Origin of the sequence: Chryseobacterium lathyri (assembly GCF_003290185.1) — a bacterium.
Lineage (GTDB): Bacteria > Bacteroidota > Bacteroidia > Flavobacteriales > Weeksellaceae > Chryseobacterium > Chryseobacterium lathyri.
The window spans coordinates 1-50,883 of record NZ_QNFY01000021.1 but is presented as its reverse complement, the minus strand read 5'-3'; the positions used below and the strand labels follow the sequence as shown (position 1 = coordinate 50,883).

Annotated in this window: 36 protein-coding genes; 10 read left to right on the top strand and 26 right to left on the bottom strand. The window is 33.6% G+C overall.

All coding sequences use genetic code 11. The features are described from left to right. Window positions 1-179 precede the first annotated feature (179 nt). A complete protein-coding gene (locus tag DRF61_RS21230) occupies window positions 180-1,565 on the bottom strand; it encodes a RagB/SusD family nutrient uptake outer membrane protein (RefSeq protein ID WP_238601929.1) in 1,386 nt (461 codons plus the stop codon). 81 nt (window positions 1,566-1,646) lie between these two features. Next, on the bottom strand, window positions 1,647-4,514 hold the full coding sequence (locus tag DRF61_RS21225) for a SusC/RagA family TonB-linked outer membrane protein (protein WP_111960856.1): 2,868 nt from the start codon (window positions 4,512-4,514) through the stop codon (window positions 1,647-1,649). Between the two features lie 625 nt (window positions 4,515-5,139). On the opposite strand from DRF61_RS21225, the gene DRF61_RS21220 reads away from it, so the two are divergent. Further along, the gene (locus tag DRF61_RS21220) at window positions 5,140-5,361 is read left to right on the top strand and encodes a hypothetical protein (protein WP_111960854.1); all 222 of its coding nucleotides are present in this window, start codon (window positions 5,140-5,142) and stop codon (window positions 5,359-5,361) included. Between the two features lie 171 nt (window positions 5,362-5,532). Further along, the gene (locus tag DRF61_RS21215; protein ID WP_111960852.1) at window positions 5,533-5,898 is read left to right on the top strand and encodes a helix-turn-helix transcriptional regulator; all 366 of its coding nucleotides are present in this window, start codon (window positions 5,533-5,535) and stop codon (window positions 5,896-5,898) included. Between the two features lie 384 nt (window positions 5,899-6,282). On the opposite strand, the gene DRF61_RS21210 is transcribed toward DRF61_RS21215, so the two are convergent. The 13 genes from DRF61_RS21210 to DRF61_RS21150 form a co-directional block, all read right to left on the bottom strand. After that, window positions 6,283-8,037, bottom strand: a complete 1,755-nt coding sequence (locus DRF61_RS21210; RefSeq protein ID WP_111960850.1) for a hypothetical protein — start codon at window positions 8,035-8,037, stop codon at window positions 6,283-6,285. Window positions 8,038-8,039: 2 nt separating this feature from the next. After that, the gene (locus DRF61_RS21205) at window positions 8,040-9,398 is read right to left on the bottom strand and encodes a PKD domain-containing protein (RefSeq protein WP_111960848.1); all 1,359 of its coding nucleotides are present in this window, start codon (window positions 9,396-9,398) and stop codon (window positions 8,040-8,042) included. A gap of 27 nt (window positions 9,399-9,425) precedes the next feature. Continuing rightward, window positions 9,426-12,644, bottom strand: a complete 3,219-nt coding sequence (locus tag DRF61_RS21200; protein ID WP_111960846.1) for a SprB repeat-containing protein — start codon at window positions 12,642-12,644, stop codon at window positions 9,426-9,428. Window positions 12,645-12,667: 23 nt separating this feature from the next. Beyond that, window positions 12,668-14,761 carry a fibronectin type III domain-containing protein gene (locus DRF61_RS21195; RefSeq protein WP_146897073.1) on the bottom strand — a complete coding sequence of 698 codons (2,094 nt, stop codon included), beginning with the start codon at window positions 14,759-14,761 and terminating at the stop codon, window positions 12,668-12,670. A gap of 40 nt (window positions 14,762-14,801) precedes the next feature. Further along, the gene (locus DRF61_RS21190) at window positions 14,802-15,509 is read right to left on the bottom strand and encodes a hypothetical protein (protein WP_111960842.1); all 708 of its coding nucleotides are present in this window, start codon (window positions 15,507-15,509) and stop codon (window positions 14,802-14,804) included. Window positions 15,510-15,514: 5 nt separating this feature from the next. Then, window positions 15,515-16,234 carry a hypothetical protein gene (locus tag DRF61_RS21185; protein WP_111960840.1) on the bottom strand — a complete coding sequence of 240 codons (720 nt, stop codon included), beginning with the start codon at window positions 16,232-16,234 and terminating at the stop codon, window positions 15,515-15,517. Between the two features lies 1 nt (window position 16,235). After that, the gene (locus DRF61_RS21180; protein WP_146897076.1) at window positions 16,236-16,973 is read right to left on the bottom strand and encodes a DNA/RNA non-specific endonuclease; all 738 of its coding nucleotides are present in this window, start codon (window positions 16,971-16,973) and stop codon (window positions 16,236-16,238) included. A 412-nt stretch (window positions 16,974-17,385) separates the two neighbouring features. Continuing rightward, window positions 17,386-17,700: a hypothetical protein gene (locus DRF61_RS21175; RefSeq protein ID WP_111960836.1), complete on the bottom strand. Its 315-nt coding sequence runs from the start codon at window positions 17,698-17,700 to the stop codon at window positions 17,386-17,388. A gap of 41 nt (window positions 17,701-17,741) precedes the next feature. Continuing rightward, window positions 17,742-18,068 (bottom strand): hypothetical protein, encoded by a 327-nt coding sequence (locus DRF61_RS21170; protein WP_111960834.1) that lies wholly within the window; start codon window positions 18,066-18,068, stop codon window positions 17,742-17,744. Between the two features lie 16 nt (window positions 18,069-18,084). Continuing rightward, a complete protein-coding gene (locus DRF61_RS21165; RefSeq protein WP_111960832.1) occupies window positions 18,085-18,420 on the bottom strand; it encodes a hypothetical protein in 336 nt (111 codons plus the stop codon). Window positions 18,421-18,528: 108 nt separating this feature from the next. Next, a complete protein-coding gene (locus DRF61_RS21160) occupies window positions 18,529-18,855 on the bottom strand; it encodes a hypothetical protein (protein WP_111960830.1) in 327 nt (108 codons plus the stop codon). Continuing rightward, the gene (locus tag DRF61_RS21155; RefSeq protein WP_167409455.1) at window positions 18,855-23,918 is read right to left on the bottom strand and encodes a fibronectin type III domain-containing protein; all 5,064 of its coding nucleotides are present in this window, start codon (window positions 23,916-23,918) and stop codon (window positions 18,855-18,857) included. Before DRF61_RS21155 ends, DRF61_RS21160 begins: the two co-directional genes overlap by 1 nt. A gap of 111 nt (window positions 23,919-24,029) precedes the next feature. Beyond that, window positions 24,030-28,709, bottom strand: a complete 4,680-nt coding sequence (locus tag DRF61_RS21150) for a hypothetical protein (RefSeq protein WP_111960826.1) — start codon at window positions 28,707-28,709, stop codon at window positions 24,030-24,032. 645 nt (window positions 28,710-29,354) lie between these two features. Between DRF61_RS21150 and DRF61_RS21145 the strand changes: the two genes are divergently transcribed. Then, window positions 29,355-29,789 (top strand): hypothetical protein, encoded by a 435-nt coding sequence (locus tag DRF61_RS21145; protein WP_111960824.1) that lies wholly within the window; start codon window positions 29,355-29,357, stop codon window positions 29,787-29,789. Between the two features lie 382 nt (window positions 29,790-30,171). Continuing rightward, window positions 30,172-31,380 carry a tyrosine-type recombinase/integrase gene (locus DRF61_RS21140; RefSeq protein WP_111960822.1) on the top strand — a complete coding sequence of 403 codons (1,209 nt, stop codon included), beginning with the start codon at window positions 30,172-30,174 and terminating at the stop codon, window positions 31,378-31,380. A 440-nt stretch (window positions 31,381-31,820) separates the two neighbouring features. Here the strand turns inward: DRF61_RS21140 and DRF61_RS21135 are convergent, their stop codons facing one another. Then, the gene (locus tag DRF61_RS21135) at window positions 31,821-32,261 is read right to left on the bottom strand and encodes a recombinase family protein (RefSeq protein ID WP_238601928.1); all 441 of its coding nucleotides are present in this window, start codon (window positions 32,259-32,261) and stop codon (window positions 31,821-31,823) included. 80 nt (window positions 32,262-32,341) lie between these two features. After that, entirely contained in the window at window positions 32,342-32,884 is a 543-nt protein-coding gene (locus tag DRF61_RS21130) for an antirestriction protein ArdA (RefSeq protein WP_111960820.1), read from the bottom strand. A 507-nt stretch (window positions 32,885-33,391) separates the two neighbouring features. Between DRF61_RS21130 and DRF61_RS21125 the strand changes: the two genes are divergently transcribed. The 6 genes from DRF61_RS21125 to DRF61_RS21100 all read left to right on the top strand — a co-directional run bounded on the left by DRF61_RS21125 (window position 33,392) and on the right by DRF61_RS21100 (window position 38,061). After that, window positions 33,392-34,603 (top strand): DUF4297 family anti-phage-associated protein, encoded by a 1,212-nt coding sequence (locus tag DRF61_RS21125; RefSeq protein ID WP_111960818.1) that lies wholly within the window; start codon window positions 33,392-33,394, stop codon window positions 34,601-34,603. A 1-nt stretch (window position 34,604) separates the two neighbouring features. Next, a complete protein-coding gene (locus DRF61_RS21120) occupies window positions 34,605-36,278 on the top strand; it encodes an ATP-binding protein (protein WP_111960816.1) in 1,674 nt (557 codons plus the stop codon). 346 nt (window positions 36,279-36,624) lie between these two features. Then, complete coding sequence (locus DRF61_RS21115; protein ID WP_111960814.1) at window positions 36,625-36,834, top strand: hypothetical protein; 210 nt, start codon at window positions 36,625-36,627, stop codon at window positions 36,832-36,834. A 6-nt stretch (window positions 36,835-36,840) separates the two neighbouring features. After that, window positions 36,841-37,299 (top strand): hypothetical protein, encoded by a 459-nt coding sequence (locus tag DRF61_RS21110; protein ID WP_111960812.1) that lies wholly within the window; start codon window positions 36,841-36,843, stop codon window positions 37,297-37,299. 11 nt (window positions 37,300-37,310) lie between these two features. Beyond that, window positions 37,311-37,709, top strand: coding sequence for a hypothetical protein (locus DRF61_RS21105; RefSeq protein ID WP_111960810.1), 399 nt, complete (start codon window positions 37,311-37,313; stop codon window positions 37,707-37,709). 4 nt (window positions 37,710-37,713) lie between these two features. Continuing rightward, window positions 37,714-38,061: a hypothetical protein gene (locus tag DRF61_RS21100; RefSeq protein WP_111960808.1), complete on the top strand. Its 348-nt coding sequence runs from the start codon at window positions 37,714-37,716 to the stop codon at window positions 38,059-38,061. 700 nt (window positions 38,062-38,761) lie between these two features. On the opposite strand, the gene DRF61_RS21090 is transcribed toward DRF61_RS21100, so the two are convergent. The 9 genes from DRF61_RS21090 to DRF61_RS21050 form a co-directional block, all read right to left on the bottom strand. Continuing rightward, window positions 38,762-40,876 (bottom strand): ATP-binding protein, encoded by a 2,115-nt coding sequence (locus DRF61_RS21090; protein WP_111960804.1) that lies wholly within the window; start codon window positions 40,874-40,876, stop codon window positions 38,762-38,764. Then, window positions 40,873-42,024, bottom strand: coding sequence for a hypothetical protein (locus tag DRF61_RS21085; RefSeq protein WP_228452628.1), 1,152 nt, complete (start codon window positions 42,022-42,024; stop codon window positions 40,873-40,875). Before DRF61_RS21085 ends, DRF61_RS21090 begins: the two co-directional genes overlap by 4 nt. Before the next feature lie 61 nt (window positions 42,025-42,085). Further along, window positions 42,086-42,838 carry a hypothetical protein gene (locus tag DRF61_RS21080; protein ID WP_111960800.1) on the bottom strand — a complete coding sequence of 251 codons (753 nt, stop codon included), beginning with the start codon at window positions 42,836-42,838 and terminating at the stop codon, window positions 42,086-42,088. Continuing rightward, window positions 42,825-44,576, bottom strand: coding sequence for a hypothetical protein (locus tag DRF61_RS21075; protein ID WP_111960798.1), 1,752 nt, complete (start codon window positions 44,574-44,576; stop codon window positions 42,825-42,827). Before DRF61_RS21075 ends, DRF61_RS21080 begins: the two co-directional genes overlap by 14 nt. Beyond that, window positions 44,573-46,450, bottom strand: coding sequence for a hypothetical protein (locus DRF61_RS21070; RefSeq protein WP_111960796.1), 1,878 nt, complete (start codon window positions 46,448-46,450; stop codon window positions 44,573-44,575). Before DRF61_RS21070 ends, DRF61_RS21075 begins: the two co-directional genes overlap by 4 nt. A gap of 424 nt (window positions 46,451-46,874) precedes the next feature. Continuing rightward, window positions 46,875-48,101, bottom strand: a complete 1,227-nt coding sequence (locus DRF61_RS21065) for a hypothetical protein (protein ID WP_111960794.1) — start codon at window positions 48,099-48,101, stop codon at window positions 46,875-46,877. Between the two features lie 158 nt (window positions 48,102-48,259). Continuing rightward, a complete protein-coding gene (locus tag DRF61_RS21060; protein ID WP_111960792.1) occupies window positions 48,260-48,577 on the bottom strand; it encodes a helix-turn-helix transcriptional regulator in 318 nt (105 codons plus the stop codon). A gap of 96 nt (window positions 48,578-48,673) precedes the next feature. Further along, on the bottom strand, window positions 48,674-49,726 hold the full coding sequence (locus DRF61_RS21055; RefSeq protein WP_146897083.1) for a hypothetical protein: 1,053 nt from the start codon (window positions 49,724-49,726) through the stop codon (window positions 48,674-48,676). Window positions 49,727-50,176: 450 nt separating this feature from the next. Further along, window positions 50,177-50,782, bottom strand: coding sequence for a hypothetical protein (locus tag DRF61_RS21050; protein WP_111960788.1), 606 nt, complete (start codon window positions 50,780-50,782; stop codon window positions 50,177-50,179). Window positions 50,783-50,883 lie beyond the last annotated feature (101 nt).

The window sequence follows — 50,883 nt, the reverse complement described above, 5'->3', positions numbered from 1 at the left end:
CTTCAGGAAACTGCATTTCTTCAGTGGCATTCACAAGCTTCTCGAGATGTTCATACTTTTGTGCAAACAGATTTTCCGTGCACAACAGTACCAGCAGCATCATAAAAGCTAAGACTCCCCATTTCATTTGAAATATTTTTTTCATATTTGTCGTCGTTTTCAACTCCATAACCGTACAATTAATACCCATCATTCTGCGGTGTGAGGTTACTGTTCAACAGCATTTCCTTCTGTGGAAGAGGAAGAAATTGATTCGTAGTTTTCCAGTTCGGCTTTACTGCCTGTAATTGATCCAATTCACCCCATCTTTTAAGATCCATAAAACGGGTTCCATGTTCAGCAAAAAACTCCTTCCTTCTTTCTGCTTTCAATTCCAAAAACGCCTGAGCCTGTGAAATAGAACTGTTCAGAGCAGAAAGACCGGCTCTCTGTCTTGTAAAATTGATGAAAGGAACTGCCAGAGATGTTTTATTCTGTCTTAATAAAGATTCTGCAAGCATCAGATAAACATCTTCCAACCTGTAGATGATAGGATACTCTGTTGTATTAGTGGCAATAGTTATCTTGTATTTAGTTTGTTTATAGTTCGTCTGGGAACCAAACACCACAGCGGTAAAATAATTCTGCCTGCGCAAATCATCAGCAGCAAAAGAACTGATCAAATCAGGGTTAAGAACAAAAGAAGTCGGAGCTCCTGTGAAATTATACATAACCGCTTCCAGAGTGGCATCAGTATTATTTTTAGGTTTTAGCTGCCAGATAATATGCTTTCCTGACTTTTGAAAAATTTTGGTGATGTCATTCTGAAAAACAAAATCTGAACTTTGAATAATCGCCTGGCTAATCACTTCCGCTTCCTGCCATTTTCCGAGCATCATTTTCATCCTGGCAAGCAGGACATAGCCCACCGCCTTATTGACATAGATTCGTTCTGCATGTCTGTAGGATGACGGCAGAAGATTAACGGCTTCCGACATATGGGTTTCCAACCGGACCAGGAACTGATCTTTTGGCATTCTCTTCAACGTACTGTTGTACAAATAATCTGTAGTATCCGTGTAGGGAATTTCCCCAAACATCTGATACAGATAATAGTAAATCAATGAGCGGATAGATATAGCCTCACCTCTTATCCGTGCTTTTGAAGACGGAGAAAGGCTTTTGGATTTTTCTACGCCACTGATAATACTGTTGGCCATGTAGATCTGCTGATAAGCATTGGTCCAAACCAGGCTGATAGTAGCATTCGTGGGCAGAGGATTATTATTATAAATATCAAGAACAGAATTTCCGGCAGAGGTGAACACACACGTAATATCATCGGTATAGGTTCCCAGTAAAGCTCCGGAACCATCGGAAGTACCACTGACTACCGAGCTTGTCCATAGAGCGGAATACAGACCTGCCAGGGCAGCATCCGCTGTTTTTTCATCTTCAAAAACCATTTCTGTTGCCAGCTGGTTATTCGGAAAATCAGTTTCTACAAATTTTTCACATGATATTGTACTTAAAGCCGTCAGCAGCATCAGTAGAAAGCATATGATATGGTTGAGTATATTTTTCATTACAATAATTATTAAGATTGATATAGTGGTTGAATTATAAGTAGGTGGACCTAAAAACTCCCTGATTCCAGACCACGAATGTTAAAACGTGACCTGAAACCCAAGAGAGTAAGTTTTTAACGGCGGAAGGAATCCAACAAGGTAGAACTCAGGATCCATACCGAAGTATTTCGTAATGGTCAACAGGTTCTGCCCCTGAAAATAGACCATTGCTTCCTTAATCCCCATTTCTTTCACAGGAATCTTATAGCTGATCTGGACATTCTTCAGCCTGATAAAAGAAGCATCACTTACTGCTGCTGTCGAGTTCTGAAAGAACCCGTGCAGAGAGAGTTTCTGCGAATTATATCCTGCTGAGTATGGCATATACTGTCCATCAGGATTTGAAGCAGACCATACATTCAGTGCTTCTACAGGCTGGTTATTAAGAATTCCCGGCATCGGCATCGAACGGTTGTAGTTCCAGTTTCTCTGCTTAACAAACTGCCACAGGAAAGAAGCAGACCAATTCCCGAACCTCAGGTTATTCGACCATCCCCCAAAGAACCGTACTCCTAATTTTTCAACCGCTTTATTATCATCAGGGGAATTAATCTTCCCGTCACCATTAAAATCCTTAAACCTGAATAATCCGGTTACGGGATCAATCCCTTCATACTGATACACCCGGGCAATCGTCACAGGATAGCCGACTACATACTGATTGGAATAGGTAGAGCCTTCAAGGTTAGGAAACTCCACCAATGTATTTTTAGGAATACTCAGGTTAACTGAAGTATCGTATCTGAACGTTCCTTTTTTAAACACCTGCAGAGAAGCATCAAATTCCCACCCCGTATTCCTGATTTTAGCCGGAAGGTTGGATTGAATGGATGAAAACCCGGTGGTAGCAGGAAGCGGTATACCGACCAGCTGATTCGATGAAGTATTCTCATAATACGCACCTGAGAAATTAAACCGCCCGTTCCAGAGTCCTAATTCCAATGCCAATTCCTTTTTCAACGTCTTTTCCCAGCTAAAATTAGGGTTATACAGGCGTGCCGGGTTTAAAACGGTCTGACCGTTGTAAATACCCGATGATATGATATAAGTATTCAGGTACTGATAGTCTCCTATCTTGTCATTACCTGTGGTTCCGATGCTTCCCCGCAGCTTACCCATACTCAGCCATTTTAATTCTGACAGAAAACCTTCTTCTGAAAACAGCCACGCTCCCCCTATCGCTCCAAAGTTTCCAAAACGGTTACTCGGACCAAAACGGCTGGAACCGTCCCTCCTGCCCGTAAGATTCAGGATGTACCTTTTCTTAAGCTGATAATTGAACCTTGCAAACACCGCAGTATAATTATATTCACTGCGTACCTGATCCGATATAGTCTTCACATTGGAAGCTCCAATATTATCAATCAGTGCATTGCTTTCAAATCCCCTGCCTGAAATCGCCCCCTGATCAGCCTGCGTTTTCTGAAGTGTTGTTCCCACCAACGCTTCAAACCGGTGATTCCCTATTATATAACTGCCGACAATCTGCGGTTCCAGAATATAAGAGAAATTCACCTGATTATTCTTCGATGAGGTCGAGTTCAAACTCGTCTGTCCGAAAGATGGATTATTAATAGTATGAGGTTTTAACGAACGCTCTTCAAAATTCTGATAGCTGATCCCCGCATTCATCTTTACCGAAAGAAATGGAAACAGTTTATAAGACACATTGAGTCCGTTATTAAAAAAAGCAGTCTTATTCCGATACTCGCTCAAAAGCGATGCTATAGGATTGGTAAAAGTTCCGTTTTCCCAATTGATCCCTCTTTCAGAGGTATACAATGCTGGAGCATTGGGGCTCAGCCCAATAGCCTTAGAAGTCATATCATCATTCTGAACGTTATTGTTCTGAAAAGAGAAGGTATTCACAAAATTAAATTCCAACCTGCGGTTAGGCGTAAAATAGCTGAAATTCGCATTAATGGTATTGGTCTTGTACCTGAAATCCGTAGGTAAAACAGTACCCTGCTCATTATGGCCATAGCTGATCTGATACGACATATTCTCAGAACCACCACTCATCGAAAGCTGTACCGCATAGGATTCAGCCGTACCCCCAATCAACTCCTTCTGCCAGTCCGTATAGCGGGACTGATCCCATGTTCCGTTGATATCATACATTGTTGCAGGATAAGGCACATTATCATTCTGAAATGCCTGACGGCGCATACTGATGTACTGCTCAGTATTCATCATTTCCATAGGTCGTATAATCCTGCTTAAGGAATATGAAGTGTTAAGTTTGAGTTCCGATCTACCTTTCTTCCCTCTTTTTGTCGTTACAATAATTACTCCGTTCGCTCCTCTTGATCCGTAAATGGCTGTTGCATCCGCATCTTTTAAAATCTCAAAGCTCTCAATATCATTTGGGCTGATGGCATTCAGAGGATTAATAGAGGACCACGGAAGGATTTTATTGGAATACAGCGAAGGAGTCTCAGAAGCCTGGGGAACTCCGTCTATAATGTATAGGGGCTCATTTCCTTCACGGCGGATGCTATTCTTTCCCCTGATCTGGATATCAAACCCGCCTCCGGGTGTTCCGGTATTCTGGGTAATGCTTACCCCTGACATTCTTCCCTGAATTGTAGAAAGTACATTGGCTACAGGCTGGTTCTCGAGGTCTTTCGCAGAAACTTTGGCAATGCTTCCGGTACGTTCTTTGTCTTTTACCTTATAGTACCCTGCATTAAGTACCACTTCTTCAATACTGCTTACTTTTTCTGAAGGAGGCTTATTTGAAGGGGATAAGGTATCAGTCTTTTTCCTGAGTACGGAAGCTCCAGGGGTATTCTTTCGGGAAATAGTATCAGAATTGCTCTGTACCTGTGCATGAAAAGAGACGCCTGCTACCGTCAGCATAAGGACACATGAAACGTGCCCTATGCTGGTATAGGATTTTTTCATAAATTTGTTGGGTTTAATAAACTTATTATAACTAACTGCTCTTTCCTGCCAGCGTCAACTTTGCGGAAAGGGCTTTTTTATTGGTCTTTGTGGTTGTTAATTTTTACTGTCTGTTTCGTGCTGTACTATGGTTTTAAAGACCGTACGGAGGAAGCTTTACCAGTGCAGAAAACTCCCTGCCCATACAGGTCACAATTTAATATGAATGAAAATTTACCTCTGGTGTGAACTGTAAAGCTCCAATGGATGCGCTGCCATTGTATCGTGTCTAATTTATACTTAATAGTAAAAGCGGCTTAGAGAAATGTAGAGATAGCGGGGACAGCATTGGAAATAAAAACGGCGTGGAACTCTACTTACTTTACTGTATCAGGGGTACTGGTATACCTTGCTCACAGATAAGAGAGCCCACGCCGCGCGGTCGTGAGCCTTCAACTTATCCTCTCGTGAGCATTAAATTACCAGTTTTCTGATACGAGATTCTAAGCGAAAAGCTTCTAATATTTTTTCGAAGTATCGCAAAATTACATCATTGGATGCAATGTCTTTACAAATATAATAAAATATTTAAATATTCGGATTTCAGTCCGAATTATTTTTCTTTTTAAAGCCTTATTTTGTTAGTATGATAAAGGCAAACCGAAAAATAGTTGAATACATAAGGGATAAATGGGTTATTCCTTTGGACAACAACAGCAAGTTTGCAACTGAACACAATCTGGACGAAAAAACTGTCCGTCGTATTCGTGAAGACCATACTTATCAAATCAGCCTAATAACTATTCAAAAAATTTGCGAAGCTAAAGAATTGAAACTTCACGAATTCTTCAAAATGGTTGATGTTTAACTCCTCAATGCTTCTACGCTAAAATTTTGATCTTTTGTATAAAACCAAGATAGCTTTTGCCATATAGCAATTGTAAATCTATCCGTACATTTATTTTACAAATATATAAAAATAATTATTCGATACAAATTTGTATCGAATAATTATTGAAAATATTCGAATTTTTACTAGATGCAAGAATATAGTAACGAGCAACTTGATGCTTTAGCTTTACAGATTGGTTGTATGCTGAGAGTAGAAAGGTTAAGAAAAAAAATTTCTCAGGAAGATTTGGGTTTATTAATAGGTTCAAATAAAACTACTATTGGCAGACTAGAAAGATATGAGAGTTCTACAACTTGGAGAATTTTATTCAAAGTTTGTCAATCATTAAAAATTGATTTTAAGTCTCTATTTGTATTGAAACCTTTGGACTTTATTTTATCAATAATCAAAGAAGCTTACTGTCTGGAAGAAAAACTAACTGCTGAAAAAGAACAATATTATGTAAATTTAGAAATTGAAGCAAAGGAAAGATTTAAAAGAATTAAACAGTAAAATAGACTTATAAAAAAAATTATTATCTTTCTTTCCTCCCAAGCGGTCAACTTTTACAGGAAAGGACTTTTTTTTATTTCTTACTGTACAAAATATACACCCTTATGTATCATTGTAATAAAGGCCATTTCAGAGGTTATTAAAGACCTTTATAAGATTAAGGGCAAAGACGCTATTAGAGGAAAATAATGAATATTACATATAATGGGGGCACATTCGTAAAATATCTCACAAATTATTTTACGAATGTGCCTTTGAAAATTAACAGCTTTCTTTACGAAATTCTAACCGGATAGCTTCACGAGCATTACATATCCTGAGTGCTATGTTTTTGATTTTAAATCCTTTATTATAATACTGAATGTTATCGAATCATTTATTTTTTTAAAAACTATAATTATATCCCACCGTATAGGTCATTTCATTTAGATTAGGGTTTTCAACCGCTTGGTCTGTATTTCTGAACATCTGAATAAAAGCAAGATCAAAGCTATGTTTCTTCCACGGCATATAATTACCCCCCAATCTGAAATTCATGACATTGATATTTGCCGTTGAACTTCCTGAATGGTTATAAGAAGCTCCAATACTTGTCTTTAGCTTGTCTTCTTTAAGGAAAGACTTAGTAACAGTAACCGCAGGTCCCCAAATACTTGATACTTGAGATGCTGCATACATATGGGTGTAATTAACCGATGTAGCAATATTCATTTTCTTTTCCGGGAATCCGAGAGTGTAGTTGACATTCGCATTATGAAATCTGGATAAGCCGCCTTTTCTTACTATACCGTTTTCCCTGTTGACCATCTCGTTTAGGGAATAGTTGATATTGATATTCTGTACTTTTTCCTTACTGCTGGAAATGATATAATTAACATTAATGTTTGTATTCTGCGAAATCTGCTTATAATCTATCGAATCCTTTGGTTGCTGAATAAGCAGGGGATTATTATTAATGTTATTAAACTGGTTAAGCTGCTTGTTGGTGAACATGGTAAAGTTAGAGTAGCTTGCCGTAACCATCAATTTATCTGATGCTTTAAAATTGGCATTGACAGCCCCAACCCAGCGGCTCGTCTGCTTAAATTTCTGATTATCCAGATTATCTCGTTGTCTTCCTATATTGGCAGAAAGAGCTAATCTATCCTTCAATAAAGTGAAAGATGAGTTCAATGTAATATTTTCAAGGTCATTATTGAAATAATAAGCTCCCAATGTTTTGTATCCCGGATCTATCCTTTCATATTTTACACCTACCATCCCCTTTTTAAGCTTAAGGTTTACCCCTCCGTTATAAGCTGAGTAGCTTTCCATAGATGAATTAGGAGAAAGAAACCTGGCTGCCAATCCTTTTTTTTCTGCACCGCTTGAAGTTGCCCTCAGATCATTAACCAAGGCGGTATTGGCATATTCTCCAAAGACTTCAAGGTTTTTATCGATCATAAAGCTTCCTGTCATCGATAGTACCAGATTCTCCTGTGGCAACACTCCCTTTGCATCCGGAGCTCTTGATAGAGAACCCACATCGTCTTTTGCATAAAATCCGATCAATCCTAATTTATATCTTTCTTTCTCCCATCTCAAATGAGCACCATATCCCATTCTCCTGTAAGCGGGAATGGTATTGGGATTACCGTCATCTTCAATAGCTTTGTTAAGCCTACCCGTCATAAGTGCCACCTTTAATGGTATTTTAGGGGTAAGCTCAAGTCCGGCTCCCGTAAAGAGCAGTCCGTTAAATGTATACGGAGAAAATGTCATATTCGCATCCCCGATATAGGCTTTTATCCATTTATATTTTGGAGCAATACTTATTCTGTTGAATTTAAACGGCACCTGATATCCTAATTGGCTTCCTTGATTGGTTAAACTATACGATATGGGCATTGACCATTTATACAACCCTAAATTTAAATTTCCGTTCAGAAAATAAGTAAACGGGGCTCTTCCATTATATACGTTGGAGCTGTAAAAAACAGAATTAGCAGAAACTCCCCCACTTATTTTAAAAGGGTTCTTTTTGAGTTCCTCCATTGTCCTTTTCCCCAGATTTTCCAAATCTACCTCCTGTGCTTTATACATTGCACTGGCAGAAACAAATAGGGACAGCGTGAAGCTTCTTATATAGATCTTCTTCATAATTAAGGCTGTTTTTGAACTTTAATATCTACCAAAATATAAGAGCTTAAACCGTTTGCCACAAAGCTTTTAACCTTAACAGCTCCTTTTCTGCCGTCTGCTGTCTGGAACAGGATAACCCTTGGAACAACAGAATTACTGAACGGCGATTTTCCGGCATTGGTTTCTGTTACCGTAATGGTATTAAAATCACTTCCTGCATTTAAGGCGTCAAATCCTGACGAAGAAAGCTGTGTGCCTACCAATTCCTGTGAGTTGATAATTTTAGAATGAGTAGCATTAGGAATAGCCATAAATCCGGTATTCTGAACTTCATCCGGCGATACGAACTGATTGTACATAAAGGATGAATTCAATCCGAAAAAGGCAAAATCTATTTTGGAACCATTGGTTGCATTTACTTCATTCTGCTTAAGCACAGTTCCCAATTCAGATGAAAAGAAAGAACCTACCGTTGAACTGGCACTGCTTATTCCCAACTGAATATTTGAAAATGATAACAGATTAGCATCCGGTAAAACGGTTACCTGTTTTTGTAAAATCTTAGTTTCTTTATCGTTGATTGCTTTTAAAATAATCGTATATGTTCCTGCCGCCGGTAAATTAATGTCCGGGCTAACCGCTGTTGAAGTTGCAGGATTAGCGCCTACAATGGTCCATTCATACGTAAAGGCATTAGTCGATATATTATTCAAGTGTAATAATACCGGAGCCTGATAATCATTATCAATAGGATCAACAGTCCAGTTAAAATCTATGGTCATTGCCGGCTGTATGGTAACGGTTTTCTGGGTAGAATAAGTTTCCAGTCCATTGGAAATGGTCAGTTTAATCATATGATCTCCCGGAGTTGTAAATACTACATCCGGGTTTTGGGCATTGGAAGTTGCAGGACTTCCTCCCTCAAACTCCCAAAGGTATTGTGTAGCGCCTAAAGATTTGTCTATCATATGTAAGGTTACCGGAGAAATATCACTGCCCTGCATCTGCCATTCGAAATCTACATTCATCGCAGCATCTACTTTTACCTCAATTTCTTTCTCGTCTACATTTCCATCTTTATTGGATGCCTTTAGTTTTATTTTATAGACTCCGGGACTGGCATAAGTGATGGGTAAAGGGCTTTTTTCTGTAGAACTTGTTACTGAAGCTCCTTCAAATGACCATTGGTACGTCTCCGCCCCTGTCGATTTATTGGTAATTTCCACTTTTACAGGCACGGAATAATCATCGTTTATCACTTTTATACTAAAATCAGCCTTCACCGGAATACTTTCTTCCACTGCACACGCATTAAATGTAAATGCGAGTACACCGATAAGAAAAAAGTATAGCGTTTTTAGATTTTTATGAAATTTCATCTGTTATTTTTTAGTTTGTCATGGTTATTATTGTACAAGCATTTTCTTTACCAATGCCTCATTACCTGTTTCGAGTATGATCAGGTAAGATCCACCAGGAAGCGATGTATTGAATGGTACTGTAAAATACGTTGATGGAGTCAACTTTGTGGCAGGATACACTTCATGGGAAATCATATCAATAATTCTGATATTAATGATAGCCGCTTTTTCCAGACCTACCAATACTTTAAACACTCCGTTATTAGGGTTCGGAAGAATGGTAAACTCCCTGACATTAGAGGCTTTTTCGGGATTAAGATTTACTCCTGTAGTATTTTCTTCAACAATTACTTTTTTATAGAATGTTTTTTCGCATGCTCCCTGAGTTCCTTTCAGACCTATTTCATAAGCTCCAAGCTTAGAGAATTTCAGTTCTAAAAAATCCTTTGTTTTATTAATAACCTGGATATCCGGTGTATCAGGAATAACCCATTCTACCGTTTGTGGTTGTGTTGGAGAAGTATTAACCAATACTACTGTTGCTTCTCTGTACGCATGAGTGGTCAGCATAAACTGTGGATTCAAAACTTCTGAAGAGTTTTTGATTATTACGCTGTCAGTGGCTGTACACCCTTTAGAGTCTGTAATGAGTACAGTATACGTTCCCGCATTAGATAAAGTAATTGACGGATTTGTAGAAATTATATTTCCGTTTTGATCTTTCCATTGATAGGTTGCTGCCGGATCACTGATGGCTACATTATAAGTTTGGCTATCTCCCAAGCACAATGTAATGTCCTTTCCTAAATCTACAATAAGCTGCGTGGGATCTGTCAGCGTATAATTTCTGAAAATGCTGCATCCATTAGCATCCGTGACTGTGACAGTATAAACTCCTGAAGGAATTGATGTATTATTCAGTCCTGTTACTCCATTGGACCAAACAATATTGTATGGAGCTTTTCCTCCTGAAACCTCTATTTTAATTTCACCATTATTGGCACCAAAACAGATCGGGTTTTGTACTGAAATATCATTAATAAGCAGCTGATTGGGTCCTTGGATCTGAACACTTCCGCTTACTTTACAGTTTTTTGTATCATTAACCAAAACAAAATAGTTTCCTGCCGAAAGACCTGTTACCGTAGGTGTCGTATCATTGGTATTCCATTGATAGGTGTATCCGCCTGTACCTCCTGTGGCGGCCACGGAAACCTGACCACTGCTTTGGTTGTAACATGCTATAGTATTGGCAGAAAGAGTTATCGCAAGTTCTGCCGGAAATACTAAAGTATATTGTGTATCTGCCATATTGTTATTGGCATCTTTTACCAATACTTTATAGGTTCCGGTTGTAAGATTTCCCAGGGTAGACTGTGTTGCTCCAGCAATATTCTGGAAGAGTCCGCCATTTAAAATCTGCCATTGATAAGTATAAGTTCCGACACCACCTGTTACAATAGCTTTAAGGATACCGTCTTCTGCCTCATCCGGAACTCCGTTGTTATCCAAATCCGGTTTATACTGGTAATTATTGGCTATATTACAGGATATCTGTTTGTCAACCTGGATGTTAACTGTAAGAGGATCTGGCTGGCTTACAATGAATTCCTGGGAGATAATTCCACAATTACCTAACTGGCTTGATGCATTGGCATAATTTTTATCTTTTACCGTCAGATAATAGTTTCCGGCCGGAAGCCCATCTATCTTAATGGTATAAGGGTTATTCACCAAATCAGTCGTAATTCCCGTAGTGATAACCGGGCCTGTAGGGCTGTCTTTTCTCCATTCGAAATTGTATGATCCGTCTGTATTAGGCGTTCCCCCTACGACTCTTACCGAAATATAGCCATTACTTAGTCCATATCCTGTTGGCTGTGAAATATCAACCTCAGCAGATGGAATTGCAATAGCTGCGCTAGGTTGGGTAATAGTAACCGTGATTTCTTTTTCATTACCATTTTCCTTGGCCACACAAAGGTTGGAATCTCTTACTTTGATTTTATAAATTCCTGCTGCAAGGTTTTGTATCTGGGCAGTATTTCCACTGTTGAAATTCGTCCAATCCAAAAAGGGCTGTCCGTCTTTGGTTACTTTATACTGAAATTGGTTTTGTCCTCCTGCTGCGGTTAAATTAATAACCCCGTCGCTTCCCTGAAAACAATACACATTGGTTTGGGAAGTCATGGAAAAAGTAACCGGAGTGGGTTTTGTTATCTCAAAATTAATGGTGTGACTTGGGCTGTCGGTATAGGTTGCATTTCCGTTATAAGTTCCTAACAAATCCAATTTATAGGTCCCGGGTGGTAAATTTTGTAAGGTGTATGAAGTGCTGGCCTGCAAATCACCAGTAATATCCTGATTTAAAACCGCAGCACCTGTTACGGTATTGACCAATGATATCTTTAAAGTTTCACCAGTTACAAGCGTTCTGTCGAAGTTTAAAGTTACCGTACCATCTGTAGTATCAAAGCATTTGGTAGGAGTAACCGTACTTGAAAGCACATGTGGAGCAGATTTTATCATAGTTAAAACGACAGGCGAAGAAACAGACTGATAAACTCCGTTGGACAAACAAGAGGTAACTCTAAAGTAAATGTTCTGGCCAATATATTGTGAGTAATTATTTCCAAAAAGGTCTTTGGCAGAAACGCTTAGCTTGTTGAGATTTGATAATGAAGGCGATATATCAACCCAGTTTACATTATCCAAGCTATACTGATAATGGTATAAATTTGCCGCAAAGCCCTGTCTGGCATATAAATTAATTTTATCCTCAGAAGGCAAAACCGTATTTGTAGCTCCTGCATCGGTTAATGATACTAATGTATGAATAGGAGTTACCTTCATCTTATACGATATCCATGTCATTCTCGGTGAATGTGTATCAACGTTGTAGTTGTTCTCATTACATATATTGATGGCATCATACTGATCGTAGGTGGCATCTGTACCGGTTCTGAAGTTCACAAATCCCTCAGTATGGGCAGTAACAGGGAGCTTTGATGAAGTTTGCGGAGGGCTTAATGTCCAGTTATTCTCATTATCCCCATTATTAGCAATGGGTCTGAAATACAGATCTTCAGTAGAATTATCATTATAAATAACCGTAATGGTGACATGAGAGCTCGTACTGTTTTTCACTCCGGCATTAACGCTGTAGTTAAGACCATATAGTTCAATCTTATATTCAGCCTGTCCTCCTTGCCCCCAAAGAAAGATATTGGTTATTATTAATAGCAGTAATAAAAATTTTTTCATTGTTTTCGTATTGTATTTGTGTCCTAATATTCGATTGTGATTTTTTCAGTTTTAGCAACCTGATTGCTTTTTAACATCGGCTTTAATAAATAGGTATATGAATTTCCTACCTGAACCGATTTATCTTCGAGAAAATTCTGTGCTCCATTAAGGGTTCCCCACATCGTTGGCTTTTCAGTGCCTTTCTGACGGTAGACTATAATTTCGCCAACATCTTTACCAGTAATTTTCCAGTTAAGTTCAATCTGTTTCTTATTTCTATTGGCTGAACCTGAAAGATTTGTTAATATTGATAAAGCCTCAATTCTGTTGCTTCTCAGAGTCATCTCCTGAGACTTATCAGACTTTAGCTTACTTTTATCAACCGCCAATAAATAATACGTGTAGCTTTTATCTGCTTCTACATCCTTATCGGTGTACGTATAGTCCGGTTTTATGTCTTTAGTCTCATAAATCATTTTCCAGCTTTTGTCTGCATCATCTTTTGCTTTACGGAATAATTGGTGAACCTCAACATCATCACTATGGCTTCTCATCCAGTTAATGGTGATTTTTCCATCATCTTCCAGCTTATATTCTGTAAAAACCGGAGTTTGAGGTTTCACTTTATCGGGTTTTTCCAATTCAAGAATAATTGATGGTTTGGACTGATTTTTCCTTCTGTCTGTTGCCGTTACATAATAATACACCTTCGAGTTAAGGTTTTCTAAAACAACCTTATCTTCAAAATGGTTTTTGGTAATCGCCTGAGGAGTTACACGAACTAGTTCATCCCCTTTTTGTATTCCTCTGAAAATATGGTAGCCTTCCATGTCTTTTTCTGTATTGGCTTTCCATTTCAGATGGGCTACTCCCAATGAATCTATTTTCCCTTCAAACTGTAATGGCGTTTCCGGAGGTGTTGTATCATTAGGCTGTGCAAGAACTGAGAAAGATTCTCTTTTATCCCCTGCTTTACCGATGGCCTGTATCTTATAATAATTGGATGCCGCTAAGCTTTTTGTAATGATGCTTCTGCTGCTCACCGGGATCTTGTTTTTGATCACTTTATAGGTGTTCTGTAGATCAGTTTCGGAGTGCAATAATTCGAAAGAAGCAATATTTTTTTCGTCTTCCTGTGGAAATTCCCATTCAAGTTTGATATCTTCATTTTCATCAATAATAAAATCTGAGATCCTTGGTGTTGCCTCAAGGCTTTTCTTTCCTGCTCCTGAAACGATTTCGGAATAAGGACCATAATCTCCGAAGATTGTTTTCCCTCGAATACGATAGCTGAATGTAGAGTTATTTTGAGCTAAAGAATCCACAAAGGTCATTCCCTGAACCTGTCTTCCATCATTGTCATTCATGTTCATCACAGGAAGATCCCCTAAGGATTTGAAGCTGGCTCCATCCTGAGATTTCTCAACATAATAAGCTGTATATGTATCTCTCAATTGTAAATATTCCCATGAAAGGGTAACGGTTTTATCTTTAAATATTCCGATAAAATCAAGGGGTTTAGGAAGCTCATGAGTTGATGAAACAGCCGCTAAGGCATCTCCTTTTTGAACTAATAATGTTCCTTCAGAAGTATTGATGCTTATGGTGTAGAGATACCTTTCATTAGATTTCACATTGGTGTCTGTGTAAGCCCAGCCTGCCAGTTTTGCCACTTCAAAATCCAGGTCGGCAGCCATTAAGGCATAAGCAAACCGCTGCTCAACTTCCTGGGATTTGTTGACCACACCTTCCAGCTTACCCTGCTTCTCACCCATTTCCACTTCGAAGCTATCACCGAAAAGAGATTGTGCAACAATGGCTGCATTATCATTTTTCTCAACCACTTTCTTCCATTCGTTTTCGGAAGCGGGTTTGAAAATTCCCAAATCTTTTTCTTCTGCTTTTGGAAGAACTTTTCCGTCACGGGAAAGGGTGAATCTTTTTAAGGAAAATCCGATTTTATTGGCTTTCTGCCAGGCTATTGGTTCATCTACTGCCCATCGCAAAGAAATACGGTCTTTCTTACCGTCTACTTTTAGACGGATATGAGGAATGATTGTTTTGTCTTTATCCTTCTGCTGTCCCCATAAAAAAGGAAACGAAAACAGCAATAGCAGTAATAAATATTTATTCAAAATATGTTGTTTTTTTAATTTCATACGTGTTGCGTAATAGCTATTCTAAAATGTAGCTCACAAACTGATCTACTTTGTCATAAGGAATACCAGTATGAGGTGACTTAATTATCAAAGTATTCCAAGGTCTCCATTCATCAGAAAGGATTGTATTCGTTATCTTATGATGTTCTAAAATCCCTTCTATAAAATAATCTTTTAATGGCATTTCCAATACTCTTTCAACACCATCTTTGGTAAGGACAATTTTATATTCCAATTCACTTTTATCATTAATATGAAAAGTAAATACTCCACTATCCCAAGAGCTCAAATATTCTAATTCATCATCATTGTCATATTGAGTCGGCAGTAAATTATTATCTTTTTCAAACTCAAATATCATAGACATCATTCTTTCATTTGCCCACTGGAAAAATACTTCAGCACCTTTTAATAGATCTTGTCTATCTTGTTCTGCGTCCCACCAGTATTTTTCAGAATAAGTTCCCTCACTGCTTAAAATAAATTTATATCTATTGAATTTATTTCCAGTGTCTTTTGATTTACTATAACTTTCCCTCAACCTATCAAAGAGTATTCTCATTTCTTTAAAGTCAATCCAAAAATCTTCTTCATTATTGTTTTCATCAGTGAAAAATAATGACTCATATCCCATTGATCCCGGAGTAATTCTTATAACTACCTCAGCTTGCTTCCATTTATAATTATTTAAATGCGAGTCTAAAATTTCAATAATATTCTTCATTAACTTTATTCCAATATATAACTCACAAATTCATCCACTTTATCATAAGGAATACTATTATGAGGTGATTTAATTATCAAAGTATTCCAAGGCTTCCATTCATCTGAAAGTTCTGTATTAGTTATTTGGTGGTGTTCTAAAATTCCTTCTATAAAATAATCTTTCAAAGACATTTCCAGTACTCTTTCAACTCCATCTTTGGTTAGAACTATTTTATATTCCAATTCATTTTTATCATTAATATGAAAAGTAAATACCCCGCTATCCCAGGAACTCAGATATTCTAACTCATCGTCATTATCATATTGAGTCGGGAGTAAATTATTTTCTTGTTCAAACTCAAAAATCATTGACATCATTCTGTCATTTGCCCATTGGAAAAATATTTCAGCACCTGCAAGCAAATCATCCTTTTCCTTACCCTTATCCCAAAAATGATTCTCTGAAAAATTCTTATTATTATCTATTTCAATCAAAAACTTGTTAAATCTCTCTACTGTATTAATTGTATTCTCAAAATATTTAGATACTATTTCTATTTCATCATCAATTGGTCTCGGACTTTTAGTCGTTGAGACCACCTCTCCCGAATCCATAATATATTTTACAAAAAACTTATAGCTTCCCGATTCTGTAAACTGATATTCTACAATTATTTTTTTGTATACGTACTCATTGTAATAGTTATAAATTGCATTAACTAAAGTTTCAATATTTATATTCATCTTATGGATTTTTAATTTTCCTTACACTTAAGCTCTCATTATAATTACCATTTGTATAGATATCCACACCAACTTCAAAAGGTCGCTTAGAGTCTCCTGAAAACTTAAAATAAATTTCCGCTTTAACTTTGGTACTTGGATTAAGTTTTTTAAAATCCGAAACAGCCTTTTCCATATTATACCATTCACCACCAGCTCTGTTCTGAGCAGCATTTTGGGAGAAATAATTAATTTGTTCACTCGGCCCTCCCCATTCATTTCTGAAAATATGTCCACCATCATCATTCGGATATCCATCTTTTACTTTTTTAGTTTCCTGTTGATAGGTTTCATTTCTTGCTCTTGTATGGAAGTCTAGATCTTCCATTACCGCTTTATTTACTCTACCAAGCTCATCAGTTTCAAAAACATATCTGCCATTATCAACTACATATCGGAAGTTCTTCATCAATGGCGGTGCAACATTAAGGAATTTATTCCATCCCTGTCCGGCGTCACCTCCTGTAGCACGTATTTCGTTATTTAAAATCTCAGCCCATCTCTTGCCATCTTTATCTACTAAAACAAGTTTTCCGTCAAGTTTTTTAATCGTCCAAGTACTTGGGAGCTGTCTTGTAATTTCAAGTAACTCTGCTACTCTGGTAGCTCCTAAAGTACTGTTAAGATTTTGCATTATATCAGCATCAAGATTTCCTGAGAATGATTTGCCCATCTCTACACCTTCTCCGGTACAGTTCACACATTCTGTAACAGGTGGCTGTATTTTGGTGCTTGTACCATCAGGATTAATATGATACCACTCTGAACCATCTGCACGACGGATACCGTTTTCAAAAACCGTTATTGCCCCGTCGGTGGTGTATACTTTTTTGCCTGTAGCAGCAGCTAATGCTTTTGCAGATTCTAAATCTTTACAAGAAAGTAAAACAATTTCTTTTAATCTTCATTAGTTATACTCTTATAATACATTTGGGCTATTTCTAATTTACTTTCATAATAAAGGATATTTATTTTTTCAACAAAATACTCTTCCAATTCACCATTTAGGCAATCATAAATTATATATTTTATTCGATCATACAATAAATTTTTAATTTTTCTAGAATTTCGAAACGTATCTATATATTTTTTTTGTAAATATAGATGTGCTATTAACCTTGTAATTTGAATGTTAGTTTTTTTTGTTTTTTCAGATTTCGTAGTACTAAGTTTATGGCTTCTACTAAATCTAATATACTTTCTTCATAATTAAAAAGACCCAATCTAAAACCTTCTGTCTTTTTACTTGATTTCGATCTATAAAGTCTTTGTAATTGTTTCTCTTTACTACTTATATTATTCCAAGTTTCATCCGTATCTGCTTCATCAAAATTATATTCACTATCTAGCCATACAAATTCTTGTTTTAAGTCTTTATATGGGCCTAAGTAATTTGAATAATTTTCCTTAATATTTCTCCAATCCATATAAATTACAATTCTTTAATTTTATAAATTTTCATATCTATTTAAGTTAATTGAACTGTTTTATAAGCTATTCTTAGTTTATCTTGTTGTGAAAAAGGATATTCATCGCCTACATTCAAATAACAAAATTTATAATCATCCCAATCTATATTCATTCCTTTTAGAGTTGTAACGAAACCCATTTCTCCTGAATATTCCTTAACAGATTTTAAAACTCCATTAACTACACCTGAATCTATATACATTATACAATCATAGAAATGTAAAGATGTATCATTATCAAATAAAATAATTAGTTCTTTATTTATACTAATACTTACTATTCCTTTTATTTTCAGCCCAATCAAAGACATATTTTCAATATTCATAAGACATAACTTAATTTTATAGAGCCCCTTTTCCTATAAACTCAACCTCAAATGATTTACATGCTATACGAATTTGATTCTGATAATGTTCTTGACCATCTTCTCCTTTTACTAAAAAGTACTTATAATCATCAGCGTCTAAACCAATTGATTTTAAACCTATAACAAATCCCATTTCTCCATTGTATTCTTCTGCAATTTTTATTTTTTGTCCTATTATTCCAGAATCAAAGATCAGAGAACATCCAGAAAATGTTAAATATTTTGTCTCATCATCAAATAGAATAACAACTTTTTCAGATTTATAATAATGATTTACTCCTGTAACAGTTAAATTTTTAATTTCTTCCATTATTTTATTATTTTAATTCCTTTTCCTATTATTTCTTCTTTAGTCAAGACCTTACCACCATCATGAAATATAGTATTATTAAACCAATCGGAACTCCATTAGAAATTATCAGTATATTTTAACTTTTTTATAAGCAATTTTTAGTTCACTTTTATTTTCATAATCAGTGATATCCTTACTAAAAATTATAAAATTATATTTCTCAGGGTCAAGTCCCATTGATTTTAATTCTAATGTCATTCCTAATGTTCCCGAAAATGAAATGAACGATATGATTTGTTTTATTACTCCCGAATCAAAAGCTAAAACACAATCTTCAAAAATTATATTGAGATTATTGTCAAAATTAATTGTAAGTCTATTCTTATAATAATCATGAACAATTCCTATAATTTTCTTATCAGTAAATTTTGATATTATTTCAGTTTGTGTCATTATTTTATTAATTTAATACTTTTACTAGTGATTTCTTCTTTTGTTAGCACTTTCCCGGCTTCATGAAAAATAACATTATTAAGCCAACTTTCATTTCTTATAATCATCTGTAGCTCCAGTTCAGTGATGAAACCATCGTTAACCAATTTAGGATTATGAACTAAACCTCCATCAATAGCTTTTTGAATATTTACACCAGTAATATCAAACAAAATTTTTCCTTCGTTCTGATTTATTGTTTCATTTAAAACATCTGTGATATTACGTTCAAAACTTCTACTTTCCATTAAAACATACATATCTGTAAATATTTTATCTGTTTTGTCAGTCCATACATTTGCACCAACTTGTTTACCGAATTCCTCCAATTTTCCTCCAAGACTTTTTCCTAATGCAACATTATTGTATTTTGGATATTCTACCATAGCTCCTAATTTTGCATCCCATTTCTTTATAACTTTCAATACTTTCTTAGTTATAATATCTTTAACAAAAGTTATTTCACCAGAAGGTCCAATTTTATTCAATCCATCCTCACTTCCTACAACCGCCGTAACCTTTTCTCCATCAACTTCAATTTCTACCAGATGATTTCCATTTTCATCAACAGGAAGTTTATCTAGTCCTCCTTCATTATTTATTGCCTGCTCAATCTTTTGTTTAATTCCTTGTGCTTCCTGCTCAGTTAGGTTTACAAGTTTATTTTTTAAAGAAATTTTTATATTCTGAATTGGGAAGCCACATCCAAATCCACTTGGTGTAACTTTGATATCAATTCTTTTTATAAAATCAACACCTTCTTTCAGAACATATTTTACTGCTTTTCCAGATGCACTTACTACTGGTTTAATTACTTTTCCTGCGATTTGAATAGTTTTCCCAAGCAATTGCCCCATTACATCCAGCTTATCCAAAGTCTGAACTACAGCAGTTGCGCCTTTGATCTCTCCGGCTCCTATAAAGCAAGATGCTACAACAAATGTTACTTCACCAGCTCCATAAGCTTTCATACAAGGATTGGCAGTGTATTTATCCCATTGTTCGCCAACCATGCCTTTTACATCCTTCCACTGTATTTTAGAAATAGCGGTTGCAAGGTTAGTTCTGGCATTCTCCTCATTGGTAATCATTTTGATTAAGAATGAACCGCCTTCAGGTATTGCTGCCGCTGTACCGACTAAACCGTTCCAAACTCCACATGTAAATGCAAAATCTATTCTGCTTGGTAAATATTTTGTATCTGTTGACGAACCTGTTAAAGTGCTTAATTCGTCACTAATAACTCTTAAACTTACATAAGAGTAAATCTTCGCAGGGAAAGGATTGTAATCCGTAACATCAGGATTATAATATCTTTCCGGAATTTTAGCTTTGGTAAGTAATTCCGAAACACCATCTAGAATTGCAGTAAGCGGATTGAATTTCATCAGCCAGAAATCGTCTATCCAAGCAGAATTCTGTTTCAGCATTTGTTCTATTTGCTTAACAGATTTTCCGGCATATTCAGGAAGACCACTTCCAACATTGATCTTGATATCGAATTTCTTAGTCTGACTGTTTACATTCAGCCAGATTACCATCTCCTTAGCTTCCGGCTGATTGTATCTCGCCTGGACTTTTTGAAGTACTGAAGCAGCTGTATTTTCGTCAGTAATAAAGATTTTCCCCTTAATTCCGGTAGAGTTTTTATTAGAAACAATTGTTCCCAACATGGCCTGAATTTCCTCGGCAGTAAATCTTCCTGTATAGTCTACAACATCTTTGGATTCATCTGTAGCCGTACCATCACCGGTAGACGGTCGTTTATATAAATCATCAATAGACTTCAATCCACTACCAGATCCCGTTCCTGTACCTGAACAAGCAATAAATCCAGAGTAGATAGGTTTTGTCTTATCATCAATCTTATCATATTGCTGGATATAATCTGCTAATGCCTGAGTCTTGTCAGTCTTCGACAATATATTTGCTGTTACTTCCGCAAATGTAGTTTTGATAAATTTTGATTTTCCGCAAACTGCCTCATGATCGTAAATTAACCAGACTGTATTTTCATTTTTTGGAGTAACCGTAGATGAATAGGCTCCCTTCTGTACATCACCATTTGGATAATATGCTTTTTGAGATTCTACCCACTGATACTGAATTTCATTCTCAATAAAGCCAGGTAAAAATCCTTCTCCAACTTTTACAACATTTCCATGAACAGCAGTCGAAGTATTTGCTTTAATTAATTTGAAATCTGGTGTCAAACCAAAACCTCCTGCAATCTCACCGCTACCCTGACTTTGGAATGCATACAACTTAAACGCAGGGTCATTTACCTGCTTCCAGTCCAGATGAGAAAGCTCTTCTCCTGTGCTGTAATCCATTAACAGATCTGTAGCACCTTTTGTCGTCTGGTAAGCTTTCCAAGGGTGTTCCAGTTTAAACACTCCATGACCTAATTCATGGGCACCTGTTTTCTGCGGAGCATTATTGTATACATATCCAAACTGACCGTTCAGACGCATATACCCGTTCTGACCCGTAGAAGAAGTCTTGTTGGTAACGAATAGGACATATCTTGCATCAGTATCTTTATACAATGCGTTGATCTGCTGCTGCTGAGGGCTGTAGGTACTCATCAGGTCAGAATCTTCACTTCCTATCGTATTACCGCTTACAATGCTGCTGATATCTAAAACAGGTTCTTCTTTTACGGTAAAGTTGACTCCGATCTTATTATAGATCTGATTGATCTTATTGCCCTGTGCCTGTAGTTTAGATTGAGAATTGGCATCTAATGGCACCAGGCTTACATTGACCGTTTTAGGACTTAAATGTACTAATCGGAAATTGCTGATTACTTTTTGTTTTCCTGTACTTTCTTTCGGCATCAGTACAGCAATCACTTCTTCCTCTGCATAATCAAATGTTCCCGGAAGTTTTAGCTGGTAATTTCTTTCTGTATCTGTTTTGTTAAGTTCTATAGCTTCAATTGCCTTCCCTAAGCTCAACGTTTTAAAGATAATTTTGGCATCTTTAAGCGTTGGATCAGTAATGGTTACTTTAGCATCAAACAGTTCAGTTTGTTTGTTTACCGTAGCTTTATAAGGTACATATACGGTATTGTTTTCTGTATCTTTTACTGACGGATATTTAGATTTTGGAAGTTTTGTTTTATCTGCGGTATCATACGCGAATTTTCCATTGGCATCTTCTTTCCATTCGATTTTAATACCTTTTGCAGTATATTGGTTTACAGCCGCTGTATTTCCACTTCCGGTAACGCCTTCTGTATTTGATGAAGTCGACGCACCGCCTTCTGCCTCTTTACCTACTTTGGTTACATTACCATTTTCATCAACCGTCCAGATGTTACCCTCTTTGTCTTTGATCTGATAATCTTTTCCTCCCGGGAAATCCTGTTGACTTGGGGTTCCGCCTGTTCCGAAATCTCCATAAACAGTAATTTTCCCCGGTGGCGGTGTTGCCGTATACTTTATATCAGTTACCACATAATTAACAGTAACGTCTTTTACTCCTGCATCACCGAACGTTTCTCCTAAACCTCCCGAAGCATAATGCACAGCAGATTCGTTAGGATCATAGGTGGTTTCAATAACTCCTTCGATAAGCTTTTTATCGGTATTAAGCTTAATGTTGTTAAAACTTACCTTAATTTTTGTATCCGCCAAATACGGAACTTCAATATATCCTGTTCCTGTATATACTCCACTTCCCTGTGCTGATAATACGGTAACAGGGAAATCTCCCGCCATAAAGACTTCATTATTTCCTAATTGAGTATTTAATGGAGTTTTATTAGCTATATCAATGGCAGGCATAATCCCGCACTGGTAATTATTATCTACATCATTAGCATCTGTTGTGAAATATTGTATTCCGCTATATGAATAGGCATTTCCTCCGGAATTGCCGTTTTCAAATGGATTGGTGTTATTAAAAGTCTGTGTATTTCCACACACAGAACCGATACGGTATTCGTACTCGGTTTGGTCTTCCAGTCCGGTAAGAATGGCAGAAGCCTGATAACTTTGCTGGCTTACCCATTCCGCTGTGCTTCCTTTTTTACGGTACTGCACATTATACAGACCTGCCGGTTGGCCTGCAATACTCCATTGAAGTTCTACCCTTCCCCTGCCTACATTTTTTGCCATTAAAAGTGTAGGAACAGCACAGTTTTCTACGTAATCAAAGTAAAAGATTTCTGATAGACCATTGTTTTTATACACTCCGTTATCATCGGTAGGATTAGCTCCCAAAACAGGATTTCCTGATTTTGCCTGTACCTGCCAGGCATATCTCTTGCCCGGTATCAGCTGTGTCTTATCAATGCCATAATATAAGGTAGGCGCATAGGTTTCTTCGGTCCAGAGTGGAGGTGCAGAAAGAAATCCTGAAATCGGACTTTGCCCCTGATCCCAAAGCTCTTTTAAGGTAAAAATATATTTCGTGTTGGGTGCAATCTGTCTGGGCATCCATTGGAACACTATACCGGCTCCTCCGCTGTAAGGTGAAAGCGCCTGAACTTTTTCGGCATTTTGTGGCAGCGTAAGCATGGGCGGATCATACTGAACCATGAACACCGTAGCACATGTTTTAGCTGAAAGATTGTTTTTAGTAAAATAATCATAAGCCTGAAAGCAGAACTGATACACCCCATCCGAAAGTGGTTTGGAGTATTGAACAGCATTGATTCCTGAAAGGTTCTGAAGTTCAAATAATGATCTGAGATCTACATTGGTCAGGGTAACATTGTTACCGGGATAGAGCATAAAAGGATTCATGCCCACAATAAAATCGTTAGATCTCGCCAGTGGAACAGCATTTAAACCCGCCTCCAGGGAAAATTTAATTCCTGTCTGATGCTGAGGCTCCAGCAAATCTGTCATTAGAACCTGCAATTGAAGCTTGTTATCAGTACTTGTTGCATAATCCCCTATTTTTAAACTATAGGGTGGTATTACGACAGGAATCAGTTTAACAGGATACTGCTGAGCCTTTGCTGTAGGCAATAGGCCATAAGCCGTAAGCATGAATGCTGCCATGAGCTTCATACAATAAGCAGTAAGCTTTTGCCGATTATTTTTATATAGTTTACAATAACTCTTAGTCATCTTTCGGTGTTCGTATTTGTTGTTTTTGAGTGAATAAGTATTTTTATGTACTTATTTAAATTCATAGTTAATCTGTTTTTCTGTTCCCTGCTTATTCCCCGGCAACGTATATTTAGCTTTCACATTGTATCTGGTTTCAGGGATAATCCCATAGGTTGATTCCAGCAAGGCATTAATCACGGCTGGTCTTACGTTAGCCGGAGACCCTACATATTTAGATGCAGCTTTTGAAATCAGCTCATACCAGTCGGACTTATAATAGCTGAATAAATCATATTTGAATGGGAACGTTTGTTTTAAGAATCCGTTTCCTTTATCGCTTCCTAAATACTGCATATATGAAGTAAAGACAGGGAACGCTTTTACCGGTGGAATTCCGGCAAAATCATCTTCACTTTCAGCTCTGTTTAATGTTAATTCATCAATCGGATAATTGTTGTAAATCAATCCTTTAAATTTACCTGCAAAAGAATCATCCATCAATGCCGTAAGGTCAATAAGAGGCTTATTGTCTGTATATTTTGAACCGGAAATTTCAGTAGCATCAAAGTATTCATCAGCATTCATATTATTCTGAAGGGTAACCACATCGGAGCTTAATTTGATCCATAACGGATTAAAATTCAATGAAGACAACTTGTTCTCAAATGTATTATATTTACTTGTTCTGAAAGTATAAGCCAGTCTTTCGATCTCTCCGTCTTTGGAAAGGCTTTGAGCTTTTTTCACTTCCGTCGTTACGGATACAGCAGAATCGTCTGTATTTTCTTCTGTTTTTACTGTTTCTTCAACTGTATCATTTCCTGTGGAAGTAGTATTTCCATTTTTATTTTTAGCAATTAACGCAAATGTGTAGTCTTTCTGTTTACCAAGATTAGGGGTATTGAAGTTGACCGTATTATCATTGGCATTATAAGAGAAGTTACTTTCAGTTGGTGATTCAGTAGCAAAAGCTGATACCGTATTCCAGTTGGGATCATCAAATAAATAATCCTGTCCACGCTTAAGCTTTATATAACCTGTATTGGCTTCTCCGGTGTAATAATTTTCCTGTTCAGGAACCGGATATGCATATTTGATATTGCTTAAAGGAATAACATTCGGAGCTGATCCAGTGGTAAAGATTCTTTCTTCGATCTCAATTGCTTTTTGGCCGTCTGCCATCACCACTTCATACATTCCGTTCTTTTTCTCCATAAAGCTTACCTGCGCAATTGCTTTCAGGGTTTTGTTTGGAGGAAGAATATCTTCAGAAACAAAGTTGGCTACATCCTTAGAATTAGCATATTCTATGACTCCTTTAATTTCTTTACCCTGGTCATCGATGATGGTCATCTTATCGACAACAACCTTATAGGTATGATCCCCATCGTCCTCAGGAATGACAATAGGCTCATTAACCCGCACCGCAAATGTTGCCTGCGGAATAGCAAATACGTCTACATCTGTTTCATCTTTTTTAGGAGTAAGGTCAGAAATGATCTTCATACCTCCAAGGACAGAGGAATTTTCCAGTACGCATTCTTCTCCGAATTCCATCTTGAATCTGAACCGCCCTTTGATCATACCTCCAAGCAGGTTGTAATACCCACCAAGGTATCCTCTCACCCAGTAAGGATTAGGCCCTTTTGCCTGTAATAAAGAAGCAACTCCGGCTTTGATAATAGGAATTTTCTTTTTGATGAACCACAGTTTTATCTTAATACCAAGCTCACCCTGTAAGTACACATAAGCCTGTCCGTTAGCATACCATCCGTTGATACCGATCTGATCTCCCCCACGGTTGGAACATTTTGCCTCACCATAGTTTTTCAGCATAATATCAGTTCCTAAACCTGCCTGGAAACGGGCGTAAAGGAATAAAGCGGTCATGTCTCCGGTATCAAACTTCAGGTGGGTTCCGAATGCAAATCCTTTTCCGTCTCCTAACGCATTAAGGCTGCTCATATAATCAAGGTCATTTAACTGTAGCCCTAAAATCTCTGCAACTTCAGGTGGTGGCGGCGGGCTTCCCGGAATTCGGGTTCCTACCATAAAGTAACTTCCGGACTGAAGATAAAAACTTCCCAGACCAACTTTTAATCCGATCATATCGGTAGGTGTACCGATGTGCATATACCACTCATCAGGTGCAACGTGAATCACTGCCCATCCGGCTCTTCCATTGGGACCGATTCCTTTAATAATTCCGTGAGCAATATCTACAAAAACATCAAGGCTTGCATGAAAAACGCTATTGTTGAAATCGTAATTCATAGCGAGCTTGGCATAAATCGCACCATCCACTTTTTCAGTGACCGGATATTGTTCGTCAACAGTTTTGGTATCAAGGAAAGAATTTACATGACTGTTATTTTTAAGTTCATTCAGGAATTTTGAATTTCCGGTCATTTCTTTGAACTTATCTTTTACTCCTGCTAAAGGATCACCGGGAACTAATTTGGATATATCAGCCATCACAACAGCTTCTCCAATAAATCCGATATTAGCCAAACCACCATTCGGATTAGTAGAAATATTAAAACCGGCCATAATGCTCACTGCTTTCTCACTGGCTACTGAACCATAAATTCCGGCTCTCAGTGCCAAACCAACTGTATTATCCGGCTTTAAAACCAATGCTTTATTGGCATATGCGGGATTTAAAGACATATCCCTATCCGGAATCATATGATAGAATGCCCCTCCTGTAAATCCTGTAATCGTTAAAGCGGTAGCCTGGATCTTAAGTCCCTTGACAGAACCTTCAAATCCCCAATATCTAAAGGTGCTATATCCATAAGCGGCATTAACGTCAACTTCTATTCCTTTAATTCCTTTGATCTTTGCATTAAGATGTGCCGTAAAGCCATTGCCGTACAAGGGGTCTTTACGCATTATCTGAAATTCACCCGAAACAATGGCTACACCGATATCAACATTTCTAAGTCCTAGTTTGGTTAAATTAAAACCATCGTATTTCCACCTTTGCTTATTATTATCGTTGGCAATAAGGCCTCTTATCATCATTCCACCCGTAGCGGAAAAACGTTCTTCCTGCAAACCAACAGTTACAGAAAAGCCTAAGCTGGCCTGTGAGCCGTCAGCTATAACAACAATATCGCTGATACTTGCCGGAAAATTGGCTAATTTTTGCTCACCTTCAACACCAAAATATTGTGCTGTGATGTAAGGCGCTTTTGTTTGAAGGGTCAACCCCTGAAATTTCACCCCTTTAAAATCAGCATCTTTCTTTTCATTAGGATCATTGTCATCAGGGGAAGCGTTGGCTCCGATAGCAAGACTGCCATTAAGAATGGCTTTGGGTAAAAATTCACGATTTTTCACCCGCATCTCTATGGTTGAACCTACGGCAATGGTTGCCTTGGCACTCCAGATATCAAAGTTGATATCATCAAATGTCGTAACAGAAATTAAATACTCTTCTTCTGTTATCATTCCACGGTACCCTAAATATTTTGGAATACCAGTATTTTGGTTGTCGTTATTCTTCTGAATAGGAAGTTGGACAGTTCCTTCCAGGTTTGCTCCTACAATTTTAGAGGCAGCTAAATCAACTCCAATTTTATCCAGGGAATACCTCCATGCATTTTCTTTATTGGTTACCCCTCTGTCAATGGGGAATAAATTATTGGCCGCAAAATTTCCTGATACACCATAAGAATCGATCAAAAGATTATTCGCTTCAAAAGAAACCCTGCTGTCAATATGGTCTTCTGTTTTAAATTCCTGGGGCAGTCCTATATTTAACGTCTGAACATACAGTCCCCGCCATGATTCCGTACCTCCTATTAAATATCCGTGCGTTTTATAATACTGGGGGAACATCACACTTGGATCAGTCCGTAAGTCACTCAAATCCAAAACGGCATTATTCACGAAGAAAGAAAAATACCCTTTATCCTGATTTTTAATTTGGGAAGTGATCACAAAGGGAGTAATACTCACTTTTACTAAAATATCATTCCAGTCCGTAGCTTTAAAAGCAAAATCTCCACGAACCCTGTTAGTCTGACCGTTACTGCCAAACTCAGGTAAGACACTTCCATTACCATCCAAAGGAACCAGAACATTTCTGGATATCTGCACATTTCCTTTTAAGGATAACTCTTTTATACCGTCACAATCAATAATGACATAGGTATTGTCATTGACGCTTCCTCCGTTAAGCTTATTAATCCTTCCCCCTTCAAGAGTAAGCATCCACTGGTTCTGATTAAAGGGCATATTGATATCGCCAAGCAAGGATAGCTTGGCATCTCCTATAATCTTTCCATTATAAGAAAGCTTAATATCTTCCGCCCCAAAAAACAGAGTTTTTTTTCCGCCTTCTGCTCCTTGCTGTGGTGTTACTACACGGGCATATACATTAATTAAGGCATACTCAGGAGTGAATTTAGCTTTGGTAACAACGATTCCGTATTCTACGTTGGATATATTTTCTTTAACCCCAATCGGTAATTCCGTAAGATCATTGGGATTTATGGTATTGGTAAAATGGCCATTGGCTTCAATCGTATTGAAAGCTCCAATCGCCTTACCTATCTCAGCATCGGTTTCAGGATCGTTATCCGAATTATTTATAAAATGATCGGAATAAAGTTCCGGAATAGAAACACGGTTCTTATCCTTTATATTATACTGAAGGGAATCTTTATGGGCAGCAAAAGCATTATTGCAGCCCATAAGTATATATACGGAAAGTATTAAAAGAAAATAAATATTCTTCATCAATTGTACTATTTTTACAAAATCATATGTTTTTTTACACAAACAACAATGTAAAAGATTTCAAGCATTATTAACAGAAAAACCATTCTTAAGTATTGCGATTTTATGCCCTATGTAGCTAACAATACTAATGATGATACCATTATTAATTCTTGAAAAAACTTTTTAATTGGGTTGGTAAAAATAAATAAAACAGCAGGCTATGTTATAGGTATTTTCCCCATATTCATACCGTAATTTAACGGATACTGATCACATACCACTCCTTATGGGAACTTTGAAGTAAGTACTAATCACTATCTGCACCTATTACCACTACGGGCTATCGCCGAGTTTGCTTGATCTTATTTATTACATATAATTCATTATTAAATGTTTATGCAAAGATAAAAATTAATTTTACTGAAAACAGGCTTTGGAGAAATTTTTTCCCGATAATTTGATATAAAGTATAAAATAATCGAAGGGTAAAAATGATTAAACTAGAGAATTACTTCTTTAAGGAATGACATTGTTGAAAGCAACAAAAATCTTACTTTTGATAAAGGATTAAAAAATCATCTCCACGATAATAGACTGATTGAAAGATTTTTCTATCAAATCAGAAAATTCTTAGAATATCCGAGGTGAATAAAAAAAACAGAAATGGATCAAAAGAAAATTATAGCAGCAATAATATTAATAGCAGGATTCTTGACCTCTATTTATGTAGGAATAAATATATCTACAAAAAACAATATTTTTTTGTATGACTTTGTTATTAGTAAGCGTTTCTCTATTATTGATATAGCCATTGCTAGTTCGGAAGAAACCGTTTTCAAATCTCAGCTAATAAGCATATTGCTATATCTATTTTTTATCATTTTGTTCTTGAGGCAAGGAAACAAAAGCTTCATTGTATACATTTTTTTTAGCTTAATCCTTTTGGTTATCATTTTTGAAACTTATTGTATTTATTTAGTTTTGAATGATAAATATCTAGGACAACATCTCACATTGAATATAATAATTTTTCTATTGGGTTTATCAGTATTGAAGAAGTTTAAATCTTCAAAAGCAGGTTATGAAAATACTCAATGAGTCATTATAGCACAATCAAAATTTGCTCACTATAAAGAAAATTTATATTTTTGTTTTGAAGCAATTTGAGCAAATTTTGTCCTATTTCCCAAGGTGGAATAATCGGTTACCTAGTAAATTAAAAATCCTAAAATCCTTATTTATAAAAGGATAATAAAGAATAAAATATATTCCTGGAGAAACCACAAAAGTTGAACACAATTCAACTTAAACAATCAATAAAATCCCTTTTAAACAATGTTTAGAAGGGATTTTTGTTTTGATGATGTTTAATAGTGTTTCATAAAATTTAGTCCTTTTTTGTCCCTATGTTGTCCCTGAGGACAATTTAAAAAGATTTTCAGTTGTATCACAGACTAATTTTGAAACAAAAAATAGAACTATGAACATTGCATTTTTTTTAAAAGAGCCTAAAAAGGCAACCGAGACAATGGTATATGTTTCTGCAACCCTAAAAGGTCAGAGACTGAAACGCTCCACAGGGGTAAAAGTAAAACCCTCACAATGGACGGGGACAAAAGTGAGACAACTTGCTCCAGAATCAGCAACTAAAAATCTGAAAATTGAAAACACTGTCAAAATCTTAAAAGAGATTGAAAGGGAGTATTTATTGAAGGAACAACCTCTCTCTAAAGAAATTTTAGAAAAAGAGTTTAAACACAAGATTACACCCGTCAACACAACAACTGCTAAGAAAAAAGGTATCTTAACTGTTTTTGATGAATTTATAGAAGTTAGAAGACAGGAAAAATCTGAAAATACGGTAAAGACATATAAAACGTGTAAAAATCACCTTCAAGCATTTTCAGATGAAACAAAATTTAATTTATCGTTTGAAAATATCAACCTTAATTTTCATGATGAACTACTTGCATATTTTTTTGAAAAAAACTTTTATAACTCTACCATTGGAAAATATATAACAATACTCAAAACATTCATGAATTGGGCAGGAGAAAGAAGATTTCATAATAATATGGAATTTAAAAAATTCTTAGTTTTTAAAGAGGATTCTGAAAAAATAAAACTTACTCCTGAAATCGTAGAAAAGTTGAGAACAACAGATTTCGAGAATGATTACAGCAATATCGTTAGAGATATTTTCATTTTTAGTTCGTACACTGGTTTGAGGTTTGTTGACATTCAGAATATGAGACCAGAAGATATTAAAGAAGATTTCTTACGTTTACGCATTAAGAAAGCAAAAGAAATGCTCGAAATTCCATTATTGGATGTACCCAAAGAGATAATCAAAAATCACACAGAACGTTATGGTAGACTAAAAGTACCCACTAATCAATTCTGCAATAGAGAAATCAAAAAACTTTTTGAAGCAATTGGCTTTGATGATAAAATACGATTTGTAAAATATTCAGGAAGTAGCGAAATTACAGTAGAAAAAAATGCCCACGATTACTTAACAATGCATTACGGACGAGTATTCTTTATTACAAATTCCCTAATTAACGGCATGAATGAAGAATTTATCCGAAAAATAACTGGCCATAAGGATTACAAGTCTTTTAAAAAATATGTTCAGTTTTCCCGTGAAATGGTAGCTGATAGTTTACATTCTGCATGGAAAAAATAAAACCCTGTCTTATTGATAAGCTATTATTTTATTTAAAAAATGAAATAACAAAAATATTCATATAGACATTTTAAGAGCCTGACTATTGCAATCGCATAAATCAGGCTCTTTTTCATAGATTATCCATATAGCCCAAAATTGTGAAATTTTAATATTTTGAAAAATCAACAGGCAACTAAATTAAGTACCATTTTAGATATATAAATAATAAAGAGAGACACCAACCCCAATAGCATAAATAGCTCCTTTTTGCCTACTTTTTGATTTATCGATAGTGATAATTTCATTTTCTTTGAGTGGTCTACCCTCGTCACATCAGATATTATTTTTGACTTTCTGAACAGTTCCAATACTGACATTACAGATTTTAGCTGTATCTCTAATAGAATTTCCTTTCTTTAGATTCTTAATCACCTCTTTATACTTCAATAAAAAGTCTTCTATGCTCTCCACAGAACCTTTTTCACGCCCTTTATAGGTTCCACGAGCTTGGCAAGTGCAATTCCTTCACGTTGACGCTCTAAAATAGTTTCTCGTTCCATTTCGGCGATGTTAGCCATAACGGAAATAATAAGTTTGAATGCTTGATTCTCTTTACCCTTAATCAGGCTTTCTATTCCGAGATTATCAACTTTGAGAATAATGCCCCTTTCTTTGAAAAATTCCAAAGTAGTAAGAATGTCGTAGAGATTTCTTCCGAGCCTGTCAATAGAACTTACGGAAACGTAATTAATCTCATTATTTTCAATGGCTCTTATCAGCTTCTTTCCTTGTTCTCTGTCCTTAAAGGGAGTAGAACCGCTAACAACATCAATAAATATTCTTTCGCCCTGTGCCTGCTTCTCTTCCTGTCTTGCGGTGTTTTGTGCTCCTGTACTCACTCTTATATATCTTGCTTTCATAATTGTAATTGGTATAAAGCACCCTGCATTTAAGCAAGGTGCAAAGATTTTTATTGTGACTAGTTTCTAAAGTAATACCCGTTAGAACTCATATAATTGTACATCAGATGTCTGGCGGTTGCTTCCCAATCAATGTAAATGTAAGGGGGCAGGTTTTCAGGAATTGAGCCGTCCTGCTCTAAAATATCCTGCGCAAAGTCTTCATCTGAATTATACTGTCCGAAATAAGAATCTGAAAGGTTGTCTAATAGGTCTTCAACGTCCTTATGATAATAACTCATGCACTCTGCATAGGCTTCTATAACCTCGAAATCATAATCTGAACTATTGATTTGTTCGGCTATCTCGTAAATGTCTGCCGAAAGATGGCATTCACTGATTAGCTTTTGTTTGATAAAGAACTGATTACATTCATAGTCCTGAAACATAAACTCTGGTTCGTCTTCGTCTTGGTGTAGTTCCTGCATAGCTTGTAAAAGCTCGCCATAACTTAAATAATTTGATAATTGAAGCCATTCTCCGTAAATGCTTCCTGAATTGTACTTGCCATAAGTACCGACATAGATTTGGAAGTCCTCCAAACAATTTTGTAACTTTGTCATTGTAGATAAGTTTTAATTAGCGTTAGAATTTTTTACACTTCCCCATACAATATTAGTAGTATTGATGGGGTTTTTTGTTGATTTTATTAGTCGAAAACCATGCCAAATGTTCTAAAATTAGCATACTTTTGAATGAAACAGCAATAATATTTTGAATCCGTAGGAAATCTCTTGAAAACTGTTCTAACTTTGGATTGTAGTCTAAAAATGTTCAAAAAAGTGTTGAGGTTTTTAGATCGTTCGAAAAACTTTTACTCGGTTGTCAAGAGATGGGGGGGTACTACCGAAAACTCGCCTTACCCTTCCCCCCTTAGACTAATATGGGTACTCTTTCCAGACATATAATAAAGATTTCTAAATAGGGTATTTGCTCTATCATTAAAGCAAATTTGAACAATGTCAAAAAATAATACACTTTTATGGGAAACCACATACAGGGGATATTTTTTTTTACTATAATTACTCACTCTAACAAATAGTTGGAATAAAAACTAAAATAATCAAACTATGAAAGAAAGAACAGCTATTGATACAATAAAAGGTTATTTCTATCAATTCGATCTTGCTATTGTAAAATTATTAGAATTGAAAAAAGATACCGAAACAATTGTTATTGAAGGAATTGAAGATATTGATATAAACACTGCCACTGAAGAAACAGCAATTCAATGTAAATATCACGCCAAAAAAGAATATAATCATTCAGTTATTGCAAAGCCAATTCGATTAATGCTTGACCATTATAAAGAAGTTATAGAAGGAGCTAAGAAACAGATAAATTATAAACTTTATGGATATTTTGAATCGGGACAGGCAAAGCTAACACTGCCAATAGATTCAACTTTTCTTAAAAAGCATTTTCTAACTTACACAGAAAAAAAAGTTGAATATTATCACCATATAAAGCACAATCTTACTGATAATGAACTAGATGATTTTATTTCTTTACTTGAAATAAATATTAATGCAATGGAATACCAAAGTCAAGTCAAAAAAATTTCAACATTATTAATTAGTCAGTTTGGCTGTAAAGCTTTTGAAGCAGAGCACTTTTTCTATAATAATGCTCTTAAAGTCATAAAAGAACTTTCGATTGAAGATGATGTAAAAAAAAGAAAAATTAGCAAGTCGGAGTTTTTGAAAAAAATTGATTTAAAAAGAATTCTGTTTAACGAATGGTTTATTACATATAAGGGCGAAGCAAAATTATTTACAGAACTGAGAACTCAATATTTTACAGCTTTAAACATTTCTCCCTTTGAACGTTTTTTTATAATTGAAATACCAACGACAAATTATGTACGAACAGAATTAAAAGATATAATATTCACTATTTCAAAAAAATGGTCTAAACTTTCAAAAAGAGAACAAAAACCATTCTGTCCATACATTTACTTACATAATATTCCTCATAAAGAATTACTTGAGCTGAAAAAAGAACTTTATTCGGAAGATTTTATATTTATAGATGGGTTCGATTTTGATGGAGCAGAATTTAGTGTAAAATCAATATGTAAAACAGCTAATAATGACAATTCTATAAAATTTAAATTACTCAACAAATTTGAACATATTAATCTTACATTGAATGAGATAAATAAAACAAAGGAAATTTATCAATTCTATTGTACAAATCCTTTTTTTAATTCTTCATACATTAACGTGAAGCATGTACAAATTCAAATTTCACAATTAACTGACATCAAAAAAATCGTATAATATGGCACAAGAGACTGAAAAAATAAACGCAGAAGTAATTGCGGTCTATCCAGACAAAATAAAAATTGTTGTTGATAGCCTTGAAGATTTTCGGATAGCAGGAGAAGCATTACAAGTTGGTTCTTATCTTAAAATTTCGGACAATGAAAATGCTATATTAATGGCAATCATCGAAAATTTTTCAATAATTGTAAATGAAGCGGGAAAAAGAGATTATGCAATTGAAGCACTTCCTTTGGGAATGATAAGAGGAGGTAAATTTATTAGGGGTGGAGATTCTTTAGCAATTCCTCCCAAAAAAGTTGAACCAGCCACAGAAGAAGAGATAAAAAAGATATATGACCAATACATTGACCCAAAAGAAAAATTTACTTTTGCTTCTTTATCTTCCAATCCAAATATCCGCATATCAGTAAATGGGAATAAATTTTTCAACAAACATGTTGCAATAGTAGGCTCAACAGGCTCAGGAAAATCTCATACATTATCTACAATCATACAGAAAGCTATTGCTGAGAAAAATGGAAGCTTTTCAATTAACAATTCTCATATTATTGTATTTGACATTCATTCTGAATACAAATCTGCATTTCCAACAGCTAATTTTATTGACATTAAAAATTTAGTGCTGCCTTACTGGCTTTTAAATAGCGAAGAACTTGAAGAATTTTTTTTAGATACAGAGGCAAATGACCATAATCAAAAATTCATTTTTAAAGAAGCAATTGTTGCTGACAGAAAAAAACATTTTAAAGGAGTAGAAACTAATAAAAATAAAATTCATTATGATTCACCATTGTATTTTGATATTAATTATGTATTAGAGTATGCAAAAGAAAAAAATACTGAGGTAATTGGAACAGGAGAAGAATATGTTTCAGGAGCAAAAAAAGGTCAGGAAAAAACCACTCAAGGTAGCCTGTATGGAAAATTAACCAATTTTGTAAATAGATTAGAAAATAAGATAAATGATAATCGACTAGATTTTTTACTTGGACAAAAATCAAAAGACATAACTTTTGAAGAAACATTAAATCAACTTGTTGGTTATCAAACAGACAAACAGTCTAATGTTACTGTTATTGATTTAAGTGGCGTTCCCTTTGAGGTTTTAAGTATTACAGTTTCTTTAATTTCAAGAATGGTTTTTGAGTATGGCTATTTCTACAAAAGGTTAAGAAATGCGAAAGATCCAAATGAGAAAATAAACAATGACATTCCTATTTTACTCGTTTATGAAGAAGCTCATAAATATGTCCCTAACAGTGATTTGGTAAAATATCGTTCATCTAAAAAATCCATAGAAAGAATTGCAAAAGAGGGCAGAAAATATGGTGTTACCTTACTTCTTGCAAGTCAAAGACCATCTGAGATTTCTGAAACAATATTTTCACAATGTAATAACTTCATTGCCATGCGCTTAACAAACCCTGTTGACCAAGGTTATGTTAAGAAACTTCTTCCAGATACATTAGGAACTTTAGTTGATAAAATGCCATCATTGAAACAGGGCGAAGCACTACTTGTTGGAGAATCAATTATTTTACCTTCCATTGTTCAAATTGACAGGTGTGCAAACGAACCATCATCTAATGATATACCATATTGGGAGCTATGGAAGGAAGAATGGAAAAATATGAACATTGAAGAAATTAAAAATGAATGGTATAGCTAAAATAAAACAATAAAAAATATAAAAAGATCCACAGGATATGGATTTTTTTCTCATTTTTGTAATTCGTGAAATAACGGTTTAATTATTGATATAGAAAAATTTATCTAAAAAGCTATCAGGCTATTTTAGAAGACATCAACGATAAAAGTGAAAACTTTTTTTGCTAACGCTCAAGTAAACGGCTAATTTATGTAAAAGCACAGAAAGCAAAAACAAGTGAGCACCTTCCTATATGGCAGGTTGCTCTCTGTTTTTTGTGCTTAGGTTTTAGCCGACCTTCTTGATGAGAACAGTAGAGTTTACCTGCTTTTTTCGTTGCTCAAAATGAAATAAAATTTATAAAAATATGAGCAACACAAATGAGGGCGGATGCTTACCCGTATTAGCATTTATCCTTTACGCAGTCGTTATTATTGGTTCGGGAGTTCTTTCTTGGAATTTGACTGAGCCACAATCTTTTCTCGGAGCAATCGGATTTATGATTGTCTGGGGAATTCTTTCCTACATAGGACACTTTATTCTCATTGGAATTATTGCATTATTATCTGAAAAATAAGTCATTATGAAAAAAATTTACTTATTAATGGCTTTTTGCACAGTAGTTAGCTGTAAAAAACGAGACACTTGGGATGATGTTTATATGAACTCCGATTCCATTAGCACTGATACTACTTATCAGGCTTCTACACCTATTTTTAACGATTCTACATCTATTATTCAAGATACAATACCAACCGCTCAAACAAAGCCTAAATATGCAATTATATGGGCTATAATAGCTCCCAATAGTGATTCTGTACTTACTATAGAGAATATGTCTCGCTATCAAAGTATTGGTAGTGACGTTATTGAAATGATAGACATAAGTGAAGATGCTAAGTATAAAAAAATGGACGAGTTCGAGAAAACACTTTACAAAGACGGTGCTGTTCCCACAGGAATGAATATCAGAAAAAGAAAAATTCTTGTATTTGACAGTTACGCCGAAGCCTCAAAACAAAGAGAAGAATTTATCAAATAAAATATAGTATTATGAAAAAATTAATTTTTACACTTTCGTTGGTTGTATTGCCATTATTCTCATGCTCATCATCTGATAATGACGAACAGACAACCAACCCTACAACCGTAAACAACAAAATCAATCCTCCTGCATGGATTATTGGAAAATGGACTAGCTATTTAGGAGATACAGCTTATCAATCTTACACCTTTTCAAACGGTGATATTGTTATGTCGATGGGTGGATATTCTCAGAGCTACAAGTATATTGCTGATAACGGAGGGTATTCTCAAACGTCAAGTGATACAGAATTTACTTTCATTCTTGCTAATGGTGGAGTTTCTCAAATTTTCAAATTCAAAAAAGTAACAGCAACAAAACTCAACTTTGATAACGGAAACAGTATTACAGAATTTATAAAAGAATAACAACATGAAAAAATTACTATTTACTCTTGCATTGGCGTTGCCAACACTTTATTTTGCACAAGACACACAGAAAGATAAAAAGTGTGATTTACCGTCAAACTATCAAGAACCAGCTCCCGATAAGAAAATCCAATCTTTTTTGAAAAAAGTTGATGCAACGATTGAAGACCTTAGAAAACACGTTGCAATAGACAATGATTGCGAGGAAAAAGATGTTGTTTTCTTGCGAATTTCTGAGCAGAAAGGCAATGGGATTTATGAATTATGCGCAAACGGTAAACCTATGAAATACAAGAGAATGGGCTCAGTATTTATGAAAAACAGTGAAAATCCATTTGATGTAGCAAAATGATACTGCAATTACAAAAGCAAACCACTTGTTTTCCAGCAATGGAGTTTAAACCATACAGCATTTGGGATGATGTATTGCTTATTTTGATGTTATTTTCAATCCTTGTTTTGTATATTGGTTGCGCATACTATTTAATGTTTGGCTTGAAAATCGTAATCAATGCATTAAAGAAATAACTCAAAAAGAAAAATTACTAAATACTTTAAAACCTGTCTATAACACGACAGGTTTTGTCGCTACTCACATATTATTTTTTTCTTAAAAAAGCAAAAAAACTACCTCGTTTAACCGAGATAGTGCTTAATACTTTGGCTTTGAACTATCAAAATCGCACCAAATTGATAAAATTATACAATTTACATCTCCCTATAACAAAACCCACTGAAAATCATCTTAAAACCATTATAAGCATACCATTTTGGATGCAACTCTACTCGTTTTTTTATAGTCAGTTTGAAAATCGTGAGTTTTCCATTTTTCTTTTTCTATTTTAGGTATTAAACCTGTGTATTCATACATATAGTGAAGTATAAAAGTTTTCAAAATATGTCCGTACTCAACCGTTGTACTAACGGAATCCGTTTAAAGTTATTCAATTTGTTGATAACTGTCAGATTTAGTATTGACTAATTCGCTTACATCTTAGTGGAGAGTATCGCTTAATTTTAATTGTTTCAAAATACCAATAATTTAATAATGATTAATTCAAAGAATTAGGTGTTCGTTTTTCTTCCTTTTTAATTTCTTCTTGAAGCCTCTCTAGTTCTTTTTTCAGGTAATTTAATCTTTCTTCACTCGGGAATTTTTCTGAAAACAACTCAATTAGTTTTTTTTGCAAAATAGGTTCATCAATTAATTGAATTATATTTTTACATTCTTCAACTTTCATCTCGTTATTCTGTCCATTTAAAAAATCAATTACTTCATTAATTTTCTTTATTGCAAAATCTCCAATTAATCCGTTATCGATGAAAAAAGAGTCTGATAAAAGAGTAGATATATTTGCTGCGAAAGTATTTTGCTGTTTAAAATCTCTAGTTTTTCCGCCATCTAAAAAAAGAACATTTTGCTTAGGAATATCGGATAGAATAAAAGGAGAATGGGTGAGAAAAATAATATTCAGTTTATTAACATAAGCACCATTTAGAACTTTAATATTATCTAACAAATCTCTAATAAATGATTTTTGAAACTGAGGATGAAAATATAGTTCAATCTCATCGAAAATAATATTTATATTATTATATCGAATTAAATTTTCATTCTTATTCTCTCCTCCTCCTTTGCGACTTATTGAATAAAGATTTCTCAGATGATATATGACAGAACTTATACTAAATATTTTTTGCTTTTCACCCGAACTAAGATTTGAAAAAGTATTTTCTGTAGTTAATTCTTTTGAAAAATAAAGTTCTGTCTCAAAAAAAGAGGGTAATGATTCATTAATTGAAAACTCTAAATCAAAAAGGGAGTTTCCATCTTTGTCTTTAATTACATCTTTTATTTGATTTAAATTACTAGAAATTTTATTGTATAGAGAATCTACTTCCATTATTTCTTGTAAATCCTTTTCACATAAGTAACCCGAAATTGTATAATAAAGTGCTTGCCTCAATTTAAAAGTATTGTGGCTTGTATCATGGGATAATAAATAAAAATAATATTTTAGATTATCATCATTAATTATTGTAACTTCTTTATGACTATAATATTGCTCATCTATATTTTCTTTGAAATTTTGTACATACCCCCTATAAATAGAATAGTTTGTTATTTTATAAACTTTATACAAAATATATTCTAGAGCATATTCATAAAAATCGTTATTAGTGTTCGGTATTTTCTTTTCTCCATAGAATGACTCTAATAAACTTCTCAAAATGGATTCTTTTTCTTGTTTCGAGTTTGTGAAAGAACTTTTAAGTTTATTATTTGAAAAATTAAACTTATTAGTATTGAGGCTTATTTTAAGATAAGAAATTTCCTTTTTGTCAGATACTTTTCGTAATTCTTTTTTTTCAAGAATATTTACTAAAAATCTTGACTTTGTAAGACTTTTTTCTATATTAATGTCAATATTACCCTTGCTTCTATATGGATTAATCACAACAGGAAGTTGATAACCATCATTCTTATGGAATACTCCATGAATCCAATCTCCTATTTCCTTATTGTTGAATCCATAAAATGAATAATTAACAATCATAGAATAAAAAAAATCTTCAAGAAAATCCTCCTCATAATTTGACTTCAAAATCAAATCAGAATCAAATGTTGAAGACTTTTCATATTTATCCTTATATTTCAAATAATCTGTAAAATTGAAAGAATTACCACTAAGCACAATCTTTCGAATCATCATCTTTTTTGATTCGGCATAGGGTTTCAATTTTCCATCAGTTCCAATAAATAATCTATTCATTTTAGAAATGTAATAGATTTCCAAATGTAGATTTGAAAGGTCTATATTTATACTATTTTTGAATTTATCCTTTGCATCAGAATTATTAAAAAGGTCATCAGGATTTATAAATTTATCATTTAAAATTAGTGATGTTTTTACTATTGCTTTAATCAATAGTTCAATTATCGCACTTTTTCCACTACCATTTTTCCCCACAATAGCTCCCACAGTAATAGTTTGAGTGTCATTTGAATTAAAAAGGTTTTCAGGAACTTCACTATTTTCAGTAATAACCTCATCGTCAGTGGAAAAACGATAATTATTATAAAATTGATAAAGGTGTCCTTCTTGGAGGTTTTTAAGTCCTTCACAGTTCTCTAATGGGCGTATTGCTAAGATTTTAAAATTCATTTTTTAAGTTTTAAACTACCTGTATTAAATGCAATGTCTTTAGTTAATTTTGATAATGGCCGTTTGTGAAACAATTTTTCATCAAAAAAATTCCCATAAGCTATTTGATAGGCCTCTTCTAGCGTTAATTTAGCTTTGGGGAATGTATTTATAAGTACATCAATATATTTATCGTTTGAAATATATCGCCTCTTTAGTATTTCTTGTACTAAATCTTTATGTTGATTAACTAATAAGCTCTCTTCAAATACAGATATATTATTTTCAAATCGCTTCTTTGTATCTATATCCTTAGCTACACTATAATCAATTATAATATTTAAATCTTGACTTTCCCCAATCGCACCTAGATAACTATCAGGTTCATAATTATATTTAAAAAGTTGAGAACTTGATATATTTTCATAAGGTGAAATATAAGCCGAATATGAAAAATTCACATCACCCTTGCAATCACTATTACAAACCCTACAAGATGGTATTAGATTAAAAAAGTTTAATGCTAATAGTGGATTGTATTTTTGAGGTAAAAAATGGTCTAACTGTGGACGTGTTAATTTTTCAGAGCCTTTGGTTAAAGTAAAAGTGTATTGCTTATTACAGTAACAACAAACATTAATACCCAAACCTAAAGTAAGTTTATAAGCATTCCACTCTGTACTTGGTTTCAATGCTATAAACCAATCGTAATCAAAAATTTTCTCTAATAAGAATTTTATTGGTTCATAAATTTTTTTAAGCGTTGAATAGTATCTGAAATAACTTTCTTTTCTTTGGCTTAAATCAAGCTGTAATAAATTAAAATCTGAATGTTCTGTAGATTTAAGCCTCTTTAAAAGTAAAATTACGGTATCGAAATCTTTCTTTACTACTTTAAAATTTTTATCATATTTTAATTTAGTATATGCTTTTTTTGAAAAATTATGCGGTCTCTTAAAAATAGTTTTAATAAATGACTCATATTGTGTATGATGGAGCAATCTAGATGAAGTTATTTTACTTTCGATTGTTTTCCCTCCTATTTTTTTTCCATTTATTTCATTGAGTACAGTAAACAAATGTATATAGAAGTCCAATCTTTTATTAATTTCTTTAAAAATAAACTTGTTATGTTGTTCTTTTAGAGTTTGGATTTGTTTTTCATCCACACACTGCCTAATACTAATCATTATTCAGTTAAAATATTATGTATTAAAAAAACACTAAACATTACAAATACTGTAAATGCTCTGTTGTTAAAATCTTTAATTCAAGAAAACCATTATTGCTTTTTATTAATCCAAACACCGCAAATCCTTTATTCATCGAATTTTGGGGTAGCTCCTTATAATGTTTAATTTGATTTTCTGAAAGTTGTATAGAAAACTTGAAATTTTCTTTAACTCGAAATATTAGTTTCTTTATTTTAAATTTTTTGCCTGTTGTTGAATTCATGCGTTCATAATCCTTGCTCTCAATATTAGCAATTCCCCAAATTATTAGGTAATTGTCAATAAATTCTTCTTTTTTACCTAAAAGTCTATTAATACTAACTCTTGGTATTCTATCATATTTGTACTCGTTTGATGAGATTTTTAATTGATTTGTTGAAGTCTTTTTAATTGAATTTTCAACTGTTACATTTTCAATTATTTCATTTTTTATTAGTAAATTAATAGCACCTTGTAGATTATTATTAATTAGAAATTTTAATCTTTTTTCATCTTCATTATTTTTACTTTCAATAAGTTTATTGAGGTTTTTCTTAGTAATATAATCTTCATAATGCTGACAATCTTCTAAGTGTGCTTGTTTACTATTTGAAGCGTAGTAAGGAAATACATTTTGTTTACGCACAATATGTAATGGTGCTGTAAGGCATTCAGGACAGTATATTTTTTCATAATGAATTTTATCAATGTAGTCCTTAATTTCTACATTCTTTTTTTCAATTTTATAATACGCTTCTTCAAATGTTGGCATTTTCTGTCTTCTTTAATAGTTTTGAACTTCTCCATTTATCGGGAAAATAAGGGATTTGGAAATAGATATGAGCAAGATTTTTTAAAAAATAATAACCTGCTTTATCTGTTCTATATTCGTATTGAAATTCCTCAATTCTTTTTTGAAAATCAAGTTTGAATGCTTCAAAGTTCATTTCCTCATGTAAATCAATAAAAAGTTTTATATCTCTTTGATAACCATCATTTAGTCTTGGATTTGAAAACAATTGCTCCTCTAAATCATCTTCTATATTCTCTATTAAATGAGTTGAGGTAGAGTTTATTCCATGATGAGGGGTAAAAATACCTAAGTCTATTTTATTATCAATGACGAACTTTCGAATATCTTTATACTCTTGCTCTAAATCCAATATTGCAATATATTCCAATAGAACCGCTAAAAGAGGACTTGTACTATCGGAGTAATAAACTGGTTTTTCTCCCGTAATTGTAAAACGAATTACATTTTCATAACTATTATTAGCATCGGGTAATCTTCCATACTTTTCTTTTCCATTAACAATATAGCTTAATACACTTTTTAAGTAATTTATTGCACTTTGTTTATCATCAAGAAGTAAATAGAGATTTAAAATATCAACAATTGGGATAGAGTTTATATCTACCAATGGACGAAAAGAAACACTATTTGCATTAATTACAGAAGTTAAAATTTCTTTGACAGTATTTTTGTTTACATTGGGATTCTCAAAATCAATATTTAACAGGAATGTTAGATATTCTAAATATTCAAATGTTCGTTTTGTATATCCTATTTGTTCATATCTTCCCGAATTTTCATAAGATAAACCATTCTGAATTTTTGCCAATGGTAAAGTTCTTTTAAAATACTCGGTTAGTATTGATAAATAGAATGTTAATACATTATTAAAGTGAGCAATAATCTTTTTATCATTTTCTAATTTATTTTTTAAAATCCAATGCCAGTATTTTAGAATTAAATGCGTTAAATATCTCTTCGCAATATCAAGGTTATTATAATCCTTAGCTTCCGTATAGATAATAAATGAGATTAATTTCAAAGTCTCAAATAGTAAAATCCATTCTCTTTTTTTCTTGTTCCAACCTTGCCATTCATTTTTACTAAATAAATCATCTAATAGTTTTATAAAATCCTCTGAAATATGATTAGAAGCGTTTAAGTTAATTAGAACTTTATTGAAAAGTTTTGTAGTATTTTGGTCAGTTAAAAGATAAGCTCCGAATAAATGATTTGAAAACTCTAAACTTAATCGCTCAATGTCCCAACGGTCAAATTCAATACCTCCATTAGTAGGAAATTCTTTAGAAATAAACCCCGTAAACGTTTTTCTTGCATTTGCTTTTAGCTCCCCATTATGAACAAGCACTACTTTTTGAGGTAGTGTATTAAAATCTTTATAGGTAGTTTCAAAATCCGCATATTTTGCCTCCCGTAAAGACATCATAATTCCGTCGTTTTTCGTTAAAACAACGGAATTAATATCTCTATCATTACCACCTTTTAGTTCAAAGTAAAATCGCTTTTTTATACCGTCATTATCTTTTCCTACTGCAACTATGTCTTTACCATATTCGGGCAACCCCTTATTTTCTGTCGGTTTGGTTAAAATTTCAAATCCTAAAGAAGTTAATAGCATGGGAAATATTCTATTAAGTTCTCTTTCCTCTGTTAAAGATTCGAGGTAGGATTTAACTATAATTGGCTTTATGTTCATTCTGTGATATTCAAATTATGATCATATAAATCAGGGTTAAGATAACTACTACTATCTATAAGCATACTGCTTTTGATTAATGACATTGGAGTAGGTTCTTTATCATCAAACTTGAAAGAGTTTCCTCTAACAATAATATTAGTTTTAACCATTTCCATAAAAGTCCCTTTTCCTGCATTTACTTCGTTCATCATTTTTGCGTGAGCTTCGTGTTCCAAACGATAAAATAAATCCATTAAATCACGTTCATTTTCATAAGGATTTAGGTCGTTAATAGATTCTTTCAACTCTTTTAGTTTATAATAATCTTCTAATGCTTTTTTAATTGGATTTAAAAACTCTTTGTCTCTTTTTGTTTTACCTATACTAATTTCTATTTCTTTATAGATTGTCTCATGATAAGAGTTGAAAACTATTTGAGCTAAACTATTTTGAATATGCTCTCGTACACCTCTCAATTTGGAATTTCTTAATGGCAGAATTAAAGGCAATAGCTTATCGAATGAATGAGGATATTTACAAATGTTATTTATGGCATTTAGTTGACATTCTACCTTATCCAATTTTAATAAATCTACATGGTATATACCAAAATGTGAACTAAGTATCACTTTTACGCCAAGTACCCCAAGAAAAGAGTATTGCTTAAAAAGATTTAAAATGCATTCCTCTGTTTTAATATGATTTTTATTCCAAAATTCACTGATACCGTTTTCAAATAAATCCATAGGAAAATTATGATTACGGTCTTTGTCGAATAACCTCATCATAATATCAAAAATATATACTGGTTCAGAAAAATGGTAGAAAAAATGCTTTATTACTGCAAAATTTCCTGTTTTTGAAAGATACAAATGTAGTAAGCCGTACTTTTCTGATTCAAATCCATTTAACATAGAAATATCATGAAAAACACTATTTATTATCTCGTCTGTGCCATTATTTAGAAATTCCAAATAGAATATAAAAGACTGTTTTAAAATGGCTTCTGTTGTCTTTTTATTTTCGACGATATTTTGGATAAGATATGATTGCTGATGAGCAATATCTACGTCTTTAATTTCTATCTCTCCAATTTGATTATATGCTTTCTCTATATCGATTTCGTTTTGAAAATTTAGCCTACCTAAAATAAATAAACACTCACTATAATTTTTATCTTTTAGACTTGTTGCTTTATCAATAGCAGTTAAATCTCCTGAATTATAAGCTCCGATTAATAAATCTGATATAAACCTTTCCTTAACATTATTTTCTAAAGCATATTTTAATAGTTTATTGCCAAAACTTAAATCTTGCTTAAAAGAATTACGCAGGAACATAATAATATCATGTTCAGCATATTTATCATCCAATTTGCTGAATATCTCAAAAATTTCCTTTTCAGAATAATCTGAATTTGGCAAAAAATCAAAAAAACTTCTTTCAAAAGAGAATAAATGCTTTTCTCTATTATCCTTGTCAAGTGATTGTAAAAAACTCTTTATATCTAAACCGTTTTTATGTAAAACATAGAGTGCAAATCCTTTAAACCCCTTTATAATATGGCTAAAAGAGTTAATAATTCTTTCACAATTATATTCTTTTTTAAGCGTCTCTTCAAATTTATCAACAAACTTGAATGCTTCCGAAATATCATTTGGTAATTGATTGTTTAATTTTTCAGTAGCAGTTTTCAGTACAATATCTTGTAATTTATTAGAATTTTGTTCTAATTCTAATATTCCTCTTTCTGTATCAATTTCATATAATATTCCAAGTTTAATTAGCTCCTTATATTGTGGGATTTCTTGTTTTGAAAATTGAGATTTTCGAGTTTTAAAGTAATAATCTAAAAACGCTCTAATAATTTGTTTTTCTGTGTCTTTTGCCATCTAACAAAGTTACAAAATTTACAAGTTAAAAACTCCGCACACTAATTTATCTAGAATAAAAAATCATCATGATATTCCACAATTATTTTGCTTATCAAATTAATTACAAGCAAAATAATTAATTTTCAAATATTTTTAATAAATATTCCAAAATTGCCTTTATTGTTCCACTAAAACTAGGGAATCTTTTAAATTTACTTTCGCTTTAATGCTTTTGGTAACAGTTCCTCTATAACTATCTTTACCTTTATAGGTCATTACAATCCCTACATAACTCCCATTTATCCCAAACCTTGTTTCGATGTGTTCAAAACTTCTAGGTTCATCCATTCTGATTAAGGACTTTTGTTCGATTACGTTTAATTCTTTTTGAGAATTTATTACTTTTCATTTATAAAATTAAACACAATAAAGTAGAAGAAAATCATTCTCCTACTTCATTTTTTAAGCTCTCAGCCTTTAATCTTCTGACCGTATTAAGAACGCTACGGTAGTATTTTTCAATCGTATTTTTACACCTGCCTGAAACTGTTCGTAACGTTTTTTGAGTGATTTTCGGGTACTTTTCATAATCCCAGCTCAACACACAATCCACTAAACTTTTAAAGGTATTTTCAGACCTTTCATTTCCTAAAATCTTACCATTAATTTTTCGCTTTTCGTCTATTGTATTAATTTTAGCACCATAAACAACCCTTCTTTTAGCATTATTTCTTGGGTTGACATTTCCTCTTAAATTGTAAATTTTAGTAGCTATATGGTCTATTTCCTCCCATTCAAGAGGTGGGTTACAACATTTCGTATTGTATTTTTGTAGATAACGTTTAAAGTTAGTAAAACCAGCATCAGGATTTATTGAAATAAGACAATAGGCGTAAGAACTTACCCTCTGATTCCTTAATCCTTCAGGAACAATTTTACGTGGGGCAAAGCATTTACAATATTCTACTTTTTCTTTTCCAAAATCATAATATCCTTCTTTGTTAAATTCAAAATCTTTTTCTTCCAATACGTCAGATAAATTATTGAATCTAATATTACCCCCATTGAGAGAGTAACCTAATTTTTTATTTTTATTACTATTAAAATGGGGGAGTTTTTTAACTGCGTGTAAAACAGTTGTATTAAACTCTAATAAATCAATTTCAACAGCATTTTCATTGTAGTGTGCTTCTGTATCAAAACTGATAATGTTCACTCGACTACAATCATTGCATGATTTATCATAAGGGATACCCAATATATCTACTATATGCCCATAACTTTCCTTGAAATTCTCTTTTACAAGGTTTCTTACTTTTACGAGTAATCCAAAACCATTTCCTCCAACACTTTTCCATAATGCTGTAATATAAGTTGTGTCGTAGTTAAAGTCTTTTTCTCCGTCTATATCAAAATACAAAAATCCCGTTGATTCATTTGCATTTTCGGTATTGACGTAGTTATTCTTGAAAGTGTAGTTAAAACAAATTGAAGGTAATGTTATTTTTATTGCCTGATATTCTTTACTTTTTTTATCTATTTCTCGTAATTTTAATATTTGGGGGACTTCTACCCTTTTTGCATCTTTAAGATATTCAACAAACCCAGCTACGGAGTTTATTTGTCCGATAATATTTCGGTTTTTTACGTTTTGTATAACTGAAAACATAAGCTTCTTAATTTTTAGGCAATGGAAAACCATGCAAAGGAATTTCCACTGCGGATTAATATTTGTTCGATAAAATTTATTTTTTTTTAAGTCTTTAGGAAATAAGACTTTGATATAAGATAAACAGCGCTGTTTAGAAGTAATTTTACTTAAAAAAATTATTCAGTTTGTTGTTTTTCAGAATTATAAATATAATTCAAAACATCACTTCTCCTATAAATAGGGCTTTTCCCAGACTTACCAACAGGCTTTAATAAACCTTTTTTGTTCCAAAGCCAAATGGTTGTTCTCTTTTTTTTGGTAAGTTCACATACTTCAGCTATTAAGAGATGTTCGTCTTTCTCTGATTCCGCAGAATCTTTGTCTTTACTTTCTAATTTTGAAATTAATAAATCTAATTTCTCGTCTGTTTGATTTTCTGACGGAAAAGCACTCACTAATTGAGTGATAATCTCTAAGAATTTTTCTTGTTTCATAATGTTTATTTTAAATTATGATACAAAAATACTTTAGTGAATTATCCTCAATCAATGCCTGTACCTAAATAGGGACAAAAAAGGGACTCAAAAAAATTAACCGAGATATTTAACCTCTCTTTTGGGAGGCTTACAATCTCTCATTAAAGTTTTTTGAATAGTATCTTTTTTAAACTTTTTGTAATCCTCTTCATCATAAAACATAAAGTTTTTAATTATCCATTCCGAAATCTGCTCTTTGCTATCAGCAATTAGGTGACCATCCTCATAAAGTTGTTTAAAAAAATAAACAAGCATATTAGAACTTCCTCTGAAAGCAATTTCCTTGTCTACATTAGTCACCTCACCGAAAATTAGTTTTCCCAAAGATGCATTAAACTCTTCATTAATATATGGTTTAAGCGAACTAAGAACATTTTCTGGATGAAGAAATTTTATAGGCTCTTGACTTTTAGCAACTTTTTTTGCAAATGCACCTTCACTATGTAAAAAATAAGGATATTCAAACCTCAGATTCATCGCTAACTTTGTTATATTGTCTTTGTAGTTTGCAAGTACTTCTAATTTTGAATAATATTCATTTGCTAATTTTTCCAGTCCCTTATTTATAAAGCTATTATCAGACATTCGGAGCTCAACAATTTCAAGGTGAAAATCATTTTTTGCGTAAATATATTTTATATAGTTTTCTAACATTTCAAAATTAAGAGAAAAGTAATTTTGAATTTTTTGCATAGCATCACCTTCAGATAATTCGGGGATTATTTTATTGTAATCATCTAAAAATTTTGCTGTAATCTTTTCTTTTTCACCCCGATTTTCATTTTTCCTGCCATAGTACCAATAATAAATACGGGAAACATAGGCAAAATAGTTATATGATAGGAGTTTACTGTGATAGAATAGGCTTTGAAACTTTTCAGGTAAATCTGTATTTTTAAAATATTGATAATCTAATTCTACAAACTGCTCGTAATTGTAGTAAGATTCTTTGAGTTTATCCCAAAAAATCATTTCCATCTTATCGGGATTTTCTGTATATAATTCTTCAAATACTGTCTTAATATCAAATGGAAACTGTTCTTTATTGATTGAATAGATGGATTCTAGGAGAGCAATATCTTCATCTAAACTTTCAGGACTTGACATTAAAATATTTTGAAACCTATATCGAAGTTCATTAAGAAAATTGTAAAAATTGTTTATCTTTGCTTTCATAGTTTACTAAACAGGGTTAAACAAATATCGGCAAAAAAGACTTAATTTATAAATTATTGTCTCTACTTTGTCCCTCTCAAAAGTAAACATAGATTTAAATCATTGAAAATCAGAATAAAGGGATATTCCTGGAGAAACCACTGGAAATTAAACAATTTCAAACAAAACCCCTCAAATTGCACAATTGAGGGGTGTTTTTTTGCCCAGATATCAATAACAGAGATTCTCAAATTGAAGGTGAGCATAACATTTCTGTTTCATAATTATCTTTACTCAAAAAATGTAGTTAGCATTGTAAAATTACAAAAAATCAACTAAAAAGTTAGCTTTGATTTTATTCATCAGTCCCAGATTGTCATCCCGTAATATGAGAAGAAAGGATTACCAATTCTGTGCGATCATTATTTGCTCATCTTTGGGTAAAGGTTTAAAAAGATCTAAAATCTCAATTTCTGAAAATGAGTCAGCTCCTGTAAACTGCAAAATTTCATCTGGAATATACCGCTTATTATAAAAAATATCTATTGCCTTCTCATCAATATTCCTTGAAAAATTAGGAGTATCTACAGGTGTCCAGATATTCAATGGTCCACTTTTAATTTGTAAATGATCTTTCGAAATAAATAAATACTGCTCTTTAAATTTCACTTTGATTTCACATCCAGAAATGCCATTCATTATATCTGCACCAGAAACATAATCTATTATATAATCGTTCTCAAAAGAAGAATTATTTAACATTAATTTTCCATATTTCACTTCATCATTAACGGCATAATTCCAAAATATTTCTCTTACATCTCTAAAAAGTAAATATGAAAAATCTAGCTTATCATATCTTTTAATTATGCTTTGAGTGAAGTTAATATTGAAAATTTCAAGGTTTACATAAGGAATAATTATCCATTTATTATAGACAAAAATATCTTTATTATACGCTTCAGATGTATTTACTTCAAAAACATCGTCTTCTATACTAATAATCATTATTCTTTTTTAAAACTATTTCATTAATGTTGTTTTTTCACCAATAGGAGTTCCGTCTGTTTTATAATAATATCATCATACCAATCGACTATATATATAAT

Coding starts and splice junctions, on each gene's coding strand:
- DRF61_RS21230 (WP_238601929.1), bottom strand. CDS start 1,565: ATGAAAAATATACTCAACCATATCATATGCTTTCTACTGATGCTGCTG.
- DRF61_RS21225 (WP_111960856.1), bottom strand. CDS start 4,514: ATGAAAAAATCCTATACCAGCATAGGGCACGTTTCATGTGTCCTTATG.
- DRF61_RS21220 (WP_111960854.1), top strand. CDS start 5,140: ATGATAAAGGCAAACCGAAAAATAGTTGAATACATAAGGGATAAATGG.
- DRF61_RS21215 (WP_111960852.1), top strand. CDS start 5,533: ATGCAAGAATATAGTAACGAGCAACTTGATGCTTTAGCTTTACAGATT.
- DRF61_RS21210 (WP_111960850.1), bottom strand. CDS start 8,037: ATGAAGAAGATCTATATAAGAAGCTTCACGCTGTCCCTATTTGTTTCT.
- DRF61_RS21205 (WP_111960848.1), bottom strand. CDS start 9,398: ATGAAATTTCATAAAAATCTAAAAACGCTATACTTTTTTCTTATCGGT.
- DRF61_RS21200 (WP_111960846.1), bottom strand. CDS start 12,644: ATGAAAAAATTTTTATTACTGCTATTAATAATAACCAATATCTTTCTT.
- DRF61_RS21190 (WP_111960842.1), bottom strand. CDS start 15,509: ATGAAGAATATTATTGAAATTTTAGACTCGCATTTAAATAATTATAAA.
- DRF61_RS21185 (WP_111960840.1), bottom strand. CDS start 16,234: ATGAATATAAATATTGAAACTTTAGTTAATGCAATTTATAACTATTAC.
- DRF61_RS21175 (WP_111960836.1), bottom strand. CDS start 17,700: ATGGATTGGAGAAATATTAAGGAAAATTATTCAAATTACTTAGGCCCA.
- DRF61_RS21170 (WP_111960834.1), bottom strand. CDS start 18,068: ATGAATATTGAAAATATGTCTTTGATTGGGCTGAAAATAAAAGGAATA.
- DRF61_RS21165 (WP_111960832.1), bottom strand. CDS start 18,420: ATGGAAGAAATTAAAAATTTAACTGTTACAGGAGTAAATCATTATTAT.
- DRF61_RS21160 (WP_111960830.1), bottom strand. CDS start 18,855: ATGACACAAACTGAAATAATATCAAAATTTACTGATAAGAAAATTATA.
- DRF61_RS21155 (WP_167409455.1), bottom strand. CDS start 23,918: ATGAAGCTCATGGCAGCATTCATGCTTACGGCTTATGGCCTATTGCCT.
- DRF61_RS21150 (WP_111960826.1), bottom strand. CDS start 28,709: ATGAAGAATATTTATTTTCTTTTAATACTTTCCGTATATATACTTATG.
- DRF61_RS21145 (WP_111960824.1), top strand. CDS start 29,355: ATGGATCAAAAGAAAATTATAGCAGCAATAATATTAATAGCAGGATTC.
- DRF61_RS21140 (WP_111960822.1), top strand. CDS start 30,172: ATGAACATTGCATTTTTTTTAAAAGAGCCTAAAAAGGCAACCGAGACA.
- DRF61_RS21130 (WP_111960820.1), bottom strand. CDS start 32,884: ATGACAAAGTTACAAAATTGTTTGGAGGACTTCCAAATCTATGTCGGT.
- DRF61_RS21125 (WP_111960818.1), top strand. CDS start 33,392: ATGAAAGAAAGAACAGCTATTGATACAATAAAAGGTTATTTCTATCAA.
- DRF61_RS21120 (WP_111960816.1), top strand. CDS start 34,605: ATGGCACAAGAGACTGAAAAAATAAACGCAGAAGTAATTGCGGTCTAT.
- DRF61_RS21115 (WP_111960814.1), top strand. CDS start 36,625: ATGAGCAACACAAATGAGGGCGGATGCTTACCCGTATTAGCATTTATC.
- DRF61_RS21110 (WP_111960812.1), top strand. CDS start 36,841: ATGAAAAAAATTTACTTATTAATGGCTTTTTGCACAGTAGTTAGCTGT.
- DRF61_RS21105 (WP_111960810.1), top strand. CDS start 37,311: ATGAAAAAATTAATTTTTACACTTTCGTTGGTTGTATTGCCATTATTC.
- DRF61_RS21100 (WP_111960808.1), top strand. CDS start 37,714: ATGAAAAAATTACTATTTACTCTTGCATTGGCGTTGCCAACACTTTAT.
- DRF61_RS21090 (WP_111960804.1), bottom strand. CDS start 40,876: ATGAATTTTAAAATCTTAGCAATACGCCCATTAGAGAACTGTGAAGGA.
- DRF61_RS21080 (WP_111960800.1), bottom strand. CDS start 42,838: ATGCCAACATTTGAAGAAGCGTATTATAAAATTGAAAAAAAGAATGTA.
- DRF61_RS21075 (WP_111960798.1), bottom strand. CDS start 44,576: ATGAACATAAAGCCAATTATAGTTAAATCCTACCTCGAATCTTTAACA.
- DRF61_RS21070 (WP_111960796.1), bottom strand. CDS start 46,450: ATGGCAAAAGACACAGAAAAACAAATTATTAGAGCGTTTTTAGATTAT.
- DRF61_RS21065 (WP_111960794.1), bottom strand. CDS start 48,101: ATGTTTTCAGTTATACAAAACGTAAAAAACCGAAATATTATCGGACAA.
- DRF61_RS21060 (WP_111960792.1), bottom strand. CDS start 48,577: ATGAAACAAGAAAAATTCTTAGAGATTATCACTCAATTAGTGAGTGCT.
- DRF61_RS21055 (WP_146897083.1), bottom strand. CDS start 49,726: ATGTCAAGTCCTGAAAGTTTAGATGAAGATATTGCTCTCCTAGAATCC.
- DRF61_RS21050 (WP_111960788.1), bottom strand. CDS start 50,782: ATGATTATTAGTATAGAAGACGATGTTTTTGAAGTAAATACATCTGAA.